We start from the raw sequence: 51,665 nt of genomic DNA, 5'->3' as shown, positions 1-51,665 counted from the left end.
TAGACACGATCAACCGCTACAGCCGATCAATACTCACCCCTGATCTCCGCCATCAGGCCTTATGGGATGGCTGTGAAGAGAATCGTATCTCATTTAGTAAGCTACAGGTCTTGCTCGCTGATGGTGATTTTGTGTATGCGCGCGATGGATTGGAAGAAGGCGACTTGATCTGCCTGACATCCCCCCAATCGCTCTACAGTGGGACCCTCGTTTCTTGGGAAGCAGACACTGAATAAGCAGCGATGAGTGTCGAGGAGCAACAGAAGGGAACGATAGCATGGTTTGCGCGCAATCCCGTCGCCGCGAATCTCTTGCTGGCTCTGATCGTGATTGCGGGCCTGATGTCTATCTTTACTATAGAGAAGACGGCTATGCCGCGATTCGCGCTGGATTTGATCACGGTTCAAATGGCTTATCCGGGTGCTTCGCCAACGGAGGTGGAGCGAGGTATCTGCATCAAGATCGAAGAGGCGCTGCGGGATATTGAGGGGATTGAGCAAATCGAATCGACGGCTCGCGAAAGCTTTGGGACTGTAGCCGTCGAGGTGAGCACCGACTATGATATCACCGAGATTCTCGACGAGGTGAACATCGCCGTCGGCTCCATCTTCACATTTCCTGAGAATGCGGAAAGGGCAGTTGTGAGCCGGACAAAGATCCAGCAGGATCTGATCGATATCCAGATTTATGGTGATGTCGACGAGCGGGAGATGACGCGGCTTGCGAAGGAAATCCGCCTTGAGCTGCTTAATCTGGGCGACATCAGTCGGGTGGATTTGGGCGATGTTCGGGCCTACGAGGTCGCTATTGAGATTTCTGAGAACAAGCTGCAGCAGTTCAATCTGAGCTTGGAGGACGTTGCCCAGGCCATCCGCTTTTCGTCCGTCGATTTGCCTGCAGGTGTCATCAAAACGGATGCCTTCGACCTGCGCCTGCGCACGGAGGGGAAGGCATACACGCGCAAGGATTTTGAAGAAATCGTCTTGAAGCAGAGCTCCGATGGCGGTCGCGTTTTGGTGAGGGATGTTGCCAGCGTGTCTGACGGATTTGAGGAAGATCGTCGGAACCCACGTTTCAATGGAAAACCCAGTGTGAGCCTAAGCGTCTATTCGGTCGGTGGTCAGAGTGAGCTACAGTTGGCTCAGTTGGTGAAGCATTATGTTGCGGAGAAGCAGATTGAGCTGCCTGAGGGAGTGGAGATCGAAACATGGCTTGATGTCTCTTATTACCTGAAAGGGCGGCTCAATATGATGATCGAAAACCTGGCCTTGGGTGCCTTGTTGGTTTTGATTCTTTTAGGCTTATTTCTTCAACTGAAGGTAGCTTTTTGGGTGGTTGTGGGTATTCCCGTTTGCTTCTTGGGCACGCTCTGGCTGATGCCTCAGTTTGATGTGTCGGTGAATATGTTGAGCCTGTTTGGCTTTATCTTGGTGCTCGGTATTTTAGTGGATGACGCCATCGTCATCGGAGAAAATATCCATTCCTATGTCGAGCAGCACGGACCGTCGGAAAACAATGTCATCGCCGGTGCTCGGCAAGTCGCGCTGCCTGCGACTTTCGGCGTATTGACGACGATCGCCACGTTTGTCCCGATGCTCATGATTGAGGGGGCTTTCGGGCCCTTGTGGAAGGCGATCGGAGCGGTCGTGGTATTGGCGCTTACTTTCTCCCTGATCGAGTCGAAGTGGATACTTCCGTCTCATTTGATGAGTCTAGGGCGGGCGAAAGCAGACAAAAAGCAGGGTGGACCCATTGCATTCATCCACAAAAAAATCGATGGAGGCCTAAAGTTTGTGATTCATCAGGTGTACCGCCCGGTGTTGGAAAATGCGTTGGAGTTTCGCTACGCGACGGTGGCCATTTTTGTCGGTTGCTTAATCTTCATCGTAGGCGTGGTGGCAGGGGGTATTATTCGGTTCGTATTTTTCCCATCACTGCCGAGCGATTTCTTGATTGCACAGATCCAGATGGAAAATGGGATGGGCTTCTCCGATTTGGAGGAGGCGATGGTAAGGATTGAGGACGCGCTTTATGTGGTTGACGAGGAGCTCGCCGTGATTGAGGGGGGAAGTTTGGTCAAACACCTCCGGACCGCATTGTCGTCGCGCAGTTCGGGGTTTATGGTCGTCGAGCTCAACAAAGCCGAGACACGAACAGTCGACACAATACAAATAAGCCGCATGTGGACCGAGGCGATCGGAGATATCCCCGGCATTGAGAAACTCGATGTCGGTAGTGGTGACGATGGGGCTCCGGCTCTCAGTGTAAATCTGTTTGGAGAGGATTTAGAGCAACTCAAGGCGGCTGCCGAGGAGTTTGCAGACGAGCTCGATGCTTATCCTGGGATCTTTAATACTTCGGTAAGTTTGACGGAAGGTCCGCGGGAAGCGGTGCTTTCGATCACACCAGAAGCTCAAGCTATGGGCCTAACGCTGGGGCAAGTTGCGTCTCAAGTGCGCGCTGGCTTCTATGGTGTCGAAGCGCAACGCATTCAGCGGGGGGAGGATGAGGTAAAAGTAATGGTGCGCTATCCGGCAGACGAACGCAGCCGGGTCACCGATCTCGAGTCGATGTATTTCCGGCTACCGGATCGAACAATCATACCGTTCTCTCGTGTGGCTCATATCGATTATAAGACGGGATATTCTGCGATTCAGCGATTGGATGCGCAGCGCACAGTAAACATCAGCGCTATGGCAGATCGAGAGATTGCAGAGCCCGAGAAAATCGCGCGCGAATTAGAGTCTGTTTTTCAGGAAAACTATGCTCCACGTTACCCCGATACTCGTTTCAAGCTGACTGGACAGAGTCAAGAGGCACAGGAATCCCTGGGCACCCTGATCAATGGGCTGTTGCTTGCGATGTTGGTGGTCTATACGCTCATAGCGATTCCGCTCAAATCCTACCTCCAGCCTTTGATCATCATGTCGGTGATTCCCTTTGGATTTATTGGAGCAGCAGTCGGGCACTGGATTTTGGGTTTACCCATAAGCGTATTGTCAATGTGCGGCTTGATCGCATTAGCGGGTGTAGTGGTAAACGACAGCTTGGTGATGGTTGATTTTGTAAACCAAGGGGTAAGGAAAGGGATGGATCTTGCCGTCGCTGCGCGGGACGCTGGGGTGCGACGATTCCGGGCTATTCTCCTCACGTCTCTCACAACCTTTATCGGTTTGATTCCAATTATTTCTGAATCGAGCTTACAGGCCCAGATCGTCATCCCCATGGCGGTTACCTTGGCCTTCGGTATCTTGTTTTCAACGGTCGTTACGCTGGTCCTTATCCCAACGCTCTACCTCATCATCGAGGACATGAAGCGTGTGTTTCGGTCAGCCTTGGGCTAGATTAGATACGCGCTTCTGATATTGCGGTCGGCAATAATGTTAAAAGGATACTCTGGATGCGCCTTTCGGTCGTAACAGCACTTTTCAATGGTCTCGATTATACACGTGCATATTTAGATTCTCTCTTAGAATCACTGGAGGATGTGATCGATTTTGAGATTATTTTTGTGGACGACGGGAGCTCCGATTCTACGCGAGAATGGCTTCAATCGCTGGATCTATCAGTTCCCACCAAGATCTTTTTTAACGACGCAAATCTGGGCTATGGGCGAAGCAATAATTTTGGTGCATCGAAAGCGGAGGGAGACGTTTTGGCATTCCTTAACAATGATATATTGCTTCAGAGCGGATGGTTCGAGCCCATGTTGGAAGCCTTGAAGCGGCCACACCGCTGGATGGGGCATGAGCGCATGCCCGGCTTAGTAGGGAATGTTCAATGGCGAGTCAGCGATCCTGTTTTAGACCATGCTGGCATCTACTTTGATATCTATTCTGCCCCACAACACCGCGATTTTGGCGAGAAACAATTGCGTCGAAAGGGCAGTGAGGCGGTGGTCGGAGCCACCGCGGCGTGTTGGGTTACGGAACGAGAATGGTTTACTAGACTTGGTGGCTTCGATGAGCGCTTCGTTAATGGAATGGAAGATGTCGATTTTTGCCTACAGACATTGGAATGGGGACGGGTGCCGGTGGTATCTTTTGATAGCCAGATCAAGCACCATGTAAGCGCTAGCCGAGTTGGGGGTGCCCAGGATGAGAAGAATTTTTGGGAGCTTTTTCGGAAGTGGCGCTATGTCCTCAATGAAATTGCATTCATAACGGCAGAGAATGAAATGCAGAGCGGCGTGCGGCGGGTTTTTCGTAAAGGCTCAGGACCGAACCGCAAACTTCAGTCTTTTATCAATCATTCCGCTAAGCTGGTGTTGAAGCCGCCTTCCTCTCACTAAATAATGTTCTCAAGACGTTGCGCGAGGTGCGTCGCTACCTCCTCATTATCCATCGATTTATTTAACCATTTTGCATAGCGCTGCCGTAATAGGTCTTTTGTCGGCTTGGATCTTTCATTTATGGGAAACTCGGCGATTTTCAGCACGGCGGCCACATAGTCTTCAACAGAGTGTTTTTCCTCTAGAAAATTCTTCCCTTCTTTGCCGTACTTAATGCCCATGTGTGGATTTTTTAAGAGCATGTCCCAAGCTGCATGGATATCTGCTGCTTCGTTTTTTATAGCAGTTTTGATCACAGTATTTTCGGGAAGCCCTTCATAATAGCCGTAGTTCGTGACAAGGCAGCACGCCTCTTGATTCCATGCACGCAAAAGCGATCCCGATGATTCTCCGCGACTGGGGTAACGTAAGTTGATCACAAGATCAGTATTCCGAATAAGCTGGTCCAAGCCGTTCTCATTCAGGAATCCATGCAGCGTCACCAAATGCTGGATCCCCATGTTTTTAAGGCGTCGTTCGACTGCAAAACGCGGATGTATTTTCCCTGCCAGGTGTAAGCGGATTTTGTCTTTATGTGGATAGCGATAAAGGGCCTCGAGAACCGGGATAAGCCTGCGGTTGTCGCCGCCTATATATCCAAACATTAAGCAATGTAGCGGCGATGATTCCTTGCGCATCGCAGTCTGCCGTTCTTTTGGAATCGTCGACGGGTAGGGCAAATAGGCGTGGAAAATAGGCCGCTCTAGCTCATTTAGTAAGGGCTTTGGAGATTCTAAAAAATCTGGGTGCGTGTGTTGTATCGCGCCCCAACATCCCGAGATTAACCACTGGGTAAATGGGTATTTCTCAGCAACATCATAGGTTTCTGGGTCTTCGAATGCCTGCCGTATCTCTTGGTCAGTAGTTTGGCCATATATCCGCCTGCCGAGCAGAGCGAGCGAAGTGTTTTGTCCCAAGCTTTTGTTATAAATGGATTTGCCAAATTCGAAGAGCGAAAGGTCGTGCAGAATCGCGCAGCCAGAGAATTCCTTCGATTTGGTCCAGATATCTCTGTGAAAGGCAGCGTTGTTCCCGAAATTGAAAAATATGGCATCCGCTCTGTTCAAATCAGTGATAGCGCGTTCCGTATCTGTGTAGGAACGGATGGGGCATGATAGACCGAGCGTAGAGCGTTTCTTTTTCAAGTCGCGCTTGTCTGTCCACAGAGTCAGGTTGCAGAGTCTCTGTAGTTCGCGTGCTACCCTCACACTGAAGTTTGCAATATCGGTTTCAGACGGAGGGAGTGGGGAAAACCAATGTATCGTCTTCATTGCATGAGTGTTTGAACAACGTGTTCCCACGATATATTTAAACTCTGATAGAAAGCATACCCGTTCTCGCCGCGTTTTTTGCAGTCTAAAGGTGACTCCCAGGCTATATCCATCGCTTGAGCGATCGCGGCGACTTCGGGCTCACAAACCCAACCATTGTCTCCACTCACAAACTCTGTGCACCCTCCGGAGTCCTTTGTAGTGATGACTGGTTTTTGAGATAACATAGCCTCTAGCGGGACGTATCCATAGTCCTCGTCATACGGGCAATATACGACAGCACGGGTGCGTTTATAGAGGTCCACGAGAACGGTGTTTCTTACGTAGCCGAGCAGTTGTATTCTATCTCTTGCGCTCGAGCGTTTGATGGTCTTTTGTATGGCTTTGCCGTTAGGGCTGTTGTCCAGTTGTCCGGCAAAGACCAGTTGGACGGGTTTTTGGGTTTTTTCGAGTGCTGAAACAATAAGATCCGGGCGCTTGAGTCGTTCCACTCGACCTGGAACAAGAAAAAATGGTTCGGCTTCTCCGGGACTGAGTAGGTCGGCTAGACCAGGTGGGTGATAGAGTGGGGGCGCTTCAAAATTGCAGTAGCGTTTCATCCGTTCGGAAACATTTCTGGAATTTGTGAAGACCGCTGCTGATTTGTTCAGAAGCTCGGATTCCTCATCAGAGATATAGTTTCTTAAAGCGGCACCACCCTGTTGAGATGCCAAGTCTGCATTGAGATGTTTCCAGGTATCAAAAGCGGATCGGTATTGGTGGATTACCCAGAGTACCTTATTTGGGTGCCTGATGTGATAAGCGGGGAATCGAAGTCCAATTACTCTATCAACGCTTATGCCATTGACGTATTCGATATCCATTAGCCGAACGGCCATGAGATGATCTGCGATACTCCATGGCGTGCGCCAATTAAAAGGTATGGTAACGAGTTCGGCTCGGTGCCCGGCATTATTTAGAGCTGTTACCAAGTGGTCTGCATGAATCTCGGCGCCGCCTCGAGTGAAAGGAACGGCGGTATTTACCACTGCGATATTCATGAGGTCTCCACAAGGTTTTCAATGCGAGCGTCGGATGCCAGTTGCAAGGTGAGTAGTGCATCCGTTTCACGCCTGAATCTTAGGAACAGGTTTATTGGCGTAATTCTGTAACTTGGTACACTCAGAGCAATCGAAGCGGTTTGATCCTTTTTTCTATAGTGTATCGTGCGCGCTTTGATCCATTTTGTATGAAGCCGAACGATTTTAAAAACCGGGGGGCTCGGTGAGGTGCTTAGGGCAATGCTACGGAGTTGAGATTGTATGTCTCTCGACTCGGCAAGATACGATTCTCTCATAGCCACAGATGGCGAAAGCCTACTATGAATTCGTGCCAATTGATAGAGAAGGTTCAGGCATCGGTCTGCAGGGAAGAGTAATCTTCGCGCCAAATAGGGCCACTTTGGATGCCTGTGGATAAGATACTCTATGTATGCCAGGATATTTCTAATTTCATCATCAATGTGAAACAAACCACCTTTTTGGTAGGGGTAATTTTCTTCTGAAATCAGAGTCTCAGGCAGGACTAAGTGTCTCCCTGGCTCGTTCTCTAAAAGGATTGTTTGGTCTAAGAGTTGAGAAATCGTCGGATGCGGCATGGGCGATTTTTAAACGATGAGTGAACGGATCTTCTGGTCAATCCTCTCCAGTGTCCGCCAATACTTATGTCCTTTATTTATTACATCTGCCCAGGAGCTAAGTGTATACGTAAACAACCCCGTCCCTTTTAAAATCGTCCCTTTTAAAATCCCCGACTCCGATTAAACCAAATCGAGAAACACTGTTTCAGCGTCTTCATAAATTCCGAGACGTTGCCTATCCGTGCCAGGAGCAACCGACGTATCTGCTGCCCCTCCTCAGAATTCGTCTTTAAAGCCTCTTCCACCACGGCCAAATCTATCGACTGGTGATCCATCGGCTTCGGATACAATAGCGCATACCGCCGCACCTACTCTACATCCGACACCGCCTTCGCCGCACCACACACCCGCACCAAAATATGCACATGATTCGACATCACCACATACGCCAACACCTCCACCCCTCAAAACCTAGCTACCTGCCGCAGCATCTTCCGCATCATCTCCTTCTCCCGATCCTTAAAGTAAAACTCACCATTCACCGTCCGCGTCATGCAGTGATGTCTATCATGACGATGCTTTTCTTAGTTTTTTTAGTAACTGTTTAAGTACGGGGCGGATATGGAAGGCTAGCTGAGGGTTTGCATAGGCTGCCCAAGAAACAGCTTCTGTGGTATTTACTCGAAAGTCTAATGGGCCACCGTCGGGTCGTTCAATGATGCATCCGGATTCCTCAAGAATGAGCCATGCCCCAATATCATAAGGATGGCAGGTGAGGATGTTATCGAGGCCCTCAGCCATGTATACCTCGCGGCGTGCATCGATGATCGCTCGATCATGTCCCATCAAGATTTCATAAAACTGGCCACCTGTGCTCATATATTGATCGTCAAAAATCACGGGGCTACCCGATTCAGTAAGACCATGGATCGAATCAATAAGCTCGATTTCAAGCCGCGTGAGTGTGAGGCGACCTTCGGGGAAAAATTTTGCGAACGAGAAAAAGCCATGAGTGATGTCAGTGCCTTGATAGGGTGAGGGTTTCAGTGGGCCCTTTTCTCCCGTGAAGAGCTGAATGCGCTCGCCAAAGACACCATCGAGTCCGCAGCCCTTTATCGCATAAAATGAATCCGCGTAGCCCGCTTTGCTGGTAGGGAGTTCTACCAGGACCGATACCACGATATCTTCGGTGCTGGGTTCCTTGTTCTTAGCAATAGGTGCGATGCCGGCAATAAACCATGCCGAACGTTTATCATACATGATTCCGCGGGTGCCGTCTATGGGATCGATAAGGCAAATCCATTCAGGCGATTGATCCATGGTCGGGTAAATCAATTGACCTTCAGACTCGGCGCCTTCCATGACTAGGCGCACTGGGGGGAGATCGGTCCATTCTCGAGAGAACCATTCTAAGATCACGGCCTCACTTACCGTATCGATCTGGTATATAATATCTGATGCCTCAACCTTGGCGATAGCTGTCCGCTTGTTACTAGGTTTTCTTTTTTCAGAGCGCAGGCAATCACGGACGACGAGACCGAGGGCGTGGAGGGCTTGAGCAGCTCTTTCGAATTCAGACAAAGCTGGAGATTGGGTTTATTCCGATAGGATCTGAATCTTCGACATATCCTGATATAGCTTCTCTAGGCGTTCTTGGAACTCTGGCTTCAGAGTATCATTTTTTATCCAAGAATCGTAGGTGGTATAGAGAAACCGCGGCACAATCACGGTGCGGAAATCAAGCATCAAAGAATTGGCGAGAGACATTAACGACATATAGCTGTTGTGCCCGCCCGCAGCCGCCATAAAGGCGACTATCTTGTCCTCAAAAGACCGCCCAACCAGCTCGATGATCGATTTGGTAACCGCGTTCACTGTATAATTATAAATGGGAGTTGAAAAAACGATATGTGACGCGCGCTCGACAGCCTCCTTTATCTTAATCCCCTCAGGATGGTCCCAACTCTCTTCAGGCCCTGAAAACGGAATTGGATGCTCGCGCATATCGAGAATTTCGTAGGATTTATCCATACTTTCCAGGTGATCAGCGAACAAACGCGCGAGCATCTGCGAATTGGAGAATTCATTAAGGCTCGTAGCAAAGATCGCGATATGTTGCATATGTCAAACAACAGACCGCGGTAGATCGATGTCAAGATGTAGGAACAGCTAAATTGCCTTAGAATAGATGCTATTAGCAAACTCAAACCAGCATTGCAGCTTCTACTAGCAATACACCTTCGAGCAGATGAGCGGAATTTAAAAAGAACCCCACATGTTGTAACATAACAGCTCCAAAAGCCCTATATTTTGTGTTTTGCCCGAAATTTTTCTGTGACCACATCAAAGTCCTGGTTGACAACCTGTTGGCTGATTCGTGATATGATCTATTCCGATGGAAGGCGTAGATAACCACCGGGTATTGGTTTTAAACCGCGTTTGGCAAGCAGTGAATATCGTTGGTGCCAAACGAGCCTTCTCGCTCCTTCTTCAAGGACACGCGCAGGCGGTTTTTTCCGACGAGGGGCAATTCGAGATGATGGGGGGTGAAGAGTGGATAGCGTTTTCTTTGAAAAATCCCCCGAAAACCGGCCAGCCAATAATGCGGACGGTACGACTTACTCTGCGTGTTCCAAGTGTGCTAATATTACGCGATTATGATCGATTGCCGGCACAGGAGGTGAAATTTCATCGACGAGCCATCTTCGAACGAGACGGGTATCAGTGCCAATACTGCGGGGTCCAGGGGCGTGAAGAGGAATTGAATTTGGACCATGTAATTCCGCGAGACTATGGTGGCCGAACTAGTTGGGAGAACATCGTCACCTCTTGTATTTCGTGCAACAGTCGCAAGGCAAATCGACTCCCACATGAGGCTAAGATGAAATTGATTCGGAAGCCGGAGCGCCCACGCTGGCGCCCGTTTGTAAGTACACTCAAACCCCACCAAATCGAAGATGCTTGGCGTCCGTTCCTGACGAAGGGCGCATAATTACAGGCTTATTTCGAAATCCGTCATTTAGATTGCTGCACTCATGCGAGGGAAGGGACTTTCTCCGCAATGAGTTAACTAGACTGATTTATTTGGCCGCGATTAGGCACCATTATCGTAGACTTTAAGTGGTGTGTTTGGACACCAAATTGGTCATTTGATCATCCTCGGGTAATGCTTTAGACGAATAAAAATTTTCTAGATGAGAGTAACTATGAAAGATTTGGCAGAAAAGCTCGGTGTGAGCCGCTCTGCTGTCTCCCTCGCAATTCGGAATGATCCGCGCATCTCGCAAGATCTCAGGGATCGAGTAAATGCGTTAGCTAAAGAAGTAGGTTATGAGCGTGACCCGGCATTAGGCATCTTGGCGACTCATAGAAAAGCGGTACCTGTGAAACGCCCTTGGTCCTGTTTGGCCTTTGTTACAGAGTCACGGCCGGTATCTAAACGGGAAAAAGCTTTTAAGAAACGATTGGATGAAATCGACAAAACAGCGCAAACACTTGGTTATAATGTCGACCGTTTTTATCTCTCTGACTACTCCAATCTAGATCACTTATGGCAGGTGATTATAAGTCGGGGAATCCCTGGAGTGATTTTTGGCCAATTAAGCCCTGGTCACTCATGGGAAAAGATATCTTGGGATCATTTTTCTGCGGTTCAATTGAATTGGGGTTATGACCGGTTACCCATGCATATGGTCGCCTCAGATGCTTACAATTACGGTGAGCTGTTTGTAGGCAAGTTGGTTACAGCTGGAGCGCGACGGATTGGTTTTGCGACTTTTGTCCCGAAAAATCACCCCTATCCGGAATACGTTATGCCTCTTGGCGAGCGCCTGACGGTGGCCGGACTGCGCGAAAGCGTCATCTCTGAAAACAGGTTCCGAGAAAAGGATAAAATAGAGTTCGTAGAGACATGTGCCATACACAACGGATTCGACGGACAGGAAAAGTTTATTTCATGGATCAAGCAGAATCGCATAGATGGAGTGGTTGGTCTCAATGATGTGTTTTACATGATGCTCAAGGATGCGGGTATCCGTATGCCTGATGAGGTGCAATTGGCATTGATAAACACGAACCACATCGACCCTGAAAATGGAATTGCCGGGCTTGTAAATGGTCAGGCGAGAGTGGCTAAACGAGCGGTTGAGTTCCTCGATGAGCTAATTAGACTCCGGGTCCGTGGCGTTCCTGAGGAGCGGGTGACCGTGGCTGTCTCGCGTCGCTTCGTTGAGGGTGCTACTCTCCGAAAAACTCGCTAGCCTTTATAATTTCGTTTTTCTCGCTTTCAATGAAAGAACACTGAGGTAAAAAGGGCTTGTTATGAGTATTACTGACAAGCTGTCTACTTGGGTGAAAAACGTGGCTCCGTCGCCGACCTTAGCCGTCGATGCAAAAGCCAAGGCGCTCAAAGCTAAGGGGGTAGATGTATGCGGGTTTGGAGCGGGTGAACCCGATTTTGATACACCGGACTTCATTAAAGAGGCGGCGATCCAGGCACTAAAAGATGGCGAAACTAAATATTCGCTTGTTCCTGGTATCGCCCCTCTTAGACAAGCCTTGGCGGAGAAGTATACTAACGAGAATGACCTGACAGGTGTAAAGCCTACTCAGTTTGTGGTCAGCCCAGGTGGGAAATATTCATGTACTCTGGCGATTCGAGCTGTCTGCGATCCTGGGGATGAGGTGATCATTCTTGGTCCATACTGGGTAAGTTACCCCGAGATGGTGAAACAATCGGGAGGCATTCCACGGATTGTCAGTTCAACGATGGATGATGGGTTCAAGGTAAGCCTTGAGCGTATAAAGGCTTCGATCACAGATAAGACCAAGATGGTCGTGCTGAATAGTCCCTCAAACCCAACAGGCGCGATCTACGAGAAGTCTGAGATCCAAGCCATTGCCGAGCTCTGCGCAAGTAAAGGTATTTTCCTAATGTCGGACGAGATTTATGAATACCTTCTCTACGATGGTGCCACGCATTTCAGTCCGGCGTCCATGGACCCGGAGATTTCAGATTGGGTCATCACTGTCGGAGGATTTAGTAAGACTTTTTCTATGACTGGTTGGCGCCTCGGAACACTGCTCGCCTCGGAGCCTGTAGCGAAAGCGGTTTCGAATCTGCAGAGCCAAACCACCTCTGGAGCAACGACATTTGCCCAGTATGGTGCTCTTGCCGCTCTGGAGAATCGTGCCGCGGCCCGCGCTGCGATAGCCGACATGCTGATCCACTTTGATCGCCGTCGACTGATGTTGGTTGATGGGCTCAATGCTATTGACGGTATTCGCTGCTTCCGATCGCAAGGTGCGTTCTATGTCTTTCCTGATATCTCTGGGACTGGATTAAGTTCTGATGTATTCTCTGAGCGCATCTTAGAAGAACATCAGGTTGCCCTGGCATCTGGAACTGGCTTCGGTGCCGAAGGGTATCTCCGCTTGAGTTATGCTACTTCTGATGCAGTCATTCAGACTGGTTTAGAGAAGATTAAATCGTTTGTCGGATCCCTCTAGTTGCTTTAACACCGGCGGCGATTTGGAGTAATGCCTTCAAGTCGCCAACTTCTAACACTCCGGGATATGGATTTACGCACTCGTTTAGACAGGTTTCTGAATCGTAACCCGGATATCGCTGCAGATGCCTTTGTCCATCCCGATGCCACAGTTATTGGAGATGTAAAGCTCGCTTCAAAATCATCTGTGTGGCCCAGAGCTGTGCTGCGAGGTGACATAGAACGCATTGTTGTGGGTGAGGGCTCCAATATCCAAGACGGTAGTGTGGTGCACCTCGCTGATGACCTGGGTGTTTACATTGGCGACTATGTGACCGTGGGGCATCTGGCCATGATCCACGCCTGTTCGATCGAGGACGAATGTCTGATCGGAATGCATGCAACCATTCTCGACGGTGCCGTCGTCGGCGCACGTTCGATTATCGGCGCAGGTGCAGTGGTCACACAGGGGATACGTATACCCCCGGGATCAATGGTTTTGGGGACCCCAGGTAGGGTAGTGCGTGAGCTAAGTATAGACGAGCAAATGAGTCTACGTGGGTGGGCCGAGAAATACGTCGTGGTTTCTCGTGTGCATCGTGAAAAGCTTGAAGCTGCGTCGAAGACTATCCGCTAGAGTTGAGAAAATAATACCATTTACCGATCAAAGGTGATGGGAAAATGCTGCCATTATGAAGCGGTTAGGTTGTGGTGGAATTTTTTTAATTTTATAAGATCCTGAAAATCATTAGCTTGTGAGTCTCTTTGTGTCGTTGGCATCTGCGAAGCTAGGTTTTTGAGCAGATGATGCAGAACACGATAACACCAGGGGCCCAAGCTCGCGTAGAATGCGAGACCAGGATTTGTCGGGGGCGTTTTCCCGATACCTGGCATGCCCTCGGTCTGCGTCGCAAACTTTACATTTGGTTTCCCAATATCCACGACGCTAAGCCCCTCTCTCGACTTGTCGGACGTGATCAATTTCTGGCCTGAAGCCTTGGCACTCATCTTCAATGTCTAAAATCACACCCCAGATTAAAGAACAAGGCACCCCCGAGGTGGATCCCAATATACTACCGGGAAAAAAATACAGGTTTGTGGTAAAAAGTGCCGAAGAAGCAGTTAGAGTTATTCAAGAGCGTATGGGTGGCAAGGGCCGCGTGCTTTCAGTGAAACAACTTGATGGCCAAGGGCTCAGTCGCTTCCTCAATTCCCCTCGATTGGAAGTTGTATCGCACATTCCTGTAGCCGAAGAAACGGGTGCAGATTCAGAGGGCAATAAGAGCGAATCCAGAAAATTTAACATTACGCTCCCTGACGAATTGGAGGATTCCGACGAAAATGTAGATCTAGGTATTACGGATAGTCTTGGAGAAAAAGAGGAGCCAGCGGTATCCGACGATTTTAAGGCTTCGGCTCCCTCACCTACCAAACCTTCATCTCGCACTGCAGCTTCTCGGTATGAGAGCACGCGCACTGATTACCAGTCAGTAAACCTATCTCGTGTACTACGGAGTGCCGGATTCGATAATGTTTTGCTGGCTGGGCTCGAAAACTCTCCTCTTTGGGAGAAAATCAAAGACAAACCCACGTCCCGTGCACTTGCGGAAGTCTCACATTGGCTACGCCGTGATTTTGAGCGTGTTGATCGCATAGAAATCGCCCCCCGGATAGCATTTATCGGAACGCCTGGCGTTGGAAAGACGACCGCACTCTGTAAGCAAATCACCCAAGACGTCTTGATCGGTAATCAAAACGTCCACGTCCTCAAAGTAGACCACGAAACGCCAAATCCAGATGATGCGCTTCGTCTGTTCTGCGACGTTATGGGGGTTAATTTTCATCGTAATCCTGCCGTTATCGACGAATTGTCTGAAAGTGAGCGCGTATATCTGGACCTTCCAGGTATCCACAGGACAAAGAAAGAAGAGTGGATACGTATACGCCGACTGCTCGACGAAATGAGAGTCGAGTCTCGCGTCTTAGTTATCAACGCCGTCTATGAGCTGTCACTGATCAAGGACGCATTGCAGATGGGAGGCGAAATGGAGGTCAACCATCTCGTGATGACTCATCTAGACGAGTTGTCTCAGGCCACGAAACTCTGGTCGATTGTCCGCAAAGGCGGTCTCTCTCCCTGGTTTGTTAGCACCGGCCAAAATGTGGCCGGAGACTATACCACCGACATCATTAGCAGCCTGCTCGAACGTACCTTCCCTCGTAATATTCTCTAAACCCCCTAAGAACAATGAACGCCGCTAAATTCTTCATATGTCTTGCCAGTTTCCTGGCCTTCTCGGTCACCTTTTTCACCGGAATGATGACGGGCAGTGACTTCATCCCGATACTACGCGACGCCGCGATCGCCTGTTTGATCGCAGCTTTTGTAACTCGTTTTTTCGTCCAAATCATCATCAACGCCGTCCGAGAAGCACACATCGATCATATGAATGAGGTGGCTGAGTCTGAAGATAGCGGGGCAGCGGCTGATCAACCCTCGGGGGCAAAGGCCAGAGCGGTCTCGAAAGCTCAGGAGCCTGTAACTCAATAACCTTTCACGTAGAATATCATGACTGCATCAATAGACTCACAAAAGACACAAAGCTCAGAATCCGCTGCCCGTAATACACGGGCACCTGTTCAGCCACAAGCCGTTGCTGCTGCCTATACTCAATCTCAAAATTCTGGCTCGAACGGGGAGCCGCCTTGGGAGCTGGTAGAGAAATATCTGCCATTGGTTAAGTCGATTGTGGCCCGAATGAACACTCACTTTCCATCGAAAATCGATGCGGAGGATCTTTATTCCATAGGTGTCAAAGGGCTCATTATGGCCATATCCAAATTCGACCATTCCAAGAAAAAGTCATTCGCATCGTATGCTATCTTGCGTATCCGGGGAGCTATTCTCGACGAGCTGCGCCGTATCGATTGCATGCCACGCTCAAACCGCTCCAAGGCGAAAGAGCTCCGCAAGCAGGTCAACGAAATGGAAGCACGCCTCCGTCGTCCGGTGTCTGAAGAAGAGATCCGCAAAGAGTTGGGGCTTAACAAGAAAGAATATGCAAAGTTGATGCAGCAGGTGCAGCCTATAACGCACGTAACCTTAGATCAGTCGCCCGATCCAGAAGAGTCCAAGGGTCCGACCATCGCTGACGCAATCAGCGATCCGACCGAAATGAATTCCCGGGAGACAGCTGAAAATAAAGAGATGTTCGACTTGCTTCGCACCCGGATTAAAGATCTTCCTGACGTGCCTCAGCGGGTATTGGTGATGTATTACTACGAGGAAATGAATTTTGCTGAAATTGGCGAAGTCATGGGACTCACAGAATCGCGCATTTGCCAAATTCACTCCCAGGCGGTCTCAGGTCTACGCAATTACCTCGAATCGGCAATGAATCGATAGCCTCATGGAGAGTTTTCTCAATGGCCGGCAGACGGTTGCTAAAGTGATCGCTGGAAAGGGAAACGAAAATGTTCCTACTCAAAGCCTAGAACAATGGACAGTTCCCGAACCTGGCTCAGCAAATCCGGGTGACAAAAATTCTGGGGAAGCGCACATTGTAGCTGGAGGAGAAGGTCAACCCAAAGTCGAATTGGTCATGGTCGACGGCGAGGTGAAAAAGATTCAGGTTACCTGTACGTGCGGCGAGGTAATCCACCTGGAATGCCAATATAAAGGAGCCGGACAGATTAAGTAGATGAAGTGAAGAGCTACTTAATATAGTGTTTCTGAACAGGTTTTACCTCAAATAATGGAGGCATGGGCTATCCCTAATGCCCGTCGATAGGATGCTTCGTTATCTATATCTTCAAAAGGGGTAGAGTCATCAAAACGGATCTTTATGATATCGTTGGAATGCTCTTCGATTATCCTTTTTCCGCCTTGGTCATAGCGGAGAGACTTGAAGGACTCTAGGTAGTCTGATGCAAAAAAAATTGGGTGTCGTGGACCTTCAGAAGTAACTGGCATAACAATACGTTGAAGTTTGGCTTTTTGGACGATAATCCGCACAATTTCTTTAGTGAGTAAGGGTAAATCTGCCAAACAGATCACCACGCCATCTAGCCCGCTGGGAAAGCTTGCGACCCCGAGAGCGATAGAGCTGCCTTTACCTTCCTCTGGATGTGGGTTTAGCACACAATTTTCCACACCAATGATAGGTTCAATGAGATGGGATAACGCTCTAGGTATAGGAGGAAGAACGCATCTCACAGAACTCCAAGTGTGGGCCAAAATTAGTGTCTCAAAGACATGTTCGATTACTGTCGTTCCCCCGTGCTGACTTGGCCATGGGCGTAGCAATTTGTGTGTTCCAGTCATCCTGGAAGACTGGCCAGCGGCAAGGACTAAGAGACCGATTTCCACTTGGGCCCTCCATTACGAACTGAGATTATTTCAGCTAGGATGCTGACTGCAATTTCCGCAGGGGTGCGGGCACCGATATCGACTCCTACCGGACCATGGATCCGTTTGATATCTTCTAGGCTAAATCCTTGTGCACAGAGGCGTTGTTTCCGCTTCTGTTGAGTCGTGTGACTGCCGAGAGCTCCGATATACGCAGCCTCAGATTTCAACAAAATCGTGATCGCTGGGTCATCTATTTTTGGGTCATGCGTGAGTAAAATTGCATAGTCTGCGCTTCCGAATTGTTTGGCCTGTAAGACATCTTGAGGCCATGCACGATGAATCGCGTGAGGCTTTACGGCAAAGTGTCCTGACTCAGTAAAACTATCCCGCGGATCGATTACGGTGACATGCCAGCCTGTCTGTCGTGCCAACGCGCACAGATGCCCGGCTATATGACCACCGCCGATAATGTGCAGACGGGGTGGGGGCTTGAAATGGAGCAAGTAATGGGTAGCACTGAGCTCTCGATCCCCATTTTCGGCAGCTATTCTAAAGTCACCACTGCGCGGGATCCAGCATGTGGCCTCTTGCCATAGATTTGCCTCGTCCAACCATGCTTTCAAAATTGGCGAACTCTGGTCCCAGATTGAAACCAAGATATCGATTGACCCTCCACAGGAGAGCCCGATCGTCCAAGGATCGAGTTCATCCGCTTTGCCGAAGGAAAGTATCTTTGGTTCATGAGTCATGAGCACCTCATTTGCTGCTTCAATAACCTTTGCCTCTACACAGCCGGCGCTGATGCTTCCGACGGCCGCACCGTCTTGTGCGATGGCCATAAGAGCGCCCTTTTCTCGAGGTGATGACCCTGTGACCCGAGTGACCACGGCGATGGCAAAGGGTTTTCCGTTATCACACCATTCTGACAGGGTGGGTAAAATGTCGTGCACGGTTGTTTACGCGCCAGAGGGTATTACCATTTGTCCTCGAAGCAATTCGTAGTCTTCAATTGTATCGACGTCGCTAAAGGCACGGGTCGTTCCTACGCTCAACCCTGTTTGGCCAGCTGCTTCGAGAGTCTGCTCCATTACGTATTCAGTACTCCATTCGATCCGATTAAATAGATCAGGCTGCGGCTGGTTCATGCCAATCATGACGTAGCCGCCGTCCGTTGCTGGGGAGAGACACACATCAAAAATATCGAGTTTTCGGAATGCTTCCGCATAAAGCTCCCGGTCTAAGGTGGGGCAATCTCCGCCGACGCAGAGTACTTTACTGAAACCCCGATCAAAAAGCATGTTCACGGTGTTATCGATTCGCTTACCGAGATCACCTTCCACCTGAGCAAAGGCAGGGAAATCAGGAGTGAGCCATTGATTGAACTCTTCGGTCTTATCTGCCGGGGCTACACTGAGCAAACGTTGCCAGGGCCCCTCGGCATTCTCCCAAGAAGTCTCCACCATCCAGCGATAAATCATCATCGCATGTTCGGATCCCACAGCGGCCGCTAAACGCGTCTTCACCTTTCCAGGTTCAGGGAATTTTAGAAAGAAGACTATGGCATGAGTCTCGTTCATAGAGGGGGACTTTTGGAGGACAGGGTAAATTTCCCAAGATTTCAAGGCAGTATTGAGTGGTCGCTAAATCAACTAAATTCGCTGGAGAATAAAACCTTTCAAATATTGGCTTTCAGGAAAGTTTAGGAGGATCGGGTGATCTGCAGGCTGTCCCGCGACTTCGAGAACGCGTATAGAACGTCGCGCGTCAGCAGCAGCTTCGGAGATGGTTCTAAGGAAGTCGCTTTGGCTAACATGGTGTGAACAGCAGTAGGTCGCCAAAATGCCACCGGGCTCCAGGGATTGAATAGCGCGTAGGTTGAGTTCTTTATAGCCTTTCAGGGCGCCATTAACTGCTTTTCGATTACGCGCAAAGCTGGGTGGATCTAAGATGATAACGTCCCAGCTGTCTCCTTTATGTTCGCTAAAGTAGTCAAAGGCATTTGCTGTGACTGTTTCAATGGGGAGGCCATTGTTTTCGGCATTTTTTCGTGTGGCGGTAATGCACGCTTCCGAGATGTCGACAGCCCGGGCTTCGGTGGCACCCGCTTGAGCGCAGTGCATTGCAAAGGCTCCTTGATTACAGCACATATCAAGCACACGTTTGCCCGAAGCCAATACCCCAACTCTTTTATGTTGTGGACGTTGATCCAGATAAAATCCTGTCTTTTGTCCGTCCTGAAGATCGAGGAGATATTGAAAGCCATCGATCTCATACCACGCCGGTTCTAGGGGTCTGCCAGAATAGGTACGGACAAACTTATCTACGCCTTCGTGGCTGCGAATGGGAGCGTCGCAACGAAAGACGATTTCTTTCAAGCCGAGTAACTCGTTCAAGATAGCAGCCACGATATCGAGTCGTGCATCCATGGCAGCGGTGACTGACTGGATTACAGCTACATCACCAAAGCGATCAATAATGAGGCCTGGAAGAAAGTCTGCATCTGACCAGACGAGTCGGCAGAATGTCTCTTCACTTCGAAGATCGATTGACTTTGCAAGAGCTCTTTGAAGCTCTTGAGCGCCTAATGTGGACTCTGTTTTATGCGAGGAGTAGCGCCTCCAGATGATGTTGGATTTTGGATTGACCAAGCCATATCCAATGAATCGATCGCGACTGTCGTGCAGGGCACAACTTTGACCTGCCTGAAGCGTGCTCGGTGGGGCCTCTAACTCGTTAGCGTATACCCAAGGATGGCCTTGTGAAGCTGCATGGCGTTGGCGGCCCTTCAGTTTGAGTTTGTGGCCAGGGCTCTGGAGAAGTTCGGAATTAGACACGTCGGATATTTAAGAAAAGGGCCACCAAGGCCATGAGTCCGTGAGGTGCCCACGCAGAGTGTTGGGCAGTCATGACCTCACGTGCGCCCAAAACCGTGAATGCGTTGATAAGCATATAATAAAAGAAAAAGACAAAGATCGCTTGAGAGACACCCACCATCGGATTGGTCCGTATCCCGCGCAGTGCAAAAGGGATAGCCAGTCCGATTACCACTAAGATCATGACCGGTGACACCCAGACTTGCTGCATGCGTGCACGGAACGGTGCCAGTGCGGGGCTGCTCTTCAGTTCTTCAGTGGCGAGAAGACGCCGCAACGCCTTAAAGGAAAGATCCTTTGGACGGCGACTCAGTGCGAGCATGGTCTCCGGATCTTCTCTGAAATTTTGGGGAATCCATGTGTCAAACGTCTCGATGCGCATGCCGGACGTTTCTCCGCGCTCACCGTAATACAGCGTACTCCCGTCTATGAAGGTCCACGTTTTGGTGCTATCGTCAAAAAACGCCTCGCGTGCTTCGGTGTGCGCAATCAACTGGCGTTCTGTATTCGTTAAGTAAATATGAGCTCCTTGAGCGGTATAAGAACGCGTATTAAACTGGTCAAAAAACCAAAGGCGACCGCCGAGTTCATTCGCAAAGGCTAGCTGATCGACTGTTCCTATGTCCTGAGGCTTGTCCCCGGCGGATTCCGCAGCGCGGAACTCTATATTACGCAAAAGAAGGTTGGCCGCATCGACAGAAGATGGAATCACCCAGCCGTTGAGTAGGAAAAGGCCCCCAGCACACAAAATACCCGCAGCCCAGAGTGACCGAGTGATTTTAAAAGTCCTCACCCCCGCCGCGCGCAAAGCGACAATTTCTCTCTTTGAATGCATCTGGATGAGTATCAAAAGCGAAGAGACAAGGACTGCGGCTGGCATGAGTATCGGCACCCAATGTGGCATGATCCAGAGGAAGTAGAGCATACCTTCTCGAAAGGATGCTCCATAATTCACAAGATCCCACAAATCGTCATACATCCGTTCCATGAGTAGGAGAAGGCTGACTACTCCGAATGTAATAAGGAACGCCCTTAGCCAACGGCTGAAGATGTAGCGGTCATACAACCGAATCACAGCCAACCCTCCACAAAGCCCTGGCTGGCTTTAACCACATACACCCCGAGATTGCTGACTGCGTGAGCGATGAAGCAGGGTAGCAGCGAACGCTCGGGGTTCTGAGGTAGGAAGCGCACAGCGTAAAACCAAAAGCTATTAAGTAAAACGAGAGTGAAGCTAAACCAGCCTTTAAGGCTGAGATTCAGTTCAAGGGACGCTTTCCAAAACTCCCAGCTCTCGGCATCCTCTGGGATGGTGTAGCTCCAAAGGAAATCGTGCAGTAGGCCGAAAATGAGGGAGAACCCAAAAATGCTCGCGACTAGGGCAGCACGCCCTCGGTTGCGGACCACAAGAAAGCCACGAAAAATTACCTCCTCATAAATCGCTGCCGCAAGCATCGGAATAATGAAGAGGATTGTGATCGTCTTCTGCTCGGAGGCGATCCCTAGGGCGATCTCACCGCCAGTTTCGACGGCAAGTATGATCAAAGCTCCCATAGCACCGATGACGCAGGCGGCGAGGGTAGAAGGTGTGGCACCGGGTATCGGATTGGTCTCTGGGCTACCCGCGCGCTGAGCGGCAAGATCTGCTTGCCAGAGATAAAGCAGATAGCCAGCGATTCCGGCTGGTAGGAGCAGATTAATCAGCGCATCCATCATCGTTTAGGCATCGTAGATTACCAGAAATTGCAATCCCGTAAGGGCGAGTAGCTTTTCACATAATAGATCGGTGGTAATGACCAGAGCCGATCAGCTCCAATCAGTGATCCGAGCTTGCGACCCATTGGGAAAAACTACCGCCCCCCCGGTGTGCTTACCCATCATCTGACGGCCTAAGGGGGATTGAGGAGTTAAGGCATCGATCGCCTTGCCTCCATACTCTAGCTCGTGTCCACCCCCTACTGGCACAAGAAAATAATAGCCGATTTCGCCATTTATATCGAGGGTGACCAAGCTGCCCTCACTGATATGCATGGTAGCTGAGGTGCCTTGATTTTTTAACGTGTGTAGCCGGGCAATAGCGTCGCGGAGTTCGCGTGCGTGGTTGGCTTGGCCTTGTGCGAGGTAAGACGCTTCCAGGCCCTGTGTATCCCATTTGCTGGTGGCTTTTGCCTCCTCATGTGTAGCATATTCTGAAGCTTCACGGGCCGCGCCTTCGTTCTGTGAGAGTTCCCCTTCAATGGCCTCGATGAGTTGCTCGAGCAGATCTGATTTATTCATCACCTCTAGAGAGTGCACGTGAGCGATTTGCGGCAGCTTGGACAGCGACTTTGATAGTTTGGGCAGTCTTCTGTTCTGCAAATACCTTCAGGGCAGCTTCGGTGGTGCCGCCTTTGGACACGACTGCGTCGCGTAATGCACCTGGTGACTGTGTGGGCGAGGCCTCCATCAGGGCAGAGGCTCCTGAGAAGGTCGAAAGAACAAGCTCAGTCGATACCCCATGAGACAAGCCTTGGGCTACCCCTGCATCGATCATCGCTTGTGCCCAATCGAAAATGTATGCGACCCCGGATCCACTGATTGCAGTGAGGGCGTCCATATCGGATTCTTGGATTTTCAATGCTTTACCTGATGCAGCCAATAGGGTGGTAATCTGTGCTGCATCCGAGTCGAGAGGCTCAGAAAAGAATGTATACCCGGTAAGGCCCGCTCCAATTTGTGCCGGGGTGTTTGGCATCGCTCGGACAATATTCCGCGCATGGGGGAACTTCTTTGAGAGATCACTCAGGAGTATTCCAGCAAGCACAGAAACGATGAGTTTTCCGCGAGATAACTCAGTGAGTTCATGGGGTAGGTCCACCAATTGAAAAGGCTTATGAGCCAAAACCCAGACATCGCAATCATCCGCGAGCTCAAGTGTGGTAGGGTAATATCGAATACCCGTGCGTTCGCTGAGCGTGCGTGCTGTCGCACCCGAGCCGCTGGAGCAGCCCAGGTTAGCGCTAGAAGAAGCATCTTGGGAGAGGAGGCCCATGATCATTGCCTCTGCCATGCGCCCAGCTCCGATAAATCCCATTTTCGACATGAATCAGGAGTAAAGTGCTCAAAGTCGATTTGTCCATGCATGAGAGGGCGTCCTGACATCAAAGGGCTCGTGCCTATAACCAGCCTTGCATTGATGCACTGTCAGTCCTCAATTCTAGCTGTAAGTGGAAGACATACTTAGGGAACTATTTATCACCAGCTGGCTGGAGGCTTTGGCCTTTGTGCTGAGCCTACTATATCTCATACTTGCGACGGCTAAGATACGTTTGTGTTGGATCGCGGGAGGGATCGGTAGTGCGATTTATATCTATCTATTTGTCGGAGCAAAATTCTACATGGATGCCTGGCTGAATGCCTACTATGTCGCTATGGCAGTCTATGGCTGGCGGGTTTGGAGTGGAAACGAAGACGAAGAAATCGTCTTTAAGGTGACTTTCTTAAAGTTATGGCAACACCTGTTTGCAATCATCTGCTTGGGTGTGTTGGTGCTGGGCTGTGGGTTTTATTTGGACGGATGGACGGAAGCTGAGATGCCTTACCTCGATTCGTTCACCACACTGTTTGCCTTGTTTGCGACTTTTCTGACGGCTCGGCGCGTTTATGAAAATTGGTTTTATTGGCTCGTCGTCGACGCAGTTGCTGCTTGGATGTACTGGCAAAAGGGCTTGATGTGGACATGCCTGCTCATGATTATTTACGAGTTTCTGATCCTCTATGGCATTTATAGCTGGTGGCGCGCACACAAAGCGGAAAAGAATTGAGGTGTCGCGTTGTGACGGCAGAGCTCTTTTTTGATAGCCAAACGCGCTATCATTAACTTTTTGGGGAGACACGTTTTTAAATTCTATGAAGCCGTTAGAAAAATTACGACGTACTGTCCAAGATATCTCTTTGGCGCTCAAGACCGATGCCTCGGCTTATTATAAGCTCCTCGGCGATGATGTATTGGAGGGTCTGGACGAGGGATTTAATTCTAGGCAAAAAGACTTGTGGCTGAATCTTGGATATTGGAAAGACGCGCACACCTATCCCGAGGCTTGCACAGCCCTCGCCCGAAAGCTTGCAGAATGGGCCCAGTTTGAGGTGGATAGCGTTATACTCGATGCGGGTTTTGGTTACGGTGAGCAAGACTTGCTCTGGGCAAGGGAGTATGATTTCGAAAAGATCTATGGCGTGAATGTGACTCCGCTGCATGTGAAGCATGGCCGCATGCGGATTGCTGCCCACGGCTTGGAGAGCCGGGTAGATCTTCGCCTGGCTTCGGCAACAGAGCTTCCGATAGATGATGCTTCGGTGGATCGAGTTGTAGCTTTGGAGAGTGCATTTCACTTCAACACACGACAGAAGTTCTTGGAAGAGGCATGGCGTGTGTTGAAGCCTGGTGGGCGGCTAGCTGTGGCCGATATGCTACCTCTACCTGGATCGAAGACTAACAGATTGAGACAAAAAATGAAGCGTCGGCGTTTTTCTATACCGGACGCGAATATGTATGACATCGGAGAATACGTGGCCCGGCTTCTACGCTTGGGATTTGATGACGTCGTCAGTGAGTCGATCGCGCATTACGTGTATCCTGGTATGTATGCTTACACCGAGGGTCGTTTCATGATGGGCGAAACAAGAGAGAGTGCCCGCGTGATACTTAGCGAGGAGGATATCGATACGTGTCGCGGCGCGGAGCGTTGGGGGCAATTACTCGGCCTTGATGATTATGTGCTCGTCTCTGCGGTGAAGCCACGTTGACGAGAACGGGGAAACATGCGCTGATAATTTCATCTCAATTTTTTCCTTCCCGAATCGACGTTTGGGGATGAATGCAATTCTCCTTTAAACAAAAGATCTTAGTCTTCGCTGTGTGTGTGGTCGTGCTGACGGCAGGCATCACCTCGGTTCGGAGCTTTTTCGGGATTAAGGAGACGACGATTGAACGTTCGCAGAGTCGGCTGCTTGGGATTGCTCAAGCCGTATCTCGCTGTGTCGATGGAGACAGTCATGCCGCAATCGAAGGCTCGGTTACCGAGGTGACTGCGGGGCACGATGCTTTTCACGCAATACGTGAAGAATTGCGGGCTATGGAAGCGGCTTTTGGATTGCAATCACCACTCTATACAATGCGAAAAACGGATGATTTCGAGGAGAGTGGTGAGGTGGAGTTTGTCGTGATGACTCCCAGCGAACCATTTATTGGAAACCGGTTGCCAGCGCCAGCGCACATGCTCAAAGCGTTCGAGGGAGAGGCAAATGCAAGTGAGCTCTATTCTGATAAACACGGTGACTGGCTTTCGGCAGCTGCTCCCCTCTATGACCGAAAAGGTGAGGTCATTGGGATCGTCCAAGCGGATAAAGAATTGTCGGAGCTGAAGTCATTACTAGCAGCAGAATTTTTAGGATTTTTGATAAATATTGGGATTACCCTGCTCATTGTAGCTTTGTTCGTTTGGCTTGCAGCCGGTTTTTTGCAGAGAAATATTTTGGGCCAGTTTGCCAGGCTGGGCCGAGGGCTTACAAAAAGTTCCGGTGAGCTTTTGGGTTATAGCGTTGAGGTAGCAGACAGCAGTCATCGACTGAACAAAAATTCTAAGGAACAGGTGGATACGTTTGAGCATGCCCGCAAGACGCTGGATGGCTTGCTCGGGCATACGCGAGAAACTACAGGAAATGTAGAGCGCGCTCAGAAGACTTCGGACGATACCCTTCGTGTCGCCGAGATGGGCTCGACAAATATGAACCGCATGTCTGAGGCAATGAACGCGATACGGGAAGCGAGCGACAGTATTGGAAAAATCATCACGACCATTGATGAAATTGCATTCCAGACGAACCTACTCGCTCTCAACGCGGCCGTCGAAGCAGCCCGTGCCGGTGAGGCAGGTCAGGGGTTTGCTGTGGTCGCAGATGAAGTTCGGAGTTTAGCCTTGCGCAGTGCTGCTGCCGCCAAAGAGACGACTGCTAAAATTGAAGACTCGATCGAGAAGAGCCGCCGCGGTGAGGATATGTGTCACGAGGTGCTCAAAGACTTCGAGAGTATTGTAGGGGGGGCGCGCGACACGCGTGATTTGTTGAACCAAATATCCGAGCGTGCTCGGCGGCAGACGGAGGAGATATCCGAGCTAAATACCATGACAAACAATGTTGACGCAAGTGCTCACGAGGGCGCGAGTATTGCCAGGCGTAATACGGATTTGGCTGACAAGCTTAAGCATGCCTCAACCGATCTGCACAAGTCGGTCGAAAAGATGGAGCAGCTTTTGGGAGATTGAGGAAAACGCTTTTCAAGCAGCTGTGGCATTATTCACAACGTGCTGAGATTCAGGAACTCGCTTCGCCTGAATAGCGGATGGGGTCTTTATCCAGAATCGCTTCGATTTGGTCCATGATTTCATCCATCCGTCGGATAAGAGCCCGATAGGGCGCTTCCTGAGTCATATCCAAGCCGGCTTTCATGAAAATATCATGGGGGTAGTCGGAGCCGCCTGCCTTGAGCACTGCGAGATATTTTTCCAAGGCAGCCTCACCTCCGGTCTTGATCTGTTCCACGAAATAAGCGGCTGCAGAGATAGAGGTAGAGTATTGGTAAACGTAGAAGTCGTAATAGAAGTGGGGGATATAGGCCCATTCAACGCAGTAGGCTTCATCGATGTTTAACACTCCCTCGTCGTGTCCATGATAGCGGCGGAGGAGATCGCCGTAAATCTCAGTTAGGCGGTCACCTGTAAGCGGGTGCCCTTGTTCGACCTCTTCATGAATCGCCAGTTCGAATTCGGCGAACATGGTCTGGCGGAAGAAGGTGCCACGGAGTTGCTCGAGGGCATTGCCCAAAATAAAAAGTTTTTCCTCATCGGAATCAGCTTGTTCCAAAAGGAGATCATGGACGAGGAGTTCATTGGCGATAGCGGCTGTCTCTGCAACGAAGGTGGAGTAGCTCGCCTTCTCAAATGGCTGGTTTTCCTTGCTCAGTATTGTGTGGAGTGCGTGACCAATCTCGTGGGCATAGGTGCTCATCGAGTTGTAGTCGTCGTTATGGTTGAGCAACATGTATGGATCCACATCATAAGCGAAACCGGACATATAGGCACCGGAACGTTTACCCTTAGAAGGGTAGACGTGGACATGGCCCGACTGAGAATAGGTGGCCAGCTTAGTGTTGTAATCCTCCCCTAGAATTTGGGTGCTCTCGATACTCAAATCGATCGAGTCTTGATAGCTGAAGCTCATGTCACTGGTCACCAGCTCCGGATAAATGTCGTAGTAACTCAGATCCTCGACTCCAAGCATGCGCCCACGCAGCTTGAAATACCGGTGGAGCGAGGGAAGAGACTCATTGGTTACCTTCACGAGTGAACGGTATACATCCTCAGGTAAATTGTCGTCTGCGAGCGCCCAATCGAGGATGTTTTCGTAATTGCGCATGCGTGACTGGAAGACGTTTGCTTGGACCTCGGAGAGCAGCGTTTGCCCCATAGTGCGCTTATATTTTTGAAATGTTCCCCAGAAGGCATCGAAGACTAGCTTGCGGTCGAGGCGGTTTTGCGCAGCGCGATGTTTGGTATAGCCTGCTTGGTTGAGAAAGGCCTCCGTGCCGTTACTAAGTGTTACTGTTGGCCAGTCTACGTCTGCATTTGCCAAAATACTGTATGTGGACGAAGGCTGGCTAGTCAGTTGGCTGGCGGCGGCCATTACTCGCTCGGCTTCCGGGGTGAGCGTGTGCGCTTCCATACGTAGAGAATTGCGTAGGCTGAAGTCGAATGGCTCGAGTGCAGGTTCATCCGCGATGAAGCCCTCGATAACCTTGCTGCCAATACTTACGATCTCTGGCTCCATCCACGAACTGGCCTGTATGAGGTTGTTGTAGGTGTTCAAGACACGCTGCTTTCTTGCCTGGGGCTCTGATTCGCGGATGTCTTCATCGGCGTTCAGCGCGGCGTAAGCGTAGACGTGAACAAGCTGGCGAAATAGGTTGGATTGCAGCTTCAATGCTGACAACAGGGACTGGGCGCTGTCACCGAGTTTGCCTTCATAATTAGCCAGTGCAGGCATTTCAGTCTCTACCTTGTTTAGCGCGGATTCCCAGTCTTCGACGGTATCGAATAGAGAACTCAGGTCCCAAACGATTTGTTCGGGTTGCGTTTCGTCGGCGAAGAGTGAGCTGATCGCGAGTGACGAGCTGAGTAGGAGGGCGTGGAATAATTTCATGGCAAGAGTGACAGGCTGCGTTGATGTGGTCCGCGGATCTGACCCGGACCCGAAAAAGACGTTGCTCAAAAACTAAGCTGAAGCCGCAGGAGTCGGAGCATAGCGCGCCGATTGCTCCTCAGCGTGGTAAGATGAGCGCACGAGCGGCCCGGACTCGCACACGTCGTAGCCCAATTCATCAAGGGACACTTTTTTCCAGTGTTCAAATTCTTCCGGTGTGACCCAGCGATCGATGGGTGAGTGTTTTTCCGAGGGTTGGAGGTATTGGCCGATTGTCAGGATCTTAACACCGGCAGCCCGGATATCCTTGAGGACCTGATAAATTTCTTCCTCACGCTCACCGATGCCGAGCATGATTCCGGATTTTGTCACGTGTCCTCGATCACTAGCATGTTTCAATACCCATAAGGAGCGTTCGTAGCGTGCAGTCTTTCGGATCGGGCGTTGAAGGCGTTCGACTGTTTCCAGATTGTGGTTAAAAATATCTGGGTTGGCGTCGAGGACTACATCGAGGTGTTCAGCGACTCCGCGGAAGTCTGCTGTGAGGACCTCAACTGCTGTGCCGGGATTCATGTGTTTGATCGCGCGAATCGTCGCCGCCCAAACCGAGGCCCCGCCGTCTTTCAAATCATCGCGTGCCACGGATGTAATAACGCAATGCTTGAGGCCCATTTTTTTGACCGCCACCGCCACACGAGCGGGTTCGCCAAGGTCTAACTCTGTCGGACGTCCCGTCTGAATGGCGCAAAATGCACAAGCACGGGTGCACACGTTGCCCAAAATCATGACCGTCGCGGTGCCCCGGGACCAACACTCACCCATATTGGGACATTGTGCAGATTGACAGACGGTGTGGAGCTTGTTGTCCTCCACGAGATTGCGCACCTCGTGGTAGGCCGGGCTCGTGGGGAGCTTGGCCCGCAGCCACTTGGGCTTGCGGTTTGAGGTGCGGGGGTCCGGGGCTTCGTTTTCCATGGATTTTGTGACGTTGACGGGTAAACCCCGATATCGCAAGAAAGCTGTAGTAAAACGAGGAAGGGTATTAAATTTATTAAAGTAGTGTTTGGGGTTTCGACGGGAATCTTGTAGAGCTATTCCCGCCGCCTGTGGGGATGTTTGTCCCAGCCGTTTCTGAGTTCTAATAAACTTCGCCGTTGCCGCCGCCGGACTCTTGTTATTGGCTTCGCGGCTTTTTCTAAGACGAGCAATGAGCACGATACCCAAAGCATATGAGCACCGTGAGGTAGAGAGGCGCTGGTATGAGGCATGGCAAGACGCCAAGGCTTTTGCCGCAGTGCCCAGCGAGAATAAAGACGCATACGCGATAATGATCCCGCCACCGAATGTCACCGGTGTGCTCCATATGGGTCACTTACTCAATAACACTATTCAGGATATTTTAGTGCGCCGCGCGCGGCAGCAGGGTAAAAGCGCCCTGTGGATGCCGGGAACAGACCACGCTGGTATCGCGACTCAAAGCAAAGTTGAGAAGGCACTCCGAGATGAGGGTAAAACGCGGCATGATTTAGGCCGTGAGGGTTTCGTCAAGCGAGCTGAGGCATGGCGGGATGAGCATGGAGGCATTATCCTCAAGCAGCTGCGCGTTCTTGGAGCTTCCTGTGATTGGGACCGCACAGTCCACACGCTAGATGAAGATTATTCACGCTCGGTCCTGACAGCATTTGTCGAGATGCACAAACGTGGCTATGTCTATCGCGGGCAGCGCATGGTAAATTGGTGTCCAGTCACTCAGACTGCGCTTTCAGATGAAGAGGTCATCATGAAACCGCAGAAGAGCTTTCTCTACAAAATGCGTTACGAGCTAGTCGACGCGCCAGGCCAATACCTTGAAATAGCGACGACACGTCCAGAAACGATCATGGGCGACACAGGGGTTGCCGTTCATCCCGAAGACGAGCGCTACAAGCACTTGATTGGCAAAGAGGTCTGGCGGCCTTTCCCGCGCGCGGCGATTCCCATCGTCGGTGACGAAGCGGTCGATCGCGAATTTGGCACCGGTGTACTGAAGGTTACGCCGGCTCACGATGTCGTGGACTGGGAGATCGGAGAACGCACAGGTTTGCCGGCGATCGACGTCCTCAATCCTGATGGGACAGTCAATGAGTGCGGGGGGGAGTTTGCTGGGCTGGATCGCTTCAAAGCGCGCAAAGCAGCGGCTCAGAAGTTGGACGAACTTGGGCTACTCGTTGAGAAGAAAGACTACGAAAACAATGTCGGATTCTCTGAGCGAGCGGATGTGCCGATTGAACCCCGTCTGTCTGAGCAATGGTACATGAAGTATCCGAAGGTCGATGAAGCGATCCGCGTGGTAGAAAATGATATCATTAAGATTTACCCAGAACGCTGGAAAAAGACCTACCTCCATTGGCTCAAGAATATCCGCGATTGGTGCATTAGTAGACAACTGTGGTGGGGGCATCGTTTCCCGGTTTGGTACCGCAAGGGTGCCGATCGCAATGATCCGGCCAACCAGCATGTTTCCCTCGATGGCCCGGAAGATCCGGAAAATTGGGAGCAGGAGGAAGACGTCCTCGATACCTGGGCCTCGTCTTGGCTTTGGCCGATGGCAACGCTGGGCTGGCCTGATGCTGAGGCAATGAAAGAACGCGGCTTTGATAAGTTCTTTCCCTCATCTGTCTTAGTTACCGGGTTTGACATTATTTTCCTTTGGGTCGCTCGAATGATCATCAGCGCTTTAGAACTTTCTGGACCCGAGAAGGCCACCTTGACTGATGAGGAAATTCGACAGCGCATTCCTTTTAAGGACGTCTATATTACGGGTCTGATTCGCGATATTAAGGGCCGTAAGATGTCCAAGAGTCTGGGGAATTTTCCTGATGCTCTGGAGCTGCTCGACAAGTATGGAGCAGATGGCGTGCGCCTGGGGCTTGTTTCGATAGCGCCGCAGGGGCAGGACATCCGTTTCGATGAAACCCGTCTCGAACCGAGCCGAAACTTTTGTAACAAGCTGTGGAACGTTTGTCGTTTCCGCCAAATGCAGGGAGACGTTGTCGATAATTCGACACGCGAGGTAATCTTGGAGCAGATCGATCGTGGACAAATGGACGCAGATGACCACGCGATTTTGTCTAATTTGGCACAGATGATCGAACGGGTGAACCACGACATGGATCGCTATGAGATCTCCAGTGCAACAGGCCACATATACAATTTCTTTTGGAGTGATTACTGCGATTGGTATGTCGAAGTCTCGAAGATCCGCTTGAAAGATGAGCAGGCCCGGTCGACATGCTTGGCAATTCAGGATTTGGTGATTCGCGAGCTACTCCTGGTAATCCATCCGTTTGTTCCGTTCATCACTGACGAGCTGTTTCATCTGATGGGTTATGCTACCGAAGGACAGTTTGCTCAGGATTTCGGACCGATTCAGCCTAAGGTGTTACAAGAGGCATTGCACCTCGATGCTGCCGCTGCAGAGCGTATCGGACGCATCCGTGAGTTCGTTTCGAAAGTGCGTGCTCTCAAGGCTGAGTATAAGCTCGCGGCGAAGCGTGACGTGGAGTTCCAGTTTACCGCGGACGATACCGCAGCTAATGATATAGAGGCAAACTCAGCGAAAATTTTATCGGCTATTGGTGCCGCGAGGCTTGAGCGTGTGGGAACAGCTCCCGACGGATTGCCCGCTGCTGTTTCGAGCCTCGCTACTGCTTATATTGATTTTAGCTCGAGTATCGATGTCGAAGCGGAAAAAGCCCGCCTGAACAAAGAGCTAGAGAAAGTCGAAAAAGCGGTAAACGCCGGTCGAGCCAAGCTCAGCAACGAAAAGTTTGTCAATAGCGCCCCTCCACAGATTGTGGAAGGAGCACGGAATAAGCTGGCTGAAACTGAAGCTCGCTACGACGAGATCCGTCGATTGCTGGCAGGGCTTTAGGCGCCTATTTTTTGCAAATACGGTCGATCCGTATCGGTACGGAGAGTCCACTGGATGAGTTCATACATGAGCTCAGCTGTGAGCTCTTTGTATTCGGGGTTTCCGTAGAGATTGGTCATTTCGTAAGGGTCTTCTGCGACGTGAAATAGTTCGTTGCCACCCACTTCGCGGATCACGAGTTTCCATTCTTGAGTGCGGATCATCTTTGCCCGCGCCATAGAGTCGGGGCATTCCACGTAGGTCAGTTGTTTACCCCCTGTCTTCTTGATCCGCTTGCCATCTTTCTCTTGCCAAGGGTCGATCTCCCTGGGTGCTCGATCACGCATAGCAGACTCGTGGCCTCCGTCGGCAAAAACAGCTTTTTTGGTTTCTTGACCTTCGAGGCAAGGCAGCATGGATGTTCCGTGCCAATTCCAATCCTGTCTGCCTTTATCCAGGTCTAGGTATTCTAGAATAGTCGCAGGTAGGTCTACATGCTCGGTGAGGTGGGAAATACGTTGGTTTTCTGGAATACCCGGACCTGACATGATGAATGGAACTTTTAAGAGACAATCCTGGAGCGCAGCGTCCCACTTTTCATTAATTCCATGTTGGCCAGCGAAGTCGCCGTGGTCCGAGCAGAAGATGATGAGCGTGTCCTCCCGTAATCCTTGCTTTTCAAGAGTCTCAATCACCTGTCCTACGAGCTGATCGCTACATGTGATCATTCCATAGTAAACCGCTTGTATTTCTCGCAGGCTGGCCTCTGGAATATCATTGCCCAAGCGGTGTTCGCGCATGGCTCTCAAAGGAAGGCTGGCTCCCTCCGGCAGATCACTAGGGAATGCTTCGATAGCATCCGGCGCATACATTGAATAATAGGGTTCGTGAATCTTGTAAGCAGGGTGGGGGCGCGAAAGATTGAGCTGTAAATAAAATGGCTTTTGTGGGTCGCGGATATTCTCGAGGTAATGAATGGCTTGATTCGTACGGTTTTCATCCGAGAAATGCCGTTCGACCTTTCCTGTTGCTAAACCGTCGAAATCAACATCTGCCAAAGCTTCTATGTGAGCGCCTGTCCGCGCTTCTCCATCTGGGTAGGTGCAGCCAGTCATGGCTAGCGGCTGCGTGTATTCTTTAGTAAATGAGGTGTAGTCGCTGACACCGGCGCCTTTTTCACCTCGTTGGCCCTCCGGTCCATAGAACCAGTCATCTTCCCACACATGGTTAAGGCCAAGGACGGTAGTTTCATAACCATGGCTACTTAAGCATTCGAGGAGGGTCGGAGTCCCTTTTTCAAGATGGTTATCGCGCATAACGCTACGAATCCCATCTGTGTGGGTGTAGCGGCCGGTTTGCATCGCACAACGCGATGGTACGCACTTGGGGAAGGGCACAAAGTGATTGTCGAATTGAGCGCCACTCTTAGCTAGAGCATCAATGTGTGGGCTTTTGACATCAGGGTTTCCGGTACAGCCCAGCGAGTCATAGCGCAGTTCGTCGGAGGTAATGAGTAGGATGTTTTTCATTAGAAGTGGGAGGAGAAGGTCTTATGCTGCTAGGGTTTTTGGGTATATCCGGTTTTAAGGAAGGAAATGAGCACAAAAAAAGCGCCCAAATACACTTAGGCGCTCTTGAATTGAGTTTTTCAGACTAGGCTGCGGCAGTGAGTTTTGCTTTTAGATCATCCTTACTGGTCAATCCGACGACTTGATCGACGACCTCTCCGTTTTTGAAGATGAGCATCGTTGGAATCGCGCGGACATTAAATTTTCCAGCGATATCTGAAGCTTGGTCTACATTGACTTTGCAGATTGAGACGGATTCGCCCATCTCATCTGAGAGTTGATCCAGGATTGGAGCGATAGCCTTACAAGGCCCACACCAGGGAGCCCAGAAGTCCACAAGGACTGGGCCTGCACCGGCGATCGCCGCGTCAAAAGAGGAATTGTCGAGTTCTTGGATTTTACCTGCCATAAAGCGTTTGTGAATTATCTTTAAAGAAAAGGGTATAATTCAATAACTGCAAGCGCTGTAAATGCAATTGCTGCAATCGCCGCGACGCCTTGCAAGCCTACATGGACAAAGTCGACGAATGTGTTCTCGTCTGTGTCATTCTCCTCGGCAGGCACGTTTTCATCGTTTGAGTCAGTTTGGGCGTCGCGAATCTTCGGCGCTGAAAGTGGTTTGTGAGGCGTGTGTGCCGCGCCCGGAATGTGTTTGCCTGCGGACGGTTCTACTTTGTGTTCAGCGGGTGCCAAACTGACAGGTTTAACTCCCTGTGGTTTGGGTGTTTCTTGGTTCGAAGGCTTAGGGATGCTTTCTCCGCGTGGATCGATTGAGGGTTTTTCCGGATTTATGTAGTGCCGGATTCGGGGCGCAAAGGGAGACTGCGTTACTTTAAACTTCGGCTTTGCTGCCGGAGTTATCGAAGGTTTAGGAGGGGTAGATTCTGAGGGAGTTTCTTCGCTCATGAGGGGATAACGGAATAAAAGGCTATTTGTTTGGCGTGTTTTTTTGAATGAGGTCAACAATCTCTTTAGACGAAGCCTCTCCGACGCGCTTTCCTTTTCGATCGAGGTCTTCGACGGTCTTGATCAATGTCTCAGTCATGCGGTCGTGTGTTTCCTCGCTTCCACCGACAATAGAAAACTGGTCTGCTCGTGTGACACGTTTGTGGCCGTCTTCATTATCCAAACCGAGTCCGAGAATGTGGGCGTTGGGGGGCGTGCGTTTAGTCGGTTCCATACTCTATATGCGGTCGTTGATGATCGTCGGATTCAAGACGCGAACACTCGATGTCACCAAAGGGAGTCGATTGATCAATAGTAATCTTATTCAGTCGTGTGAGTTCAAGAAGGGCGATAAAGGTGGATATGAGATAGGATACGGTAATCTTCTGTTCGAACAGATCTGTAAAATTGAATCGAGACCGCGTTTCGAGAACAGTCATAATATATTCCATTCTATCTGAAACGGTAACGACTTCATCATGTATTTCGCCCACGACCATGCGTTCTGAAAGCCGCTTCAACACTTGATTGAACATTCCCCAGACTGCGATCCGGTCTGTTTGAGTCAGTGGGCGCTCTTCTGTTGGATCGCTCTCATCATATTGCACTTCGCGGGCGATGATCATCTGAGCCTCATGGATCATGTCGTCCAATGTGGCCGCTGATTCTTTGAATTTCCGATATTCAATGAGTTGTTGCACCAGCTCCCAGCGGGGGTCGATGCTCTCGTCTTCTGCTGCATCATCTACATCGCCTTGTTCATCGCGCGGAAGCAGCATCCTGCTTTTGATATACATCAGCGTGGATGCCATCACGAAGAACTCACCCGCTACTTCCAGATCCTTCTGCTTCATGCGGCGTATGATCTCCATATATTGCTCGGTAACCTGGAGAATTGGGATATCATAAATATCGAGTTCATTACGACGGATCAGGAATAACAACAGATCGAGCGGTCCCTCAAACACCGGCAGGCGAATGGGGAGGTCAGGGACCTTGATCAGGTGTTCATTGGAAGATTCGCTCATGAGAACGTCGACAGGGTTAAAGCCTACACTGTGCCGCGGTGCAACCACCGAACCCTGCCGCATCCGTTTATTGTTGTCTGAATTGTCCGATACTCGCCGCAGCAAGGAGCATTCAATTGGCGGCTCTTTTCTTGCCATGGGGATCTGCTTGCGCGTTCATAATATTTTCTCTCATGGCGAAACCGCGAACTTCCAGGCCCAAGAGGGCGAAATCCCGCCGCGATATCGGTAAAACTCGACCAACAAAGTCTCCGAGCCGCCCGCGAGCATATCCCGTCTGGGCACTATTATGCCTGATGAACGGCATCCTCGTGTCGGTTGCTCTTGCGGGTTTCGAGGAAGATCAGACTCGTTTCCTGACTACAGCTGCGGTTGGTGGAGGTGATGCAACCAATCCGGTCGGTGCAATCGGTGCCGACGCCGCCTACATGGGTTATGCAATCAACGGACTAGCGGTTTGGCTCTTTCCGCTCTATCTTATCTGGTTCTCAGGGATTCTTTTTTTTCGTAAATTTCATCAATTTAAATGGATCCGCTGGATATCTTTCGCCGTCACTTTTGTGGCGCTCTCTGGTCTGCTAAGCATGGTTGAGGAAACGGCTTGGCGCAGCTATGATCAGGTATTCGGCAAAGATCTTTTGGTAAACGGCATCGGAGGCTACATCGGGCGCTGGGTTTACTCAGATATGCTCAAGCACATCATAGGGCCCTATGGCAGTGTATTGATTCTTTCCTGTATCACTTTGTGTGCGCTCTTGTATACGTTTATCCGAAATGTGAGTCAGTCCATCGACCATATCCAGACTCGATTCTCCGAATGGCTCAGCCTGACGGATGAGCGCAAGGCAGAGAAAAAAGCTCAGCGGGTCGCCTTGAAGGAGGAAAAACGCAAGGTGAGAGAAGAACAACGCCATGCAAAAAAAGTGGAGAGTGAGCGTAAAAAGCAAGCGACCGCTCAGGCGAAGTCTGCTGAGGAGCAAGCGAAAATAGAGGAAACCCCTGTTGTGACAGACAAAGCTGCTCCAGATACAATCGATTTTGTTAAGGATCTGAGCCCTCCAGAAAATGTATCGTCGTCGAAGAAACCAAATTTACTGACGCATCCACCGCGTTTCACAAAAGGAGGTAAAATGCCACCACCACCGCCTCCTCCCAAGAGCGAAGAAGTTCAGCCGGAGCCTGAAATAAAGAGAAGGAGGATGACCCTGAACCCCTTTGGGCGAAATTCAAACAAAGCAGCTGAGGAAAAAGAAAAACCACCGATTTCTACAGGTGCTGATCCAGAAGAAGACTCAACAGTGGAGGAAGGAGCGCCAGATGAAATATCTGAGGCAACGATTTTTGGCGAAGCTGAGTTGCCAGTTGAAAGTGAATCTGTCTCTCCGCTGGATGAAGGCCATCATGAAGGTTTGGATCACAGGGTACGCATTGTTGCGGCAGAGAAGGTAGAACGCGAAGAGGTAGTTATGGAGCGTCGAGCCGATTATCAGTTCCCGCCCATGGATCTCCTAATGAGTCCGCCTGATGAGGACTACGACACCGGTGAAGATCATTTGGCTAAGGCCCAAGATCTCAAATCGATCCTAGACGAGTTTAAGGTAAAAATCACGCTTGGAGATATTCACACGGGTCCGGTAATTACACGCTATGAGGTGACTCCAGCGCCAGGTGTTCGGGTCGAGAAGATCGCGAGTCTAGACAAGAATATTGCGCTCGGTCTCCGAGCCGAGGCCGTGCGCATTTTGGCCCCAGTTCCGGGAAAGGGAGTGGTGGGAGTCGAGGTGCCCAACCGTAAGTCTCAACCGGTTTGCCTACGAGATATCATCGAATCTAAGGTCTGGAATAGCTCCAGGTCAGAAATTCCCATTGCTCTGGGTAAAGAAGTGAGTGGCAAGCCCATTGTTGCGGACCTGACCAAAATGCCCCACCTCCTCATTGCCGGCTCTACGGGTTCGGGCAAAACGGTCTGTATCAACGCAGTCATTGCTTCGTTGCTTTACAAATATAGCCCTGAAGATCTGCGTTTTATTATGGTCGATCCGAAGATCGTAGAAATGCAGGCCTATAATGCGCTGCCTCACATGTTGATCCCCGTGGTAACTGAACCCAAAAAGGTCCCTGGTGCACTCAAATGGCTCTTGGGAGAAATGGAGCGGCGTTACCACATGTTTGCCCAAGTCGGCGTGCGTAATATCGCCGGCTTTAATGCACGCCTGGCTAAAAACAAGAAAGAGGAGATGGAGCGCGCAGCTCAGATGGATGCAGAGATGACGCCCGAGGAACGCGCGGCTGCGGCGAATATCCAGGTGCAGCGCGAACCGCAGGCAGAGTTCTATTTTGAAGACAAAAAACTTCCCTATATTGTCTGCATCATCGACGAGTTGGCCGATTTGATGATGGTAGCTCCGGCCGACATTGAAACGGGCATTGCTCGGCTTGCACAGCTTGCTCGTGCTGCGGGCATTCACCTGATCATTGCGACGCAACGTCCCTCTGTAAATGTCATCACAGGGGTGATTAAAGCCAATCTCCCCAGCCGGATCTCATTTCGCGTTTCATCGAAGGTCGATAGCCGCACCATCCTAGACCAAGGTGGAGCTGAGGCCTTGATCGGAAAGGGGGATATGCTTTTCACACCTCCGGGGTCACCGAATATGGTGCGCGCTCAGGGTGCCTTTGTTTCCGACGAGGAAATCAATGGGATCGTCGAATACCTGAAGGTGAACGGTCCGCCTCAGTTTCTGGAAGAAGCACAGACTACGGTAGAGCAGGAAGGCTCGGACGGAGGGGACAGCGAAGCGCCAACAGGGGATTACGAAGACGAAATGATCCCCAAAGCTTTAGATGTGCTCAAGAGTACGAAGCGAGCTTCGGCATCCATGCTCCAACGCCGATTACGTGTCGGCTACAACCGAGCAGCAAGGGTGATGGAAGAGCTAGAAGATCTTGGAATTGTTGGCCCAGAAAATGGGTCCAGTCCGCGCGAAATTCTTGTGGACCTAGATAATTACCAGCTCTAGTCCTCGCTGCATTCCACGCAAAAGTAATCCTATACAATTAACCACGTCTCATTATGCCGAAAGCGCCTAGGAAAAAAGCAGCTTCTAAGCGAAGCGCCACCAAGAATTCTCGTAATGTCGTCGCTGAACTGGATAGCAGCGTAAAGGGCATTCAACAGTCCATCGCCAATCATCTTAGGTTTACCCTCGCGCGGGACATTAAGACCGCCTCTAAGCGCGAGTGGTATTTGGCCCTAACATTCGCGGTAAGAGAGCGGATGCTGGAAAACTACATCCAGACACAAGAGCGCCATAATGGCCAGAATGTCCGACGAGCTTACTACCTGTCCATGGAGTATCTTATGGGCCGCCTGCTTTCCAACAACCTTCACAATGTCGGCATCTTCAATGATACGCGTGAGGCTCTTAAAAATCTTGGTGTGGATATCGAAGAACTGATCGCAGAGGAGCATGACATGGGATTGGGCAACGGGGGTCTCGGACGTCTCGCAGCCTGTTTTCTGGATTCGATTGCGAGCCTGAACCTTCCGGCTATTGGCTATGGGATCCACTATGAATTTGGCCTGTTTCGGCAACGATTCAATAACGGCTATCAGATCGAAGGTCCAGATAACTGGCGTGAGTTTGGCGATCCGTGGGAGATATGCCGACCGCAGTATATGGTCGACGTAAAGATCTACGGTAGGGTAAGCCATAAACACGATGCCAAGGGAGACTATTCTCCAGAGTGGGTGGACGTGACCACCGTGCGTGCCCTACCGTTTGATGTTCCCATCGTTGGTTACGGTGCAAAAACCGTGAATTTCCTCCGCCTCTGGGAAGCAAAAGCATCAGAGAGCTTCAACTTGGAGACATTCAACCAAGGCGGATATGTGGAAGCGGTGCGCGATAAGGCGACAAGCGAAACAATTTCGAAAGTTCTGTATCCCAATGATTCTACTGCCTCTGGGAAAGAGCTGCGCTTGGTTCAGGAGTATTTCTTCGTCAGCGCCTCGCTCCAAGATATCATCCGTCGCCATTTCCGCAGTAACAACGGTTGGGACAGCTTCCCTGAAAAGGTAGCTATCCAACTCAACGACACGCACCCGGCGGTCGCCGTTGCGGAGCTCATGCGTCTGCTTGTGGATGAGCATGCCTATTCTTGGGATCCGGCATGGGACCTGGTTAGAAAAACCTTCGCCTATACCAATCATACGCTACTTCCCGAAGCATTGGAAAAGTGGAGTGTGCCCCTCTTTGAGAAAGTATTGCCCCGCCACATGGAGATCATTTTTGAGCTGAATCGCCGCTTTCTCGAAGATGAGGTCGAGGCTCGTTGGCCCGGCAGTGGCGCAATGAAAAGCAGGCTTTCGCTCATTGAAGAAGGCAACCCCAAGCAAGTGCGGATGGCCTATCTATCCGTTATTGGTAGCCACACGGTAAATGGCGTGGCAGCGCTACACACGCAGCTGCTCAAAAAAGATCTCTTCCATGATTTCGACACACTCTATCCGGGCAAATTCCAAAACAAAACAAACGGCATCACCCCGCGCCGTTGGTTATTAGCGTGTAATGAAAGGCTGTCAGATCTGATTACCTCAAAGATCGGAGAGGATTGGCCGCGTGATTTAGATCAGCTTCGGCAAATCGCCGAATACGCCGATGAGGCATCGTTTCAAAAGGCGTTTATGGCAGTCAAACGCGCCAATAAAGTCCGTCTTGCCGACTACGTCGAAGAGCACATGGGATTGACGATCAGTCCCGATGCTATGTTCGACGTGCAGATCAAGCGTCTCCATGAATACAAGCGACAGCACCTGAATCTGCTGCACATATTGACGCTCTATCGCGACATTTTACACAATCCTGACGGTGACTTCACGCCGCGTGTATTCATTTTTGCTGCAAAAGCCGCACCTGGATACGATTTGGCGAAAAATATTCTTCGAGCCATTAATAAGGTGGGCGAGGTCATTAACAACGACACGCGAGTGGGGGATAAGCTAAAAATTGTTTTCCCGGAAAACTATAGTGTCTCCTTGGCCGAGATCATCATTCCGGCTGCCGATGTATCCGAGCAGATCTCAACTGCAGGGAAAGAAGCTTCGGGCACGGGTAACATGAAACTCGCTTTAAATGGCGCAGTGACAATTGGTACGCTTGATGGCGCCAACGTCGAAATCCGCGAAGAAGTGGGCGACGAGAACATCTTTATTTTTGGACTACGCGTCGAAGAAGTCCAGGCACTCAAAGCTCAAGGTTACAATCCGTGGAAATATTACCACGCAAATGCAAATCTCAAATCGGCAATCGATTGGCTAGCTAGCGGCCATTTTACTCCGGGAGAAGTCGGGGCGTTTGATACCTTTATCAAGAGCCTGTTAGAAGATGGTGACCCGTTCTTGGTGCTTGCCGACTATCAGGATTATTGCGCCACCCAGACTCGTGTGGGCGAGGCATTCAAAGATCCGTCGGAATGGGCCCGGATGGCCATCTTAAATACTGCGCGAGTTGGAAAATTTTCCTCAGATCGCACAATTAGCGAATATGCCAAAGAGATATGGAATCTAGAGCCCTGTGAATAGCGCACTTCCTCAATTGCGTAGCACCCTAGTTTTACATAGGTTTTCTAGCTTACCAATTGATAGACGCGAACGGGTCGTTCGGCCGGCTCGATGGCTCGCTCTCCGAGATATTCAAAGCGAAAGTCGTTTGCGGGCTGAGTCGCGGCCCACGCGGCGAAATATTCAGATGCGAAAATTTGACCCTCGGTAGCAATGGGTTCGAGGCGTGAGGCTAAAGAAACGTGTGAACCGGTGTAGGTATGTGTCCGCTGAATCGGATCAAAACATCCGAACAGAGGCCCTGCGTGTAGGCCGACACGGATATTGAGCTCCACCGAAAATCCTTCTAAATTTTTAATCGCATTCATTAGCTCAACCGAAAAGCTGGCGGCAGAATGGGCGTCGTCAAAGACGCAATAAAGAGCGTCTCCCCACGTGTTTGAAACATCGGGTTTAAAAGCCGTATCGTTCATGATGCGCGCGGCTTCCCCTAGAAATCGGCTCACGAATAGAGGAATCTCACTCTCAGGTAGCTGAGTATAACCAGAGACATCGGCAAATAAGATGGCTTTGATCTCTTTGGACCGGACGGCCACATCTTGTCCTGCTTCTCGCAGATCATCTCGGACCACAGGAGAAGGTAATTCAGAAGCAATGCAACAAAAGCTCGATGGATCGCTGTCGTCTCGCCATATGCGGTCAATCTCAAGACCGGCTTCACGCCAGATTCCGACGCTGTGCGCAGTACCTCCAGGGCCACGCGCTGGCTCTCCATCCCAGGCTGTCAGCGTGCGAACTGGGATCTCCAGTTCTCGGCTCACCAATTTAGCTTTTCCGGCTGAAACAAGAGCAGCAAAGGCGTGGTCTATGGGGTCGCCTGAATATGAAAAATCCGAGAGTATTGTAATGCTAGAGGCCTTATCTAAAATGGTGTAAAAGCGAGCTTCCCAGTCTGGCCCAGCATGGGCGATGCACTGTTCGTGGAAAGAATTGAGCGTAAAAGGCAGGACGATATGAGCCTCACCACCTTGTTTCATCACTGATTCAAGGAATAGGATATCTGCCCCACACGCGGCACCAGAAAAGGCGAGCCGTACATCGTTATTGTTTACCCAGTCTTCTATGGCGTTGTGAAGCTGTGGCGTTTCCTCTGGATCGAGGCGCTTTTGATCGGCGTTGGGCTGGTCGACCATATGCCCGGCAAAAACGACCGCATGACCGAGCCTAAATATGGCGTCCCAAGGATCGAGTGCTTCCCCCATAACACGTAGTATCCATCGGGCCTGGCGACGTGTTGAAGCCAGATCCATCCAACGATCTCCAAAATCTTCCCTCGCTTGTTCGTAGCGCTCGCGGGCTGCATCCAGCTCACCGAGAACAAGTTCCGCTTCACCCACGGTTGCCCTGACCCAAAAATCACCGGTGCCGCTCATTAGCTGACCAATCGCGATTTCTTTTACTTCCTGGGCTCGGTCCGATGCTACATCTTTCTCTCCTAGAATGCGCGCAATAGAAGCGGCATTGATGCCTGGATAGATGTTTTTCGAAAGTCTCCACGCTTTGCTGTAATACGCGAGGGCATTGCGCAGCAGGCCGGACTCCTTAGCCGAAAGCTTGGGTCGTCTCTGGGTTATTTTGAATGACCTGCCCAGAAGCGATAGCGTCTCGGCATCATCGGGGCGAAGTTCCAATGCGACTTCCAGGACACTCCGGGCCGAAACAACCGCACCGCAGCGAATAAGCGCCAAAGCCTTCTGTTGCAGCAGGGGAACGGAGCGTCTATGACGCTTTTCTGCCTTTGTCGCCAGCTTAACTGCCGCGAATGGATCCCCGAGTCCGTTGATCTGTTTGACCGCCGAAATTGCATCTTCCTCAGTGGTCAAGCTGACTAGATTGGGGTCGGCGAGCCATAGATTACGCAGGTGTTGCAGGCGCTGTCGGGACTGAGCAGTCATGGAAAGGTTTCGAAGCTAAACAAAAAGGCGCTTCGAGACCTTTTTGGCAACAGTTGAAGCTTTTTCAGGTGGAGATCGGATGGATTGACTAGCAGCGGCACGAAGACAAGGCGGGTGACCGACATGGAGCCGGCCACCCTTATTGGATTGAAACGTGTGAACCTGCGGGAGTGAACCCCGGTGGCTTTTGAGCAGACACCCTCGAGCCAGTTTTCAAGGCAAACTTACAACCTTTTCCAACGTTAAGAAGTATGTTCGTCTTGAATTGGGAAAAGAAACGGACCGCCCGAATGGAATGCTTTGCTAACGTGAAACCTCCCTAGATTCCATCCGATTGGCTCGTGTCTCGTTTTCAAGATTTGCATACCCGAGAATGATACGCGTCGGAGGAGAAGGTTTTTCAGGTTGAATATCGTTTTTGTTAACCGAGTTTGTAAAATGAGTGTCTAATCTGAAATAACGTTTTTATAATCAGCCTTTTACTCATATTCGAGGCGATGTTGTCGGATTGCGCTGCCAAGAGATCTGCTCATGAAACTTGGAACTAAAATCATATTGGCAGCGGTCACTGGAATTGTGTTCACCGCTGCTGTCGCCATCCTCATACAATACAGAGCCACCATCCAGCAAGGAGAGGAAAACATTCAAGGCTTATTTAAGTCTATGATGGACGATGCACACAAGACCATTGAGGCCTACTCTCAGTTGAACGATGATGAAGCGTTTGATATCGAAAAGCTCATAGCGGAGGCTGAGCAGGCGAACAACTACCGCGACACGACGCTCTTTCGAACGATTCCAGTGGTTGCGGCCTGGCAGTCCTTAAGTGAGGGCGCAGATGCTGAAGGGGTCGAGTTTAGAGTAGTCCGCGAAAAGCCACGCAATATTGATAATTTGCCCAATGCTCGGGAGCGTGAGATTTTAAATACCCTAGAGGCGAGCGGTGAGGATTTCTTTGAATACGATAAAAGCTCGGGTGTGCTTACCTATGCATCTCCAATCTATCTCACAGCTGATTGTTTGTCCTGCCATGGAGACCCCAACAATAGCTCCTCTGGAGACGGTAAAGATCCGCTAGGATTCCCAATGGAGAATTGGCGCACCGGCCAGTTTGCCGGAGCATTTATTCTCAAAGGCGATGACTCGACAATGCAGGCCGCTGTTAGTGACAAAATATTTGATATGATTCTTGCCATCATCCCCATCGCGTTGCTCTCAGCTTTCGGAGTATTCCTTATCGTTCGCTTTCAGGTTGTCCGCCCACTGACACGCACCATCAGTGATTTAGATCGAATAAGTGGAGAAGCTGAGGGTGCCGCCAGTGAGATCTCCGACGCTTCACAAAGCCTGGCTGAAGGCGCGAGTGAACAGGCGGCTTCGCTCGAGGAAACGAGCGCTTCTCTTGAGGAACTATCTAGTCAAACCAAACAAAATGCAGAAAGCTCTGAGCGCGCACGTACCCTGGTAGAAGAGACGATCAAGGCCGCCGATTCAGGAAATGAAGGGATGCAGAATATGTTGGGTGCGATGGACGACATAAAGAAGTCTAGCAATGAGATTTCACAAATCATCAAGACAATCGACGAGATCGCATTCCAAACCAATATACTCGCCTTGAATGCAGCCGTTGAGGCTGCGCGTGCGGGCGAGGCAGGCGCTGGATTTTCTGTAGTCGCCGAAGAGGTGCGAAACTTAGCACAGCGGTCCGCAGCGGCTGCGAGCGATACGGCTCAACTCATCGAAGAGTCAGTCATGAAAAGCGAAAAAGGCTCGGTCATCTGTAGCGATGTATCTACGAGTATCGCGGATATTCTCTCACGGATAAACGATATCGCTTCTGTCGCTCGTGACGTAGATCACTCGTCTAGTGAGCAAGCCACGGGAATTGCAGAGCTGAATACAGCGGTGTTTGAGATGGATAAAATCACTCAAGCCAATGCCTCCTTCTCGGAACAGACTGCGAGTGCTGCAGCCCAATTCGGCACTCAAGCAGAAGTGCTCCGCCAAAATATTCAAACTCTCGCCGGGATGGTCGGTAGCACTACTTTGAAAGAAAATGTAAATCAGTCAGATGAGGGTCAAAAACCGCCCATACCCATTCAACCTGAAACTGAAGATCCCGTATTAAAAGAAGTTAGTGAATCCGATTTTACGTCCTCAGTAGTTACGCCAAAGCAAGAGAAAACACAGGAACTGAAAAGCCCAAAATTGACAGAGACAGATGCTGATGGAGACGACGATTGGAGCGACTTTAAATGACTTTTTAGATAGGGGTGTCTAAAAAAGAGAGAGAATAGAGAGACTGTGGTGGGTCGGTTCGAGAGAACCGGCCCGCCCTGCTGTACGAACCGTGGCTTGAGCGGCGCTTGTTTGGTTCAGGTTTCAAAATCGTTGTTGAGATTAAGTCGCTTTGATTTGACTCAGCGAAAATAGCCTCATCACTTGGGCGCTTATGAATTCAAACGCGTCAAAGACTGGGTTTTGGTTTTTAGGATTTGGAGTTTTCCTGATTATTTGTGGAGTAGCGGGGTATTTATCCAATCCCGCTGCCGCGAAGACCGCGCTTATGTCAGGCGGGACTTTTGGGCTGCTGTCAGCTGGCTGGGGAGCTTGGATGGTCAAAGGAGGTCGCAGGGGTCCATACATTGCGGCGTTTTTGACGACATTGCTTCTATGTGCGGCCTTCACTTGGCGCTCTTATGAAGGGTGGAAGTCTGTGATGGCGGGTGAAGACAAGCTGTTCGCCGCTTCTTTAATATCTACGATGCTCGTGGCATCGATCACCTCAATCATTGTCCTTATCCGCAGACGTTCGGCGTTTTTTTCAAATTAGACGGACCTACAGATCGTCTGGTGTATGGTGGTCGCGAGAGCGATGCGCCAAAGGCTTAAGCAGGTTCTCCCCTAGATACGGGTTAAATTGACTGCTGAGCATCCCTGGATCTAGGGTGCTTCGAGTATGGACGCAGGTATACCCGTATTAGAATCCATGGTATTTTGCCCAGCTTGTGGAAGTGATCGGTTCAAAGTATTTGAGGATGCCGGACGGTGCTGCGAAACCTGCGGCTACACCTTGTTTTCCAATCCCAGTTCAGCCGCTGCTGTATTCATACAAGATGAGACCGGTCAGGTGCTTACATTTCGCCGCCAGCGCAAACCATCGTTGGGCAAATTGGCGCTTCCCGGCGGATTTCTGGATTCGATGGAAACGCTGGAAGAGGCAGCGATCCGTGAGGCAAGAGAGGAAGTCGGTCTAGACGTGCATACCGTTCGCTATCTCACGTCTTACCCCAACCAATATGTTTACAGAGGTATTCTTTATTACACAATTAACACCTATTTCGTCTCGAATGAGTTCAGCGGCGAGATCGTTGCTCAAGAAGGTGAAGTAGGGAAGTGGTCCTGGGTCGACCCCATTGCTGTCGATTCTAGTGAATGGGCATTCCCTAGTTTGCAGCACGCAGTGTCTGCATTGTGCAGTGAATGAAAGGCGCACGGTCGAAGCGTCGCAGATTTCTTTATGGAAACGCCTAGCCCCATCTGGGCGATGCAGGGTAAGGAGAAACTGCTTCATCTTCTTGAGCATTACCCTTCAACAAGTGCCTTCACTCGGGCTTAAAGAGCACCAATATTCGGTTTGTATTCGTTCCAGCGGTTTTGTTATGCACGCCCCAAGTGTTGGCGGTTTTGGTAAAGTCTTGTTGATTAACCATGACCATCAGAGGGTGCAGTCCGGTGGTGTGGAGGTGGGGCAATAGCAGTTGCTCCAGGAGTATTTTACCTTTGCGGACTTCACCGACTTCGAAGGCGACCACTCCGCCAGGTTTGAGGATGCGATGGAGGGCGCGGAGCGTGCTGAGCATGGCTTCTACCCAGTCTTCTGGTTTTCGGAATTGCCAGAAGTCTATCGAGTTAGGGTCGATACCATTGAACCAGCAGCGTAGCCAATTATCGGTCTTATAGTCTACCGTATCGATGAATGGTGGAGAGGTGACAACGAGCGCAACTGAATTTTTTTTCAGAGGATAGGTCTCGTCTGCGGATTGATGGCGGATAGCGTCTTCGGTTTTTGCTTCGGGCCGTTTGTGTGCAATATCTTTTAGAAGCGCCTGCGTTTTCTTAGCTATGATCGCTTTAACATCCCGAATCGGAGGCACTTGCGAGCGTTTTACATTAATGAGACGCTGGCGGTCGGCTGTGACAGCTTGATTGGGTGGCATGGTATAGACCGAAAAGAAACCTGGCGAATGACCGGTTAGCCGATTGGTGGCCACCATCTGAATCCATGAGTCTACTCCATCTGCGGTGCCCCCATCTGCTTTACTCAACAAATTGTTGCGTAAGGCATGGATGTGGCGAGCTGTCTCAGGATGGTAAAACGGGATAAGAAAGGACTCAAGCGGTCCGGAATAGCCATCTAAATCCAGTGAATCTAAACGCTCTAGAATGGCTTCCAGATCCGGCGGATCCAGCCGGGGCTGTGTAAGGATCTTGCTGAGAGGATTGGCGTCATTACCCGACGGCACCCGTTCAAGGAGTGCGGCTTCAACCAGAGTTGTGCCGCGGCCGGTAAACGGATCATGCACGATGTCGCCTGGCTCTGTAAGACGGTCGATAAAGAAGGCGGGGAGCTGCGGCTTAAAACAAGCCCGGTATGAGACCTCGTGAATAGAGTGAGCATCGCGTTGTTTCGAAGTCCAAAATTCGTTGGTGTGGTAAGCAATCGGTAGAGTGTGCAGCCCGTCGACATATTCCACCTGGGTGGGTTTGCCGAAGGCATCAAAACTTCGAACCTGGTCTAAAAATCCGCTAAGTCGGGTAGGGAGCTTCTGGACCGATTCGATCGGGAACAGCTCGCGGGTATGGTCTGGTCGCGCGTCCTTTGGCATCTAGGCGTGCCCAATCAACTGCTCGAGTAGAGAAGCGAAGGAATCACGAACGCGGTTGGCGGTCTCAGTTACTTCCTCGTGAGACAGCGCTTCGCCGCTCATCCCGGCAGCCAGGTTAGTAATGCATGAGATACCACATACTTCTATACACGCGTGGTTGGCAACGATGGCTTCCGGCACCGTGGACATACCCACTGCATCTGCCCCGAGCGTACGAAACATCCCGATTTCTGCCGGGGTTTCGTAACTCGGACCGGTGCACGCAAGATAAACGCCCTCCGCAAAGTGAATATCAAGGTCGTTTGCAATGGGTCGAGCCGCAGCGCGCAAACGCTCAGAATACACTGTGCTCATGTCAGGGAATCGTGGACCCAGGGCGTCGTCGTTTGGCCCGATAAGTGGATTGGTTCCCATAAAGTTGATGTGGTCGGTCAACATCATGAGCGTGCCGGGAACGAAGCTCTTATTGATGCCACCAGCAGCATTGGTCACGAACAGTGTTTTGATACCCAGATGCGCCATAATCCGGATCGGCAGAACAACCTGATCGAGCGCATAACCTTCATAAAAATGAAAGCGCCCTTGCATACAGATGACGTTTTTGCCGAGCACCTTTCCGATAACAAACTGTCCTTTGTGTTCCTCGACAGTGGAGCGCGGGAAGCCAGGAATGGTGTCGTAGGGGATGGTTTTAGCATCCTCGATAGCTTGATCAGCGAAAAATCCGAGGCCGCTGCCAAGTATGAGGCCGATCTCCGGTTTAAAGTCTCCCAAAGATTGAGAGAGGAAGGACAGGGGGTTATCCATAATTAGTCGTCGGGTTATGTGGAAGTTGCGGAATGTAACTCGCACAAAAAAACCTCTGGTGTCGATACCGGAGGTTTTGAAAATGAAGCAAAATCTTTAGCTTAAATTTTTCCGAAGAGGGTCTTGCCGTCGGACTCGAGGTCGGAACAGGCTTCTCCCATACGGGCAGCCATCGCCTCTTCACCTTTCTTGAGATAAGCACGTGGGTCGTAGGCCTTTTTATTTCCTACTTCACCGTCGGCTTTGAGCACGCCGTCGTAGTTTTTCATCATGTGATCGACGATGGGGCGGGTGAAGGCGTATTGGGTATCGGTATCGATGTTCATCTTAATGACCCCATACCCAAGTGTTTCGGTGATTTGGCTCTTCTCAGAACCAGAGCCACCGTGGAAAACGAGGTCAAAGGCCGCGGAGTCGCCATATTTCGAAGTCACGGCAGCCTGTCCGTCGCGAAGGATTTCGGGGCGGAGTTTCACCGTGCCAGGCTTGTAAGATCCATGGACATTTCCGAAAGTCGCAGCAAACATGAAGCGGCCTAGCCCATTGAGCGCTTCGTATACGGCAACCATGTCTTCAGGTGTGGTGTAAAGCTTTTCGGCTGGGGTGTCTGCAGAACCAGCCGCGCCATCTTCCTCTCCACCGACGACACCCGCCTCAACTTCGAGGATGATCTCATGCTCGGCACAGAGCTTTAGATACTCCTTAGAAACAGCCATGTTTTCTTCGAGAGGGAGTTCTGAACCGTCAAGCATGTGGCTGTTGAATAGGTTGCCCTTGCCCTCAGCGCGACGTTTAGCGGTCGCTTCGATGAGCGGCTTGAGGAATTCTACTGCCTTGGCGGGTTGGCAGTGATCCGTATGGAGGCCGATGAGCACATCGTATTGCTCGGCTAGGCGATGAGCGACTTCGGCCAATACGATAGCACCGTAGGCCGCGTCTTTATTATTTAGGCCAGAAGCAAATTGACCCCCGCCCGTAGAGAATTGAATGATGCCATCCGACTTAGCATCGGCAAACCCCTTGAGGGCGGCATTGATAGTTTCAGTCGATGTGACGTTCACCGCTGGGTAGGCGTAGTTACCCTGTTGAGCGGCATCGAGCATGGCTGCATACTGTGAAGGCGTGGCGATTGGCATGATAAAATGCTTATATTGTGAGAGAAAGATAGGTCCGGCCCCGGATGGGCATCAGACCAAACATCTACCCAAGCTAATTGTTCGTCAGCGTCTACAATAAAGTACGAAATGGCATTGCTGAAGCTGCCAATCATGAGAGATGAGAAATGGAGAGCAGGGAATCGCGATCAGAAAAGGTGAGCTTGATGACTTGGCTCGGTTGACCGAAATCTATAACCATTACGTCGAGAATACCGCCATCACTTTTGACATCGATCCGTTTACGATCGAGCAACGAAGAGAGGCTTGGTTGGTGAAATACAGTGATTCAGCGATCTATCGGCTTTTGGTAGCAGTATGCGACGGGCTCGTTATCGGCTATGCAACTAGCGGCAAATTCCGGGAAAAGCCAGCTTACACCTCTTCGGTAGAGACCAGTGTATACCTCGACTCTAAACATACCCGGTCCGGTGTTGGGACCGCTTTATATAATCAGCTATTCAAGGAGCTGAAGCGGACACCGATTCACCGTGCCTACGCGGGTATTACCCTGCCCAACGAAGGCTCGATCGCGCTACACCAAAAGATGGGCTTCAAGCAGATCGGAAGGTATCATGAGGTGGGTTTCAAATTTGGGAAATATCACGATGTTATGTGGTTTGAGAAGGCCCTGTGATTTTGAACCTGTTACTTTGTTAAGATTTAGCATCCAGCCAAATATGAGAGTCTCCCTAACCAGCATCCCTGTCGAAGATCCAATTGCGGCTCACCGCGTTTACACCGAATTGTTTGGGTTCAAATCCGAGCGCTTTGAGCTTGAGGCAGAGTTAGCGGTTGTTACCGCTTCTGATGGTGGGGCAAGTACTTCGCTGCTGCTAGAACCCATGGGCGCAGAATTTGTCAGGGATTTCCAAAAGAAAGTCTATGATTCTGGTTTGCCAATCATCGTTTTCGGCGTCGACGACCTGCCTGCTGAGGTCGAAAGGCTGAAACAAGCTGGTCTCATTTTCCGCGAAGACTTGGCTAATCCAGATTGGGAAATGGAGAATCTATTCGAGGACTCTTGCGGCAACATCGTGATGCTTCAGGCCAATGAGAAGGCTAGCTAGGTTCGGTTGAATCAGATAGTCAATGATCGCGATTATATTGAATGGTACTTCGAGTTCGGGCAAATCGAGTATCGCGAAGCGTTTGCAGGCACGTTCACGGGTCCCTATGATCCATGCATCGCTGGATACATTTACTGATATGTTCGATTGGAAGTCGGTGTTGGAAGCAGATCAAAGAGGGTGCCACGCAGCAGGTGTGGATAATTTCCACAGATGCCTGCCAGTTTTGGCATCGAGCAGTTACCCCATCGTTGTGGATCATGTATTTGAGAAGATGGCATGGCATGAAGCCTGTTTTCGTGCCCTCGAGAGTCGGAGTATTTTCTTCGTGGGTGTATATTGTCCTCTGCTCGTCTTAGAGGAAAGAGAACGTGCCCGAGGTGATCGCCGAGTAGGACTCGCGAGAATGCAATATGAGCGGGTTCATGACGGAAAGGACTACGACTTAGAGCTAAATACCGCAGAAATGAGCGCTGATGTGTGTGCCATAGAGATTCTTGAGAGTATCGAGCGATGAGTTACAGCGGACGGAGTGCTGGGTCTAAAAAATGAAACACAGCCATCCCATAAGACCTGATGGCGGAGATCAAACCTGAGTATTGATGGGCTGTAGCGGTTGATCGTGTCTAT

The 51,665-nt window shown here is 50.5% G+C and carries 46 protein-coding genes; 23 read left to right on the top strand and 23 right to left on the bottom strand.

What is annotated here, in order from left to right; translation table 11 throughout:
• From HRU10_05850 to HRU10_05840, 3 genes are all read left to right on the top strand, one after another.
• On the top strand, positions 1–236 hold a 236-nt coding region (locus HRU10_05850; GenBank protein ID NRA26758.1), incomplete at its 5' end, for a hypothetical protein.
• 6 nt (positions 237–242) lie between these two features.
• Positions 243–3,344 carry an efflux RND transporter permease subunit gene (locus tag HRU10_05845; protein ID NRA26757.1) on the top strand — a complete coding sequence of 1,034 codons (3,102 nt, stop codon included), beginning with the start codon at positions 243–245 and terminating at the stop codon, positions 3,342–3,344.
• Positions 3,345–3,400: 56 nt separating this feature from the next.
• A complete protein-coding gene (locus tag HRU10_05840; protein NRA26756.1) occupies positions 3,401–4,291 on the top strand; it encodes a glycosyltransferase in 891 nt (296 codons plus the stop codon).
• Here the strand turns inward: HRU10_05840 and HRU10_05835 are convergent.
• From HRU10_05835 to HRU10_05820, 4 genes are all read right to left on the bottom strand, one after another.
• Positions 4,288–5,601 carry a hypothetical protein gene (locus HRU10_05835; protein ID NRA26755.1) on the bottom strand — a complete coding sequence of 438 codons (1,314 nt, stop codon included), beginning with the start codon at positions 5,599–5,601 and terminating at the stop codon, positions 4,288–4,290. The genes HRU10_05840 and HRU10_05835 overlap by 4 nt on opposite strands.
• On the bottom strand, positions 5,598–6,641 hold the full coding sequence (locus tag HRU10_05830; GenBank protein NRA26754.1) for a glycosyltransferase family 4 protein: 1,044 nt from the start codon (positions 6,639–6,641) through the stop codon (positions 5,598–5,600). The genes HRU10_05835 and HRU10_05830 overlap by 4 nt, the downstream gene beginning before the upstream one ends.
• A gap of 1,145 nt (positions 6,642–7,786) precedes the next feature.
• A complete protein-coding gene (locus tag HRU10_05825; GenBank protein NRA26753.1) occupies positions 7,787–8,800 on the bottom strand; it encodes an inositol monophosphatase in 1,014 nt (337 codons plus the stop codon).
• A gap of 15 nt (positions 8,801–8,815) precedes the next feature.
• Entirely contained in the window at positions 8,816–9,340 is a 525-nt protein-coding gene (locus tag HRU10_05820; GenBank protein NRA26752.1) for an NAD(P)H-dependent oxidoreductase, read from the bottom strand.
• A 274-nt stretch (positions 9,341–9,614) separates the two neighbouring features.
• Here HRU10_05820 and HRU10_05815 point away from each other — a divergent pair, with 274 nt between their 5' ends.
• The 8 genes from HRU10_05815 (at position 9,615) to HRU10_05780 (ending at position 16,406) form a co-directional block, all read left to right on the top strand.
• Positions 9,615–10,211 carry an HNH endonuclease gene (locus tag HRU10_05815; protein NRA26751.1) on the top strand — a complete coding sequence of 199 codons (597 nt, stop codon included), beginning with the start codon at positions 9,615–9,617 and terminating at the stop codon, positions 10,209–10,211.
• 214 nt (positions 10,212–10,425) lie between these two features.
• Positions 10,426–11,478 carry a LacI family DNA-binding transcriptional regulator gene (locus HRU10_05810; GenBank protein NRA26750.1) on the top strand — a complete coding sequence of 351 codons (1,053 nt, stop codon included), beginning with the start codon at positions 10,426–10,428 and terminating at the stop codon, positions 11,476–11,478.
• Between the two features lie 61 nt (positions 11,479–11,539).
• A complete protein-coding gene (locus HRU10_05805; GenBank protein ID NRA26749.1) occupies positions 11,540–12,727 on the top strand; it encodes a pyridoxal phosphate-dependent aminotransferase in 1,188 nt (395 codons plus the stop codon).
• Between the two features lie 66 nt (positions 12,728–12,793).
• Complete coding sequence (locus tag HRU10_05800; protein NRA26748.1) at positions 12,794–13,342, top strand: gamma carbonic anhydrase family protein; 549 nt, start codon at positions 12,794–12,796, stop codon at positions 13,340–13,342.
• A 376-nt stretch (positions 13,343–13,718) separates the two neighbouring features.
• The gene (locus HRU10_05795) at positions 13,719–14,939 is read left to right on the top strand and encodes a hypothetical protein (GenBank protein NRA26747.1); all 1,221 of its coding nucleotides are present in this window, start codon (positions 13,719–13,721) and stop codon (positions 14,937–14,939) included.
• 14 nt (positions 14,940–14,953) lie between these two features.
• Positions 14,954–15,256, top strand: coding sequence for a hypothetical protein (locus HRU10_05790; GenBank protein ID NRA26746.1), 303 nt, complete (start codon positions 14,954–14,956; stop codon positions 15,254–15,256).
• An 18-nt stretch (positions 15,257–15,274) separates the two neighbouring features.
• On the top strand, positions 15,275–16,111 hold the full coding sequence (locus HRU10_05785) for a FliA/WhiG family RNA polymerase sigma factor (protein NRA26745.1): 837 nt from the start codon (positions 15,275–15,277) through the stop codon (positions 16,109–16,111).
• Between the two features lie 4 nt (positions 16,112–16,115).
• Positions 16,116–16,406, top strand: coding sequence for a hypothetical protein (locus tag HRU10_05780; GenBank protein NRA26744.1), 291 nt, complete (start codon positions 16,116–16,118; stop codon positions 16,404–16,406).
• Between the two features lie 47 nt (positions 16,407–16,453).
• Here HRU10_05780 and HRU10_05775 read toward each other — a convergent pair whose 3' ends face one another.
• The 8 genes from HRU10_05775 to proC all read right to left on the bottom strand — a co-directional run bounded on the left by HRU10_05775 (position 16,454) and on the right by proC (position 23,002).
• The gene (locus HRU10_05775; protein ID NRA26743.1) at positions 16,454–17,029 is read right to left on the bottom strand and encodes a nucleotidyltransferase family protein; all 576 of its coding nucleotides are present in this window, start codon (positions 17,027–17,029) and stop codon (positions 16,454–16,456) included.
• 26 nt (positions 17,030–17,055) lie between these two features.
• On the bottom strand, positions 17,056–18,006 hold the full coding sequence (locus HRU10_05770; GenBank protein NRA26742.1) for an XdhC family protein: 951 nt from the start codon (positions 18,004–18,006) through the stop codon (positions 17,056–17,058).
• A gap of 6 nt (positions 18,007–18,012) precedes the next feature.
• A complete protein-coding gene (locus tag HRU10_05765; protein NRA26741.1) occupies positions 18,013–18,633 on the bottom strand; it encodes a glycosyltransferase in 621 nt (206 codons plus the stop codon).
• 72 nt (positions 18,634–18,705) lie between these two features.
• Entirely contained in the window at positions 18,706–19,890 is a 1,185-nt protein-coding gene (locus HRU10_05760; protein ID NRA26740.1) for a class I SAM-dependent rRNA methyltransferase, read from the bottom strand.
• Positions 19,883–21,004 carry a YjgP/YjgQ family permease gene (locus HRU10_05755; GenBank protein NRA26739.1) on the bottom strand — a complete coding sequence of 374 codons (1,122 nt, stop codon included), beginning with the start codon at positions 21,002–21,004 and terminating at the stop codon, positions 19,883–19,885. Before HRU10_05755 ends, HRU10_05760 begins: the two co-directional genes overlap by 8 nt.
• Positions 21,001–21,645 carry a CPBP family intramembrane metalloprotease gene (locus HRU10_05750; GenBank protein ID NRA26738.1) on the bottom strand — a complete coding sequence of 215 codons (645 nt, stop codon included), beginning with the start codon at positions 21,643–21,645 and terminating at the stop codon, positions 21,001–21,003. The genes HRU10_05755 and HRU10_05750 overlap by 4 nt, the downstream gene beginning before the upstream one ends.
• 90 nt (positions 21,646–21,735) lie before the next feature.
• Positions 21,736–22,206, bottom strand: coding sequence for a transcription elongation factor GreAB (locus tag HRU10_05745; protein ID NRA26737.1), 471 nt, complete (start codon positions 22,204–22,206; stop codon positions 21,736–21,738).
• Positions 22,199–23,002 carry a pyrroline-5-carboxylate reductase gene (proC, locus tag HRU10_05740; GenBank protein NRA26736.1) on the bottom strand — a complete coding sequence of 268 codons (804 nt, stop codon included), beginning with the start codon at positions 23,000–23,002 and terminating at the stop codon, positions 22,199–22,201. Before proC ends, HRU10_05745 begins: the two co-directional genes overlap by 8 nt.
• Positions 23,003–23,135: 133 nt before the next feature.
• On the opposite strand from proC, the gene HRU10_05735 reads away from it, so the two are divergent.
• From HRU10_05735 to HRU10_05725, 3 genes are all read left to right on the top strand, one after another.
• Complete coding sequence (locus tag HRU10_05735; protein ID NRA26735.1) at positions 23,136–23,732, top strand: nicotinamide mononucleotide transporter; 597 nt, start codon at positions 23,136–23,138, stop codon at positions 23,730–23,732.
• Between the two features lie 85 nt (positions 23,733–23,817).
• Complete coding sequence (locus tag HRU10_05730; GenBank protein ID NRA26734.1) at positions 23,818–24,714, top strand: methyltransferase domain-containing protein; 897 nt, start codon at positions 23,818–23,820, stop codon at positions 24,712–24,714.
• A gap of 329 nt (positions 24,715–25,043) precedes the next feature.
• Entirely contained in the window at positions 25,044–26,231 is a 1,188-nt protein-coding gene (locus HRU10_05725) for a hypothetical protein (protein NRA26733.1), read from the top strand.
• Positions 26,232–26,280: 49 nt separating this feature from the next.
• On the opposite strand, the gene pepF is transcribed toward HRU10_05725, so the two are convergent.
• Positions 26,281–28,164 carry an oligoendopeptidase F gene (gene pepF, locus HRU10_05720; GenBank protein ID NRA26732.1) on the bottom strand — a complete coding sequence of 628 codons (1,884 nt, stop codon included), beginning with the start codon at positions 28,162–28,164 and terminating at the stop codon, positions 26,281–26,283.
• 72 nt (positions 28,165–28,236) lie between these two features.
• Entirely contained in the window at positions 28,237–29,139 is a 903-nt protein-coding gene (lipA, locus tag HRU10_05715; GenBank protein ID NRA26731.1) for a lipoyl synthase, read from the bottom strand.
• Between the two features lie 232 nt (positions 29,140–29,371).
• On the opposite strand from lipA, the gene HRU10_05710 reads away from it, so the two are divergent.
• Complete coding sequence (locus HRU10_05710) at positions 29,372–32,077, top strand: valine--tRNA ligase (protein ID NRA26730.1); 2,706 nt, start codon at positions 29,372–29,374, stop codon at positions 32,075–32,077.
• On the opposite strand, the gene HRU10_05705 is transcribed toward HRU10_05710, so the two are convergent.
• From HRU10_05705 to HRU10_05685, 5 genes are all read right to left on the bottom strand, one after another.
• Positions 32,074–33,585: a sulfatase-like hydrolase/transferase gene (locus tag HRU10_05705; protein NRA26729.1), complete on the bottom strand. Its 1,512-nt coding sequence runs from the start codon at positions 33,583–33,585 to the stop codon at positions 32,074–32,076. The two genes, HRU10_05710 and HRU10_05705, sit on opposite strands and share 4 nt — an antisense overlap.
• A 124-nt stretch (positions 33,586–33,709) precedes the next feature.
• Complete coding sequence (trxA, locus tag HRU10_05700) at positions 33,710–34,033, bottom strand: thioredoxin (GenBank protein NRA26728.1); 324 nt, start codon at positions 34,031–34,033, stop codon at positions 33,710–33,712.
• A gap of 20 nt (positions 34,034–34,053) precedes the next feature.
• Entirely contained in the window at positions 34,054–34,530 is a 477-nt protein-coding gene (locus HRU10_05695) for a hypothetical protein (GenBank protein ID NRA26727.1), read from the bottom strand.
• A gap of 22 nt (positions 34,531–34,552) precedes the next feature.
• Positions 34,553–34,804 (bottom strand): hypothetical protein, encoded by a 252-nt coding sequence (locus HRU10_05690; GenBank protein ID NRA26726.1) that lies wholly within the window; start codon positions 34,802–34,804, stop codon positions 34,553–34,555.
• The gene (locus HRU10_05685) at positions 34,791–35,597 is read right to left on the bottom strand and encodes a segregation/condensation protein A (protein ID NRA26725.1); all 807 of its coding nucleotides are present in this window, start codon (positions 35,595–35,597) and stop codon (positions 34,791–34,793) included. Before HRU10_05685 ends, HRU10_05690 begins: the two co-directional genes overlap by 14 nt.
• 173 nt (positions 35,598–35,770) lie before the next feature.
• Here HRU10_05685 and HRU10_05680 point away from each other — a divergent pair, with 173 nt between their 5' ends.
• Positions 35,771–38,617 carry a DNA translocase FtsK gene (locus tag HRU10_05680; GenBank protein NRA26724.1) on the top strand — a complete coding sequence of 949 codons (2,847 nt, stop codon included), beginning with the start codon at positions 35,771–35,773 and terminating at the stop codon, positions 38,615–38,617.
• Between the two features lie 53 nt (positions 38,618–38,670).
• Positions 38,671–41,181, top strand: coding sequence for a glycogen/starch/alpha-glucan phosphorylase (locus HRU10_05675; protein NRA26723.1), 2,511 nt, complete (start codon positions 38,671–38,673; stop codon positions 41,179–41,181).
• Between the two features lie 44 nt (positions 41,182–41,225).
• On the opposite strand, the gene HRU10_05670 is transcribed toward HRU10_05675, so the two are convergent.
• Positions 41,226–43,115, bottom strand: coding sequence for an adenylate/guanylate cyclase domain-containing protein (locus HRU10_05670; GenBank protein ID NRA26722.1), 1,890 nt, complete (start codon positions 43,113–43,115; stop codon positions 41,226–41,228).
• Between the two features lie 531 nt (positions 43,116–43,646).
• On the opposite strand from HRU10_05670, the gene HRU10_05665 reads away from it, so the two are divergent.
• The 3 genes from HRU10_05665 (at position 43,647) to HRU10_05655 (ending at position 46,602) form a co-directional block, all read left to right on the top strand.
• Positions 43,647–45,374, top strand: coding sequence for a DUF3365 domain-containing protein (locus tag HRU10_05665; protein ID NRA26721.1), 1,728 nt, complete (start codon positions 43,647–43,649; stop codon positions 45,372–45,374).
• A 193-nt stretch (positions 45,375–45,567) separates the two neighbouring features.
• Entirely contained in the window at positions 45,568–45,948 is a 381-nt protein-coding gene (locus HRU10_05660) for a hypothetical protein (GenBank protein NRA26720.1), read from the top strand.
• Positions 45,949–46,074: 126 nt separating this feature from the next.
• Positions 46,075–46,602, top strand: a complete 528-nt coding sequence (locus HRU10_05655) for an NUDIX domain-containing protein (GenBank protein ID NRA26719.1) — start codon at positions 46,075–46,077, stop codon at positions 46,600–46,602.
• Positions 46,603–46,720: 118 nt separating this feature from the next.
• Here the strand turns inward: HRU10_05655 and HRU10_05650 are convergent, their stop codons facing one another.
• From HRU10_05650 to fbaA, 3 genes are all read right to left on the bottom strand, one after another.
• On the bottom strand, positions 46,721–48,004 hold the full coding sequence (locus tag HRU10_05650; GenBank protein ID NRA26718.1) for a site-specific DNA-methyltransferase: 1,284 nt from the start codon (positions 48,002–48,004) through the stop codon (positions 46,721–46,723).
• On the bottom strand, positions 48,005–48,811 hold the full coding sequence (locus HRU10_05645; protein NRA26717.1) for a purine-nucleoside phosphorylase: 807 nt from the start codon (positions 48,809–48,811) through the stop codon (positions 48,005–48,007). It abuts the gene before it with no gap.
• Positions 48,812–48,912: 101 nt separating this feature from the next.
• The gene (fbaA, locus tag HRU10_05640) at positions 48,913–49,947 is read right to left on the bottom strand and encodes a class II fructose-bisphosphate aldolase (protein ID NRA26716.1); all 1,035 of its coding nucleotides are present in this window, start codon (positions 49,945–49,947) and stop codon (positions 48,913–48,915) included.
• Between the two features lie 139 nt (positions 49,948–50,086).
• Here fbaA and HRU10_05635 point away from each other — a divergent pair, with 139 nt between their 5' ends.
• From HRU10_05635 to HRU10_05625, 3 genes are read left to right on the top strand one after another with little or no spacing between them, the layout of a single operon-like run.
• On the top strand, positions 50,087–50,602 hold the full coding sequence (locus HRU10_05635; protein ID NRA26715.1) for an N-acetyltransferase family protein: 516 nt from the start codon (positions 50,087–50,089) through the stop codon (positions 50,600–50,602).
• Positions 50,603–50,645: 43 nt separating this feature from the next.
• Positions 50,646–51,035, top strand: a complete 390-nt coding sequence (locus HRU10_05630) for a glyoxalase (GenBank protein ID NRA26714.1) — start codon at positions 50,646–50,648, stop codon at positions 51,033–51,035.
• Positions 51,036–51,057: 22 nt separating this feature from the next.
• Positions 51,058–51,552 carry a chloramphenicol phosphotransferase gene (locus tag HRU10_05625; protein NRA26713.1) on the top strand — a complete coding sequence of 165 codons (495 nt, stop codon included), beginning with the start codon at positions 51,058–51,060 and terminating at the stop codon, positions 51,550–51,552.
• Positions 51,553–51,665: the final 113 nt, after the last annotated feature.

This window comes from Opitutales bacterium (assembly GCA_013215165.1).
In the GTDB taxonomy this organism is placed as follows: domain Bacteria; phylum Verrucomicrobiota; class Verrucomicrobiia; order Opitutales; family JABSRG01; genus JABSRG01.
This window is presented reverse-complemented; position numbering and strand designations above follow the sequence as displayed.

What these genes read in the sequence shown, in the direction of transcription:
- HRU10_05845 (NRA26757.1), top strand. Translation starts at nt 243, where the DNA reads ATGAGTGTCGAGGAGCAACAGAAGGGAACGATAGCATGGTTTGCGCGC.
- HRU10_05840 (NRA26756.1), top strand. Translation starts at nt 3,401, where the DNA reads ATGCGCCTTTCGGTCGTAACAGCACTTTTCAATGGTCTCGATTATACA.
- HRU10_05835 (NRA26755.1), bottom strand. Translation starts at nt 5,601, where the DNA reads ATGAAGACGATACATTGGTTTTCCCCACTCCCTCCGTCTGAAACCGAT.
- HRU10_05830 (NRA26754.1), bottom strand. Translation starts at nt 6,641, where the DNA reads ATGAATATCGCAGTGGTAAATACCGCCGTTCCTTTCACTCGAGGCGGC.
- HRU10_05820 (NRA26752.1), bottom strand. Translation starts at nt 9,340, where the DNA reads ATGCAACATATCGCGATCTTTGCTACGAGCCTTAATGAATTCTCCAAT.
- HRU10_05815 (NRA26751.1), top strand. Translation starts at nt 9,615, where the DNA reads ATGGAAGGCGTAGATAACCACCGGGTATTGGTTTTAAACCGCGTTTGG.
- HRU10_05810 (NRA26750.1), top strand. Translation starts at nt 10,426, where the DNA reads ATGAAAGATTTGGCAGAAAAGCTCGGTGTGAGCCGCTCTGCTGTCTCC.
- HRU10_05805 (NRA26749.1), top strand. Translation starts at nt 11,540, where the DNA reads ATGAGTATTACTGACAAGCTGTCTACTTGGGTGAAAAACGTGGCTCCG.
- HRU10_05800 (NRA26748.1), top strand. Translation starts at nt 12,794, where the DNA reads ATGGATTTACGCACTCGTTTAGACAGGTTTCTGAATCGTAACCCGGAT.
- HRU10_05795 (NRA26747.1), top strand. Translation starts at nt 13,719, where the DNA reads ATGTCTAAAATCACACCCCAGATTAAAGAACAAGGCACCCCCGAGGTG.
- HRU10_05790 (NRA26746.1), top strand. Translation starts at nt 14,954, where the DNA reads ATGAACGCCGCTAAATTCTTCATATGTCTTGCCAGTTTCCTGGCCTTC.
- HRU10_05785 (NRA26745.1), top strand. Translation starts at nt 15,275, where the DNA reads ATGACTGCATCAATAGACTCACAAAAGACACAAAGCTCAGAATCCGCT.
- HRU10_05780 (NRA26744.1), top strand. Translation starts at nt 16,116, where the DNA reads ATGGAGAGTTTTCTCAATGGCCGGCAGACGGTTGCTAAAGTGATCGCT.
- HRU10_05775 (NRA26743.1), bottom strand. Translation starts at nt 17,029, where the DNA reads ATGACTGGAACACACAAATTGCTACGCCCATGGCCAAGTCAGCACGGG.
- HRU10_05765 (NRA26741.1), bottom strand. Translation starts at nt 18,633, where the DNA reads ATGAACGAGACTCATGCCATAGTCTTCTTTCTAAAATTCCCTGAACCT.
- HRU10_05750 (NRA26738.1), bottom strand. Translation starts at nt 21,645, where the DNA reads ATGATGGATGCGCTGATTAATCTGCTCCTACCAGCCGGAATCGCTGGC.
- HRU10_05745 (NRA26737.1), bottom strand. Translation starts at nt 22,206, where the DNA reads ATGAATAAATCAGATCTGCTCGAGCAACTCATCGAGGCCATTGAAGGG.
- proC (NRA26736.1), bottom strand. Translation starts at nt 23,002, where the DNA reads ATGGGATTTATCGGAGCTGGGCGCATGGCAGAGGCAATGATCATGGGC.
- HRU10_05730 (NRA26734.1), top strand. Translation starts at nt 23,818, where the DNA reads ATGAAGCCGTTAGAAAAATTACGACGTACTGTCCAAGATATCTCTTTG.
- HRU10_05725 (NRA26733.1), top strand. Translation starts at nt 25,044, where the DNA reads ATGGAAGCGGCTTTTGGATTGCAATCACCACTCTATACAATGCGAAAA.
- pepF (NRA26732.1), bottom strand. Translation starts at nt 28,164, where the DNA reads ATGAAATTATTCCACGCCCTCCTACTCAGCTCGTCACTCGCGATCAGC.
- lipA (NRA26731.1), bottom strand. Translation starts at nt 29,139, where the DNA reads ATGGAAAACGAAGCCCCGGACCCCCGCACCTCAAACCGCAAGCCCAAG.
- HRU10_05710 (NRA26730.1), top strand. Translation starts at nt 29,372, where the DNA reads ATGAGCACGATACCCAAAGCATATGAGCACCGTGAGGTAGAGAGGCGC.
- HRU10_05705 (NRA26729.1), bottom strand. Translation starts at nt 33,585, where the DNA reads ATGAAAAACATCCTACTCATTACCTCCGACGAACTGCGCTATGACTCG.
- trxA (NRA26728.1), bottom strand. Translation starts at nt 34,033, where the DNA reads ATGGCAGGTAAAATCCAAGAACTCGACAATTCCTCTTTTGACGCGGCG.
- HRU10_05695 (NRA26727.1), bottom strand. Translation starts at nt 34,530, where the DNA reads ATGAGCGAAGAAACTCCCTCAGAATCTACCCCTCCTAAACCTTCGATA.
- HRU10_05690 (NRA26726.1), bottom strand. Translation starts at nt 34,804, where the DNA reads ATGGAACCGACTAAACGCACGCCCCCCAACGCCCACATTCTCGGACTC.
- HRU10_05685 (NRA26725.1), bottom strand. Translation starts at nt 35,597, where the DNA reads ATGAGCGAATCTTCCAATGAACACCTGATCAAGGTCCCTGACCTCCCC.
- HRU10_05680 (NRA26724.1), top strand. Translation starts at nt 35,771, where the DNA reads ATGGCGAAACCGCGAACTTCCAGGCCCAAGAGGGCGAAATCCCGCCGC.
- HRU10_05675 (NRA26723.1), top strand. Translation starts at nt 38,671, where the DNA reads ATGCCGAAAGCGCCTAGGAAAAAAGCAGCTTCTAAGCGAAGCGCCACC.
- HRU10_05670 (NRA26722.1), bottom strand. Translation starts at nt 43,115, where the DNA reads ATGACTGCTCAGTCCCGACAGCGCCTGCAACACCTGCGTAATCTATGG.
- HRU10_05665 (NRA26721.1), top strand. Translation starts at nt 43,647, where the DNA reads ATGAAACTTGGAACTAAAATCATATTGGCAGCGGTCACTGGAATTGTG.
- HRU10_05660 (NRA26720.1), top strand. Translation starts at nt 45,568, where the DNA reads ATGAATTCAAACGCGTCAAAGACTGGGTTTTGGTTTTTAGGATTTGGA.
- HRU10_05655 (NRA26719.1), top strand. Translation starts at nt 46,075, where the DNA reads ATGGACGCAGGTATACCCGTATTAGAATCCATGGTATTTTGCCCAGCT.
- HRU10_05650 (NRA26718.1), bottom strand. Translation starts at nt 48,004, where the DNA reads ATGCCAAAGGACGCGCGACCAGACCATACCCGCGAGCTGTTCCCGATC.
- HRU10_05645 (NRA26717.1), bottom strand. Translation starts at nt 48,811, where the DNA reads ATGGATAACCCCCTGTCCTTCCTCTCTCAATCTTTGGGAGACTTTAAA.
- fbaA (NRA26716.1), bottom strand. Translation starts at nt 49,947, where the DNA reads ATGCCAATCGCCACGCCTTCACAGTATGCAGCCATGCTCGATGCCGCT.
- HRU10_05635 (NRA26715.1), top strand. Translation starts at nt 50,087, where the DNA reads ATGAGAAATGGAGAGCAGGGAATCGCGATCAGAAAAGGTGAGCTTGAT.
- HRU10_05630 (NRA26714.1), top strand. Translation starts at nt 50,646, where the DNA reads ATGAGAGTCTCCCTAACCAGCATCCCTGTCGAAGATCCAATTGCGGCT.
- HRU10_05625 (NRA26713.1), top strand. Translation starts at nt 51,058, where the DNA reads ATGATCGCGATTATATTGAATGGTACTTCGAGTTCGGGCAAATCGAGT.